Source organism: uncultured Salinicola sp. (genome assembly GCF_937921195.1).
GTDB lineage: Bacteria > Pseudomonadota > Gammaproteobacteria > Pseudomonadales > Halomonadaceae > Salinicola.
In genome coordinates, this window is the sequence record NZ_CALFQK010000126.1 from 1 (window position 1) to 56,167 (window position 56,167).

53 protein-coding genes and 1 riboswitch (1 of these 54 cut by a window edge) are annotated in these 56,167 nt (G+C 65.3%); of the genes, 29 read left to right on the forward strand and 24 right to left on the reverse strand.

All coding sequences use genetic code 11. The features are described from left to right. From thiC to Q0602_RS14075, 3 genes are all read right to left on the reverse strand, one after another. Positions 1-1,633: phosphomethylpyrimidine synthase ThiC (thiC, locus tag Q0602_RS14065; protein WP_298844515.1), on the reverse strand; the 1,633-nt coding region annotated here is incomplete at its 3' end. Positions 1,634-1,726: 93 nt separating this feature from the next. Next, positions 1,727-1,861, reverse strand: a riboswitch (TPP riboswitch). A gap of 101 nt (positions 1,862-1,962) precedes the next feature. Then, complete coding sequence (locus tag Q0602_RS14070; protein ID WP_298844517.1) at positions 1,963-3,105, reverse strand: anhydro-N-acetylmuramic acid kinase; 1,143 nt, start codon at positions 3,103-3,105, stop codon at positions 1,963-1,965. 112 nt (positions 3,106-3,217) lie between these two features. Beyond that, a complete protein-coding gene (locus Q0602_RS14075; protein ID WP_298844518.1) occupies positions 3,218-4,120 on the reverse strand; it encodes a LysR family transcriptional regulator in 903 nt (300 codons plus the stop codon). A gap of 145 nt (positions 4,121-4,265) precedes the next feature. On the opposite strand from Q0602_RS14075, the gene Q0602_RS14080 reads away from it, so the two are divergent. Then, positions 4,266-5,531, forward strand: coding sequence for an MFS transporter (locus Q0602_RS14080; RefSeq protein ID WP_298844521.1), 1,266 nt, complete (start codon positions 4,266-4,268; stop codon positions 5,529-5,531). 87 nt (positions 5,532-5,618) lie between these two features. Here Q0602_RS14080 and Q0602_RS14085 read toward each other — a convergent pair whose 3' ends face one another. Next, positions 5,619-6,044, reverse strand: a complete 426-nt coding sequence (locus Q0602_RS14085; protein WP_298844524.1) for a VOC family protein — start codon at positions 6,042-6,044, stop codon at positions 5,619-5,621. 133 nt (positions 6,045-6,177) lie between these two features. Between Q0602_RS14085 and Q0602_RS14090 the strand changes: the two genes are divergently transcribed. Beyond that, a complete protein-coding gene (locus tag Q0602_RS14090; protein ID WP_298844527.1) occupies positions 6,178-7,056 on the forward strand; it encodes a LysR family transcriptional regulator in 879 nt (292 codons plus the stop codon). A 241-nt stretch (positions 7,057-7,297) separates the two neighbouring features. Then, the gene (locus Q0602_RS14095) at positions 7,298-8,164 is read left to right on the forward strand and encodes a pirin family protein (RefSeq protein ID WP_298844528.1); all 867 of its coding nucleotides are present in this window, start codon (positions 7,298-7,300) and stop codon (positions 8,162-8,164) included. Between the two features lie 21 nt (positions 8,165-8,185). Here Q0602_RS14095 and Q0602_RS14100 read toward each other — a convergent pair whose 3' ends face one another. From Q0602_RS14100 to Q0602_RS14115, 4 genes are all read right to left on the reverse strand, one after another. After that, positions 8,186-9,109, reverse strand: a complete 924-nt coding sequence (locus tag Q0602_RS14100; RefSeq protein ID WP_298844529.1) for a lysophospholipid acyltransferase family protein — start codon at positions 9,107-9,109, stop codon at positions 8,186-8,188. Between the two features lie 100 nt (positions 9,110-9,209). Next, entirely contained in the window at positions 9,210-9,587 is a 378-nt protein-coding gene (locus Q0602_RS14105; RefSeq protein ID WP_298844530.1) for a DUF4870 domain-containing protein, read from the reverse strand. A 105-nt stretch (positions 9,588-9,692) separates the two neighbouring features. Next, a complete protein-coding gene (locus tag Q0602_RS14110; RefSeq protein WP_298844531.1) occupies positions 9,693-10,613 on the reverse strand; it encodes a TatD family hydrolase in 921 nt (306 codons plus the stop codon). A 1-nt stretch (position 10,614) separates the two neighbouring features. Next, positions 10,615-11,481 carry an EboA domain-containing protein gene (locus Q0602_RS14115; RefSeq protein WP_298844532.1) on the reverse strand — a complete coding sequence of 289 codons (867 nt, stop codon included), beginning with the start codon at positions 11,479-11,481 and terminating at the stop codon, positions 10,615-10,617. Between the two features lie 300 nt (positions 11,482-11,781). Here Q0602_RS14115 and Q0602_RS14120 point away from each other — a divergent pair, with 300 nt between their 5' ends. Continuing rightward, positions 11,782-13,218, forward strand: coding sequence for an alkaline phosphatase family protein (locus tag Q0602_RS14120; protein ID WP_295037416.1), 1,437 nt, complete (start codon positions 11,782-11,784; stop codon positions 13,216-13,218). Between the two features lie 114 nt (positions 13,219-13,332). Here Q0602_RS14120 and Q0602_RS14125 read toward each other — a convergent pair whose 3' ends face one another. The 6 genes from Q0602_RS14125 to Q0602_RS14150 all read right to left on the reverse strand — a co-directional run bounded on the left by Q0602_RS14125 (position 13,333) and on the right by Q0602_RS14150 (position 21,380). Beyond that, positions 13,333-14,232 carry a UbiA family prenyltransferase gene (locus Q0602_RS14125; RefSeq protein WP_298844533.1) on the reverse strand — a complete coding sequence of 300 codons (900 nt, stop codon included), beginning with the start codon at positions 14,230-14,232 and terminating at the stop codon, positions 13,333-13,335. Further along, positions 14,229-15,413: a metabolite traffic protein EboE gene (eboE, locus tag Q0602_RS14130; RefSeq protein WP_298844534.1), complete on the reverse strand. Its 1,185-nt coding sequence runs from the start codon at positions 15,411-15,413 to the stop codon at positions 14,229-14,231. The genes Q0602_RS14125 and eboE overlap by 4 nt, the downstream gene beginning before the upstream one ends. Continuing rightward, the gene (locus tag Q0602_RS14135; protein ID WP_298844535.1) at positions 15,400-16,692 is read right to left on the reverse strand and encodes a 3-dehydroquinate synthase; all 1,293 of its coding nucleotides are present in this window, start codon (positions 16,690-16,692) and stop codon (positions 15,400-15,402) included. The genes eboE and Q0602_RS14135 overlap by 14 nt, the downstream gene beginning before the upstream one ends. Before the next feature lie 266 nt (positions 16,693-16,958). After that, on the reverse strand, positions 16,959-18,422 hold the full coding sequence (locus Q0602_RS14140) for a M20 family metallopeptidase (protein WP_298844537.1): 1,464 nt from the start codon (positions 18,420-18,422) through the stop codon (positions 16,959-16,961). A gap of 8 nt (positions 18,423-18,430) precedes the next feature. Next, positions 18,431-19,783, reverse strand: a complete 1,353-nt coding sequence (locus Q0602_RS14145; protein WP_298844539.1) for an amidohydrolase — start codon at positions 19,781-19,783, stop codon at positions 18,431-18,433. A 61-nt stretch (positions 19,784-19,844) separates the two neighbouring features. Further along, complete coding sequence (locus tag Q0602_RS14150) at positions 19,845-21,380, reverse strand: AbgT family transporter (protein ID WP_298844541.1); 1,536 nt, start codon at positions 21,378-21,380, stop codon at positions 19,845-19,847. 292 nt (positions 21,381-21,672) lie between these two features. Between Q0602_RS14150 and Q0602_RS14155 the strand changes: the two genes are divergently transcribed. Further along, entirely contained in the window at positions 21,673-22,578 is a 906-nt protein-coding gene (locus Q0602_RS14155; protein ID WP_298844543.1) for a LysR family transcriptional regulator, read from the forward strand. 21 nt (positions 22,579-22,599) lie between these two features. On the opposite strand, the gene Q0602_RS14160 is transcribed toward Q0602_RS14155, so the two are convergent. After that, the gene (locus Q0602_RS14160; protein ID WP_298844545.1) at positions 22,600-23,889 is read right to left on the reverse strand and encodes an MFS transporter; all 1,290 of its coding nucleotides are present in this window, start codon (positions 23,887-23,889) and stop codon (positions 22,600-22,602) included. Between the two features lie 456 nt (positions 23,890-24,345). On the opposite strand from Q0602_RS14160, the gene Q0602_RS14165 reads away from it, so the two are divergent. Next, positions 24,346-25,716, forward strand: a complete 1,371-nt coding sequence (locus tag Q0602_RS14165; RefSeq protein ID WP_298844547.1) for an MFS transporter — start codon at positions 24,346-24,348, stop codon at positions 25,714-25,716. Between the two features lie 52 nt (positions 25,717-25,768). Here the strand turns inward: Q0602_RS14165 and Q0602_RS14170 are convergent, their stop codons facing one another. Both Q0602_RS14170 and Q0602_RS14175 read right to left on the reverse strand, forming a co-directional pair. Then, positions 25,769-26,434: a 2OG-Fe(II) oxygenase gene (locus tag Q0602_RS14170; protein ID WP_298844549.1), complete on the reverse strand. Its 666-nt coding sequence runs from the start codon at positions 26,432-26,434 to the stop codon at positions 25,769-25,771. A gap of 7 nt (positions 26,435-26,441) precedes the next feature. Then, on the reverse strand, positions 26,442-27,098 hold the full coding sequence (locus Q0602_RS14175; protein WP_298844551.1) for a CoA pyrophosphatase: 657 nt from the start codon (positions 27,096-27,098) through the stop codon (positions 26,442-26,444). Positions 27,099-27,210: 112 nt separating this feature from the next. Here Q0602_RS14175 and Q0602_RS14180 point away from each other — a divergent pair, with 112 nt between their 5' ends. Continuing rightward, a complete protein-coding gene (locus Q0602_RS14180; RefSeq protein ID WP_298844553.1) occupies positions 27,211-27,768 on the forward strand; it encodes an NUDIX hydrolase in 558 nt (185 codons plus the stop codon). A gap of 9 nt (positions 27,769-27,777) precedes the next feature. Here Q0602_RS14180 and Q0602_RS14185 read toward each other — a convergent pair whose 3' ends face one another. Continuing rightward, positions 27,778-28,107 carry an NGG1p interacting factor NIF3 gene (locus Q0602_RS14185; protein WP_298844554.1) on the reverse strand — a complete coding sequence of 110 codons (330 nt, stop codon included), beginning with the start codon at positions 28,105-28,107 and terminating at the stop codon, positions 27,778-27,780. 168 nt (positions 28,108-28,275) lie between these two features. Between Q0602_RS14185 and ftsB the strand changes: the two genes are divergently transcribed. The 13 genes from ftsB (at position 28,276) to Q0602_RS14250 (ending at position 40,073) form a co-directional block, all read left to right on the forward strand. Beyond that, a complete protein-coding gene (ftsB, locus tag Q0602_RS14190; protein WP_295039052.1) occupies positions 28,276-28,599 on the forward strand; it encodes a cell division protein FtsB in 324 nt (107 codons plus the stop codon). Next, positions 28,596-29,321 (forward strand): 2-C-methyl-D-erythritol 4-phosphate cytidylyltransferase, encoded by a 726-nt coding sequence (ispD, locus tag Q0602_RS14195; protein WP_295039054.1) that lies wholly within the window; start codon positions 28,596-28,598, stop codon positions 29,319-29,321. Before ftsB ends, ispD begins: the two co-directional genes overlap by 4 nt. Further along, on the forward strand, positions 29,318-29,803 hold the full coding sequence (ispF, locus tag Q0602_RS14200; protein ID WP_295039056.1) for a 2-C-methyl-D-erythritol 2,4-cyclodiphosphate synthase: 486 nt from the start codon (positions 29,318-29,320) through the stop codon (positions 29,801-29,803). Before ispD ends, ispF begins: the two co-directional genes overlap by 4 nt. After that, a complete protein-coding gene (gene truD, locus Q0602_RS14205; RefSeq protein WP_298844557.1) occupies positions 29,800-30,858 on the forward strand; it encodes a tRNA pseudouridine(13) synthase TruD in 1,059 nt (352 codons plus the stop codon). The genes ispF and truD overlap by 4 nt, the downstream gene beginning before the upstream one ends. A gap of 37 nt (positions 30,859-30,895) precedes the next feature. Further along, positions 30,896-31,648, forward strand: a complete 753-nt coding sequence (gene surE, locus Q0602_RS14210) for a 5'/3'-nucleotidase SurE (protein ID WP_295039330.1) — start codon at positions 30,896-30,898, stop codon at positions 31,646-31,648. Beyond that, positions 31,629-32,303 carry a protein-L-isoaspartate(D-aspartate) O-methyltransferase gene (locus Q0602_RS14215; protein ID WP_298844560.1) on the forward strand — a complete coding sequence of 225 codons (675 nt, stop codon included), beginning with the start codon at positions 31,629-31,631 and terminating at the stop codon, positions 32,301-32,303. Before surE ends, Q0602_RS14215 begins: the two co-directional genes overlap by 20 nt. After that, positions 32,300-33,220, forward strand: coding sequence for a DUF368 domain-containing protein (locus tag Q0602_RS14220; RefSeq protein WP_298844563.1), 921 nt, complete (start codon positions 32,300-32,302; stop codon positions 33,218-33,220). Before Q0602_RS14215 ends, Q0602_RS14220 begins: the two co-directional genes overlap by 4 nt. 52 nt (positions 33,221-33,272) lie before the next feature. Further along, the gene (locus Q0602_RS14225; RefSeq protein WP_298844565.1) at positions 33,273-34,460 is read left to right on the forward strand and encodes a peptidoglycan DD-metalloendopeptidase family protein; all 1,188 of its coding nucleotides are present in this window, start codon (positions 33,273-33,275) and stop codon (positions 34,458-34,460) included. Positions 34,461-34,767: 307 nt separating this feature from the next. Further along, on the forward strand, positions 34,768-35,742 hold the full coding sequence (rpoS, locus tag Q0602_RS14230) for an RNA polymerase sigma factor RpoS (protein ID WP_298844568.1): 975 nt from the start codon (positions 34,768-34,770) through the stop codon (positions 35,740-35,742). Between the two features lie 327 nt (positions 35,743-36,069). Next, positions 36,070-37,545 carry a TolC family outer membrane protein gene (locus tag Q0602_RS14235; RefSeq protein WP_295039320.1) on the forward strand — a complete coding sequence of 492 codons (1,476 nt, stop codon included), beginning with the start codon at positions 36,070-36,072 and terminating at the stop codon, positions 37,543-37,545. A gap of 176 nt (positions 37,546-37,721) precedes the next feature. Then, positions 37,722-38,807 (forward strand): alanine racemase, encoded by a 1,086-nt coding sequence (alr, locus tag Q0602_RS14240; RefSeq protein WP_298844632.1) that lies wholly within the window; start codon positions 37,722-37,724, stop codon positions 38,805-38,807. Positions 38,808-38,859: 52 nt separating this feature from the next. Next, positions 38,860-39,774 (forward strand): LpxL/LpxP family Kdo(2)-lipid IV(A) lauroyl/palmitoleoyl acyltransferase, encoded by a 915-nt coding sequence (gene lpxL / locus Q0602_RS14245; protein WP_295039316.1) that lies wholly within the window; start codon positions 38,860-38,862, stop codon positions 39,772-39,774. Positions 39,775-39,914: 140 nt separating this feature from the next. Continuing rightward, positions 39,915-40,073: a DUF1328 domain-containing protein gene (locus Q0602_RS14250; protein ID WP_071231586.1), complete on the forward strand. Its 159-nt coding sequence runs from the start codon at positions 39,915-39,917 to the stop codon at positions 40,071-40,073. A 94-nt stretch (positions 40,074-40,167) separates the two neighbouring features. On the opposite strand, the gene ettA is transcribed toward Q0602_RS14250, so the two are convergent. From ettA to Q0602_RS14270, 4 genes are all read right to left on the reverse strand, one after another. Further along, on the reverse strand, positions 40,168-41,829 hold the full coding sequence (ettA, locus tag Q0602_RS14255; RefSeq protein WP_295039313.1) for an energy-dependent translational throttle protein EttA: 1,662 nt from the start codon (positions 41,827-41,829) through the stop codon (positions 40,168-40,170). A gap of 158 nt (positions 41,830-41,987) precedes the next feature. After that, a complete protein-coding gene (locus Q0602_RS14260) occupies positions 41,988-42,182 on the reverse strand; it encodes a PA3496 family putative envelope integrity protein (protein ID WP_110602970.1) in 195 nt (64 codons plus the stop codon). 140 nt (positions 42,183-42,322) lie between these two features. Next, positions 42,323-42,769, reverse strand: coding sequence for a PAS domain-containing protein (locus tag Q0602_RS14265; protein ID WP_295039310.1), 447 nt, complete (start codon positions 42,767-42,769; stop codon positions 42,323-42,325). 84 nt (positions 42,770-42,853) lie between these two features. Next, on the reverse strand, positions 42,854-44,182 hold the full coding sequence (locus Q0602_RS14270) for an MFS transporter (RefSeq protein WP_298844637.1): 1,329 nt from the start codon (positions 44,180-44,182) through the stop codon (positions 42,854-42,856). 133 nt (positions 44,183-44,315) lie between these two features. On the opposite strand from Q0602_RS14270, the gene Q0602_RS14275 reads away from it, so the two are divergent. Continuing rightward, complete coding sequence (locus Q0602_RS14275) at positions 44,316-44,594, forward strand: SelT/SelW/SelH family protein (protein ID WP_298844640.1); 279 nt, start codon at positions 44,316-44,318, stop codon at positions 44,592-44,594. A gap of 124 nt (positions 44,595-44,718) precedes the next feature. Here Q0602_RS14275 and Q0602_RS14280 read toward each other — a convergent pair whose 3' ends face one another. Continuing rightward, positions 44,719-45,690 (reverse strand): zinc transporter ZntB, encoded by a 972-nt coding sequence (locus Q0602_RS14280; RefSeq protein WP_298844643.1) that lies wholly within the window; start codon positions 45,688-45,690, stop codon positions 44,719-44,721. A 143-nt stretch (positions 45,691-45,833) separates the two neighbouring features. Further along, positions 45,834-46,421, reverse strand: a complete 588-nt coding sequence (locus tag Q0602_RS14285; RefSeq protein WP_298844646.1) for an arylesterase — start codon at positions 46,419-46,421, stop codon at positions 45,834-45,836. A gap of 91 nt (positions 46,422-46,512) precedes the next feature. Here Q0602_RS14285 and Q0602_RS14290 point away from each other — a divergent pair, with 91 nt between their 5' ends. The 8 genes from Q0602_RS14290 to Q0602_RS14325 form a co-directional block, all read left to right on the forward strand. Beyond that, positions 46,513-47,232, forward strand: a complete 720-nt coding sequence (locus tag Q0602_RS14290; RefSeq protein WP_298844686.1) for an ABC transporter ATP-binding protein — start codon at positions 46,513-46,515, stop codon at positions 47,230-47,232. Beyond that, positions 47,229-49,742, forward strand: a complete 2,514-nt coding sequence (locus Q0602_RS14295) for an FtsX-like permease family protein (RefSeq protein WP_298844649.1) — start codon at positions 47,229-47,231, stop codon at positions 49,740-49,742. The genes Q0602_RS14290 and Q0602_RS14295 overlap by 4 nt, the downstream gene beginning before the upstream one ends. Before the next feature lie 391 nt (positions 49,743-50,133). Next, on the forward strand, positions 50,134-51,396 hold the full coding sequence (glyA, locus tag Q0602_RS14300) for a serine hydroxymethyltransferase (RefSeq protein ID WP_298844652.1): 1,263 nt from the start codon (positions 50,134-50,136) through the stop codon (positions 51,394-51,396). A gap of 277 nt (positions 51,397-51,673) precedes the next feature. Continuing rightward, positions 51,674-52,474 carry a FadR/GntR family transcriptional regulator gene (locus Q0602_RS14305; protein WP_295039994.1) on the forward strand — a complete coding sequence of 267 codons (801 nt, stop codon included), beginning with the start codon at positions 51,674-51,676 and terminating at the stop codon, positions 52,472-52,474. Between the two features lie 92 nt (positions 52,475-52,566). After that, a complete protein-coding gene (gene dgoD, locus Q0602_RS14310) occupies positions 52,567-53,715 on the forward strand; it encodes a galactonate dehydratase (protein WP_298844657.1) in 1,149 nt (382 codons plus the stop codon). A 286-nt stretch (positions 53,716-54,001) separates the two neighbouring features. Then, positions 54,002-54,688: a 2-dehydro-3-deoxy-6-phosphogalactonate aldolase gene (locus Q0602_RS14315; RefSeq protein WP_298844660.1), complete on the forward strand. Its 687-nt coding sequence runs from the start codon at positions 54,002-54,004 to the stop codon at positions 54,686-54,688. Continuing rightward, the gene (locus Q0602_RS14320; protein WP_298844663.1) at positions 54,685-55,686 is read left to right on the forward strand and encodes a 2-dehydro-3-deoxygalactonokinase; all 1,002 of its coding nucleotides are present in this window, start codon (positions 54,685-54,687) and stop codon (positions 55,684-55,686) included. The genes Q0602_RS14315 and Q0602_RS14320 overlap by 4 nt, the downstream gene beginning before the upstream one ends. Before the next feature lie 209 nt (positions 55,687-55,895). Then, positions 55,896-56,167: the start of a mannosyl-3-phosphoglycerate phosphatase gene (locus tag Q0602_RS14325; protein ID WP_298844666.1), read on the forward strand. It continues 595 nt past the right edge of the window; 272 of the gene's 867 nt are visible here — the first part of the coding sequence; its start codon is at positions 55,896-55,898; the stop codon falls past the right edge of the window.

Below are 56,167 nucleotides of genomic sequence, written 5' to 3' on the forward strand. Positions count from 1 at the left end.
GATCTTCCCAGCGAAATTCGAAGCGGGCTTTCGACAGCGCGTTGTCGCGACGTTGGGCGCCCGGATGCCCCTTGGCCAAGTCGGCGGCGTGGGCGGCGATCTTGTAGGTGATGATGCCGATCTTGACGTCATCCTTGTTGGGCAGGCCCAAGTGCTCCTTGGGCGTGACGTAGCAGAGCATGGCGCAGCCATACCAGCCGATCTGTGCCGCGCCGATACCCGAGGTGATGTGGTCGTAGCCCGGGGCGATATCGGTGGTCAGCGGCCCCAGCGTGTAGAAGGGCGCCTCATCGCAGCACTCGAGCTGCTTGTCCATGTTCTCCTTGATCAACTGCATCGGCACGTGGCCGGGGCCTTCGATCATCACTTGAACGTCATGCTGCCAGGCGATCCGGGTCAATTCGCCCAGCGTTTCCAGTTCGGCGAACTGGGCCTCGTCGTTGGCATCGGCGATGGAACCGGGGCGCAGGCCGTCACCCAGCGAGAACGAGACGTCGTAGGCCTTCATGATCTCGCAGATCTCCTCGAAATGGGTGTAGAGGAAGCTCTCTCGGTGGTGATACAGGCACCACTTGGCCATGATCGAGCCGCCGCGGGAGACGATGCCGGTAACGCGCCTGGCCGTCATCGGCACGTGATGCAGACGGACGCCGGCGTGGATGGTGAAGTAGTCCACCCCCTGTTCGGCCTGCTCGATCAGGGTGTCGCGGAATATCTCCCAGGTCAGGTTCTCGGCCACGCCGTCGACCTTCTCCAGCGCCTGATAGATCGGCACCGTGCCGATAGGCACCGGCGAGTTGCGGATGATCCACTCCCGTGTCTCGTGGATGTTCTGGCCGGTGGAGAGATCCATGATCGTGTCGGCACCCCAGCGGATGCCCCAGGTCATCTTGTCGACCTCTTCCTCGATCGAGGAGGTCACCGCCGAGTTGCCCAGGTTGCCGTTGATCTTCACCAGGAAGTTGCGGCCGATGATCATCGGCTCGCTCTCGGGATGATTGATGTTGGCGGGGATGATCGCCCGGCCGCGTGCGACTTCGTCACGCACGAATTCCGGGGTGATCTCGTCAGTCAGGTTGGCGCCGAAGGATTCGCCGGGGTGTTGATGATCCAGCATCGGGTCTCCCTTGGCATCGCGCGCCTCGCGCCGACGCTGGTTCTCGCGGATGGCGATGAACTCCATCTCCGGGGTGATGATACCCTGCCTGGCATAGTGGAGCTGGGTCACGTTGGTGCCCGGGCGGGCGCGGCGCGGGGTGCGCGCGAGCTGAAAGCGCAGGGTCGAGAGACGGGGGTCCTCGGCGCGCCGGCGCCCATAGGCGGAGCTGGGGCCGTCGAGCCACTCGGTATCGTCGCGCGCGTCGATCCAGGGGCGACGCAGGGGCGCCAGACCCCGACGGATGTCGATGTCGGCCTGCGGGTCGGTGTAGGGCCCGGAGGTGTCGTAGACGGTGAGCGGAGCATTGGGCTCGAGGCCGCTCTTCGTCTGCGTCGGCGACAGCGTGATTTCGCGCATGGGGACGCGAATGTCGGGGCGCGATCCTTCGACGTAGATCTTGGTCGAGGCTGGCAGCGGCGCGATGGCGGCACTGTCGACGCGGGCGGTCTCGGAGAGAAACTGTGGTGATTTCATGGTGCTTTGTGCCTCGGGCATGACGTTGAGGTCAGGCCGGCGCACAGCGTAGGCGGGGGGAGGCACGGTTGGGCGGTATCGGGGACCGTTCGACGCGGACCTCCGCTTGATCCCTACGCCGGTACTAGCCGGATCAGGTTCGTCGGGATCCGTCGTGGCGCGGCGGCTCCAGCGAGTCGCGGCGCAGGACGATCTCAGCCGGTTCCACCGGCACCCCGTCAAGCGTTGGCCTCCCGGCTCGATGAGGCCGAGCCGGGAGGCCGTCGTCAGTCTGAGTCAGCGGCGCGGGAGGGTCAAGCAGATCGCGCGGGCGGGAGAGGACGCCAGGATCAGGGCCGGTCGACGGCGCGTGCCACCCGGCCTCCGGTCTGCGGTGTGGCCACGCCGGTGGTGAGCGGGAAGCTCAACGGTAGACCGCGCAGCGAGCGCATGGCCAGATAGGCGAAACACTCCGCTTCGATGGCATCGCCGCGCCAGCCGACGGCATCGGCGAGTTGCACCTCGGCACCGGTGCGATGGGCGAGTTCCCGCATCAGCGTGGGGTTCCTGCGCCCACCGCCGCAGACGACGATGCGCGACGGCCGTTGCGGCAGCAGCGACATCGCTTTGGCCACGGCGGAGGCCGTGAACGCGGTCAGGGTGGCGGCGCCGTCCTCCAGGTCCAGCCCCTCGGCCATCTCCGCCTGGAAGTCGAAGCGATCCAGCGACTTCGGGTAGGGGGCGGTGAGATAGGGGTGGTCGAGCAGTGCGCTCAACCGCTCCTCGTCCACGCGCCCCTGGCTGGCGATGAGGCCATCCCGGTCCATGGCCGCGCCGGTGTGCTGCCGGACCCAATCGTCGATCGGTGCATTGGCCGGGCCGGTGTCGAAGGCGATCAAGCGTTCGCTGCAGTCCCCATCCCCGCCCCACCAGGAGAGATTGGCGACCCCGCCGAGGTTGAGCACCAGGCTTTCCGGACCGGCGCCGAGGCGCCGCAGCAGTGCCCGATGGTAGATCGCCGACAGCGGCGCTCCCTGGCCGCCGCGCTCCACGTCCGCGCTGCGGAAGTCGTAGACCACGTCGCTGCCCACCATCCGTGCCATCAACTCGCCATCGCCCAGTTGGCGGGTGGCGCCGCGCCGGCCTGCCGCCGGGGCGCGGTGCAGTACGGTCTGGCCATGAAAGCCGATGGCGTCGAGCTGATCGGGCCGGAAGCCATGGCGATCGAGAAATCCCGAGACGGCGATGGACTGCGCTTCGGTCAGGGCGGTCTCGGCGTGGCGGAAGATGGCGGGTTCGGGACCCTCGAAGTTCCACTGCCGGGCGGCGGCCAGGGTGTCCGAGAGCAGGGTGCGGATGTCGGTGGGATAGGGCACCAGCTCGTAGGGACCGAACTCGTCGATCCTCTCGCCGTCGCTGTGCAGCATGGCGATATCGATGTTGCCATCGAGAACGGTGCCGGTCATGAGACCGAGGCTCCAGCCGGATTCCATGTCGGATCTCTCCTGTCATCACGCCCGGGGGCGCATTGCGAAGCGGGGTATCGGCAAGAGACTACCGGCAAGCCTCGTCGGCGAAAAGGCATCGGGTGACGAGAGCCTGCGGTCAGGCGGGTGTCTCCCGGTCGCGGTATTCGCGCACCAGATCGACGAAGCGCTGCGTCTGGGGTGTCGGCTGGTGGCGGAGATGGGTCAGCCAGACTTCCGAGACGGCATCGTCGTCGCTGATGGGGCGGTAGCGCACGTTGTCGATCCGGATGTGTCGGAAGGAGGCTGGCAGGATCGAGACGCCGAGTCCGCCGGCAACGAGACTGATGATGGTATTGGGGCCACCGACTTCCTGGACCAGGCGCGGTGTCAGGCCACGCCTGGCGAAAAGCGCGTTGAACTGATCCAGCAGGCCGGTGCCGGCGGCCGGCGAGAAATAGATGAACGGATGGATCGCCAGTTCGTCGAGTGTCAGCGGCGACGAGTGGCCGCCAAGCGGCCCCTGGTCGTTGACCACGGCCATCAGGGGTTCACGGATCAAGGTAAAGGCGTCGAGACCGTCCGGCAGCGTGGCGGGGCGCATGATGCCGATGTCCAGGTCGCCTTCCAGCAGCGGCTCGATCTGGCGGCGGCTGTTGAGCTCATGCATGCGCAGATCGACATCCGGGTAGCGTTGCCGGTAGCGCAGCAGGATCTGCGGCAGGGTCGCGGTCAGGGGCACCGAGGTGGTGAAGCCGACCCTGAGCTGGCCGGTCTCGCCGCGTCCAACGCGCGACACCCGTCGCGATGCCCGCTCGGTGCGAGCCAGTATCTCTCGGGCTTCCTCCAGGAACAGAAGGCCCGCTTCGGTCAGTTCGACACGTCTATTGGTGCGCGTCAGCAGGCGCGTGTCGAGCTCGGCTTCCAGGGCCCGAATCTGTTGGCTCAGTGGTGGTTGGGAAATACCCAGCCGCTGGGCGGCGCGGCTGAAGTGCAACTCCTCCGCCACCGCCACGAAGTAGCGCAGATAGCGCAGTTCCATTGAGTCGGAAAACCTCTCAAAAACGTCGAATAATATATTAGAAAGCTTAATCGAGGCGGCGTAATCTACCAATAGCTGAATTCACGCCGTTCGGGCAGGGCCATCGCCCGGCCTCGGCCCTGCTATCGAGATCGGGAGAATCGGGTTGTCCCGCCGCACACCATCCGAGATTCATGACGCCACACGGGCGACGAACCGCCAGCTGGAACGCGAGGCGGAGGTCGTCGAGAGTGATTTCATCGAACGCGGCCGGGCCGGCTATCGGCCGACCATGCTGGCGCTGTTCCTCGGTGCTTTCTCGACCTTCGTGCTGCTCTACTGTGTGCAGCCGCTGATGCCGATTCTGTCCGACGCCTTCGGGATCGACGCGGCGACCAGCAGCCTGTCGCTGTCGGTCTCGACCGGGATGCTGGCGATAGGGCTGCTGGTCACGGGCCCGGTCTCCGACGCGGTGGGGCGCAAGTCGATCATGACGATCGCGCTGCTGTCCGCTTCCGCCTGCACGCTGCTGGCAGCGGTGATGCCGAACTGGACGGGGATCCTGATCATGCGCGCCCTGGCAGGGCTGTCGCTGTCAGGGCTCTGCGCGGTGGCGATGACCTATCTCAACGAGGAGATACATCCGCGCTACGTCGGCCTGTCGATGGGACTCTACATCAGCGGCAACTCGATTGGCGGCATGAGTGGGCGCCTGATCAGTGGCGTGATGGTGGATTGGGTGCCGTGGCGCTGGACGCTGGCCATCATCGGTATCGTGGCGCTGATCGCGGCGATCCTGTTCATGTGCTGGCTGCCGCCGTCGAAGCACTTCTCGCCGCGCCCTCTCAACTGGCGCAGCGTCTTGTCCGGGTTCACCGTCCATTTCCGGGATCGAGGGCTGCCCTGGCTCTTTGCCGAAGCTTTCCTGCTGATGGGCGGCTTCGTCACCCTCTACAACTATATCGCCTACCGGCTACTGGCTGAGCCCTATCAGGTCAGTCAGGCGCTGGTGGGGCTGCTCTCCATCGCCTACCTCTCCGGCACCTACAGCTCGGCCTGGGCGGGCTCGCTGGCCGACCGCCTGGGGCGTCAGCGGATCTTCTGGCTATTCATCGTGATGATGCTGGTGGGACTGGCGACCACGCTGCTCGAGCCGATCAGCCTGATCCTGATCGGCATCCTGATCTTCACCTTCGGCTTCTTCGCCGCCCACTCGCTGGCCAGCGGCTGGGTCGGTCAGCGCGCCAGTCAGGCCAAGGGGCAAGCGTCGTCGCTCTACCTGTTCAGCTACTATCTCGGCTCCAGCGTCGCCGGGACGCTGGGGGGCGCGTTCTGGTTCTGGGGCGGCTGGAACGGGGTGTCGCTGTTCATCGCGGTATTGCTGCTGGTCGCGCTGGCCATTGGTGCGCTGCATCTCCGGCGGCTCGCTTAGCGGGTCGTTATCGCCATCGACACAAAAAAGCCGCCGATCGAAATCGGCGGCAATCACAAGACGTCGAGGGACGCGAGAGAAACGGTATTACTTGGCGAACAGCTGACCCATATCCTTGAACGCCTTGAACTCCAGCGCATTACCGCACGGATCGAGCAGGAACATGGTGGCCTGTTCGCCGGGCTGACCCTTGAAGCGCACGTAGGGCTCGATCACGAACTGGGTGCCGAAGCCCTTCAGGCGCTCTGCCAGGGCTTCCCACTCGCTCCAGCCCAAGATGATGCCGAAGTGGGGCACCGGCACGTCATGGCCGTCGACCGGGTTGGTGTGCGCGGACTCCTGGGACGGTGTCGGCGGATGCTCGTGAATCACCAGTTGATGGCCATAGAAGTCGAAATCGACCCACTGCTCGCTGGAGCGGCCTTCGCTCAGACCGAAGGTCTCGCCGTAGAACTTGCGTGCGGCGGGCAGATCGTGAACCGGAATGGCGAGGTGGAAGGGGGACAGTGCCATGGGAGTTCTCCTGAAAGTCGTTGGCCTGGGCGTCATTGATGTCGAGTCATTCTGGACGCGATTAAATTTGATGGAAAGCGCATAATATTGCTGTCTGATATCAAATTATTTGTATTCTAGTGGCCATCGATCCATGCTCAGAGAGCTCAAGACCTTTCTCGCCGTGGTACGCCATGGGACCTTCTCCGCCGCCGGTGGGGCGGTGGGGCTGACCCAGTCCGCCATCAGCACCCAGATTCGAAATCTCGAGGCCGACGTCGGCGAGCCACTGTTCGAGCGTACTGGGCGCGCCGTCAGGCTCAACGCTGCCGGACGCCGACTGCTGCCCCGGGCCGAGGAGATGCTGGCCCTGGCCGAGCGCATTCGCAATGCCGATAGCGATGGCCTGACCGGCGAGTGGCACCTCGGCGCCATCGCCAGCGTTCAGAGCGGGCTGCTGCCCGATGTGCTGCGAGCATTGGGAGTCTCGGCACCCGGGGTCATGACCCGGATCGTGCCCGGTGTATCGCTGACGCTGCTCGATCAGGTCGACAAGGGCGACCTGGACATGGCGATGATCGTCCAGCCCCCCTTTGCGCTACCCGGCGATCTCCACACTCGCGTGATCGCCCGCGAGCCCTTCGTGATGATAGCGCCGGCCGATAGCGATGGTGAGAGCGTCGAAGCACTGCTCGAGACCCATCCGCTGGTGCTCTACGACCGGGGCTCCTTCGGTGGACGTCAGGTGGTCCGCTTTCTCGAGCGGCGGCGACTGCGTCCGGCGATTCGGCTGGAACTCGACGAGATCGACGCGATTGCCAGAATGGTCGAATTCGGTCTGGGCGTGGCGCTGATTCCGCTGACCGGGCTGTGGCGACATCGGCAACCGCCGCCGGTAAGGATCGTGGCGTTGGGAGAGCAGACGTTTTACCGCGAGTTGGTGATGGTCTCGCGCCTTTCACCGACGCAGTCGCCGCTGGTGGCGGTGATCGAGGAGGCGTTGGCGGCAACCAGCACTGGGGAGGTCGGGTGATCGATGCCGGAAGCTCAAGTCTCCCCATAGGCCCCACGGCAGGTCGAGATCACCAGCTCCCGGAACCAGCGATGAGCCGGGTCGGCGAATGTCAGGTCGAGAGCGAGTACGCTCGGCGACTTTTCCATCGAGGCGGTGCCGTGGTGAAAACGACTCCATGCAATGATTGGACGGAAATCATTCGCTTTTTTTGCGGTAGGTGTGACCTAGACTCCTTGCTGATTCTATTCAGGAGCCTCTTATGTCTACCTTCACGCCACGCGGCGTCATCGCCCAGCACCCGGCCATCCGCGACGACATCGGCGATCTGACGACCCGCCGGCCGCTGCCGGGCCCCGGGCTCGACCAGCTCGATCCGTTCCTGTTTCTCAATCATCACGGCCCGCAGGTCTATTCGGCCAACAATCGGGGTCTGCCGTTCGGGCCCCATCCGCATCGCGGCTTCGAGACGGTGACCTTCATTCTCGAAGGCTCGCTGGCCCACGCCGACAGCGCCGATCATCAGAGCGTGATCCACGCCGGCGGCGTGCAGTGGATGACCGCCGGCAGCGGTATCGTCCACGCCGAGATCTCCCCGCCCGAGTTCCTGCGCGAAGGCGGGCCGCTGGAGATTCTGCAGCTCTGGATCAACCTGCCGGCGCGACTGAAGATGAGCGAGCCGCGTTATACCGGCCTGCAGCGAACGGCGATTCCGACGATTGCCCTGGCCGGTGGCGGGGAGTTGAACCTGATAGCCGGTGAGTGCGAGGGCCAACGCGGGCCTGTCGAGAGTCTGACCGACGTGTTCATGTCGACACTGAGGCTGCCGGCAGGTGCTTCCCATACGCTGTCGGCCCCGGCCGGGCGACAGGTCTTCCTCTACGTCGTCAGTGGTGAGATAGCGGTGGCCGGCCAGGCGGTGAAGTCGCGCCATTTGATCGAACTGGATCGGGCCGGCGATGGCGTCGAACTCGAAGCGTCGGACGACGCCAGGCTGATCTTCGGCCATGCCGAGGTCATCGATGAGCCGGTCGTCTCCCATGGCCCGTTCGTGATGAACACCCGGGAAGAGATCGCCGCGGCCATCGATGACTACCAGGCCGGGCGCTTTGGCGGTCTGGCCCAGTAGAGCAGCGGCTTACGCCGGCGCTCAACGTTTGCGGTAGAGCCGGTGCTTCCGATAGCCGGGCACGAGCTGCTGCTCCTGCTCGGTCTTCTTCCAGCGTTTGTATTCCCACTGGTACTGGGCCGGATCGAGAGCAATGGCGGACTCAACGCAAGCGTTGACGCCGAGCGCCGACACATTCTCATCCGTGTCGTAGACGCGGTCGTCCGCGGCCAGGAAGTGGATCGCGAAGCCGCGGCCATCGGGCAGGCGCCTGGCGACGCCGGTGACGACGCGAGCCTGGGTCCGGGCCACCAACTTCGGCAGCAGGGTGGCGGTATAGGCGGGGCGGCCAAAGAAATCGGCGAACACGCCGCTGCCCCAGTCGGGCTCCTGATCGGGCAGGATCCCGACGGCTTCGGCGCGCTTCAATGCCTTGAGCAGGGCGGCGACGCCGCGCGGGTTGGTCGGCACCAACTCGGCGCCCATCCGCTCGCGGCCGTGACGGATGACGGGATCGAGGTCGGCCATCTTGGGCGGCTCGTACATGGCGGTGAACGGGAAGTGGCTCGACAGCCAGAAGTTCAGTACCTCCCAGTTGCCGAAGTGGGGTGCCAGCACGATCACGCCGCGATCCTCGGCGCGTGCCTCGTCCAGCAGCTCACGACCGTGGACCTCGACGATCGAGGCGTCGACGCGTCTGGGGTCGGCGATCCAGGCGAAGCCCAGCTCCAGCATGGTGGCCGCGGAGTGACGCAGGCTGGCCTTGATCCGGCTGCGGCGCTGCTCGCCACTGTCGTCAGGATAGGCGACTTCGAGGTTGCGCCGGCTGACGTGACGCTCCCGCCGGGAAACGGCATACAGCACGCGGCTGGCGACACCCGCCAGCGACCACATCGTCTTCAGCCGGCAGTGTGACAGCAGGCGCCAGAGCAGATGGATGGCGCGAGCTTGAAGACTTTCGATCATTCGGCTCTCTTTTTCTCGGTACACGTCATTGTCGCATCTCTCGGGTCGGCATCCCGGAGCGGCGGGCAGCATCGGCTTGCCCGGGGGCTGACCGTAGGGATCACCACAGCCAGTTATCGACCTTGTCCGGGGCACGATGTTCCTGCAGTGCCTTGAAGCCGATGACGCAACGGACGATCAGCCACACCGCCTGCAGCGCCATCAACACGAAACCGATCAGCACGAAGGCGAGCACCCAACTGATGCAGGCGTAGAGCAGCCCGATCCAGAAAGTGCGGATATGGTAGCGGTAGTGTTCGTCCAGCCAGCGCGGGCCATTGCCGCGGTAGACGTAGGCGATGATCACGCCGATCACCGGCGTGATGCCGGTCACGAAGACGCCCAGCAGCAGGGCGTAGACGATCATGGCGAGGGTGGTGTCGGGACGCCTGGCGTCGGTGTCCGATTCGGTGACAGCGTTGTCGATCGGTGAAACCATGAAGTTCCTCTCGGCGGCGCAGCGGTGGTTGACCGCATTTTGCCGTCGAGAGGCTCCGGGTGCCAGCCTGAACGGAGGCGCCGCAGAAAAGGAGGGTCGGTCGCGCTATTCGATCAGCAGCCGGTCGCGGCGGCGATCCTCCGGTGCCTCGACCAGCGGATCGCGGCCGCCTCGCAGGATCGAGTTGCCCTCGAACAGGGTGCGCTGGTCGATGGGCGCGGGATCGAGCCAGTCGGCGGCCTGCATCTGGCCGCTCTTGCCGTAGACGGCGAGGGCGTTGTCATAGGTGACCTGGCGTACCACGGTCTCGGCAATCCCGGACTCGAGCGCCAGCCGAGCGGTCTTGGGCACGCCGAGACAGTCCGAAATCCCCCAGTCGCAGGCGCTGTCGACGATGATCCGGTCGCCGCCATACTGCTTGAGCAGCTCGACCATCCGCGCGTTGCCCATCTTGGTCGACGGGTAGATCGAGAAACCGGCCCAGTAGCCGCGATCCAGCGTCTCACGCACGGTTTCCTCGTTGTTGTGGTCGATGACGACCCACGAGGGATCGAGCCCCATCTCCTCGCAGACGTCCATCGAGCGCGAGGTGCCGCGTTTCTTGTCGCGGTGCGGCGTGTGCACCATCACCGGCAGTTCGAGCTGCCTGGCCAGTGCCAGTTGGGCGCGAAAGTACTTGTCCTCGAGTGGGGTCTGCTCGTCATAGCCGATTTCGCCGATGGCGACGACGCCCTCCTTGAGGGCGAACCGTGGCAGCCACTCCATTACACCCTCCGCCAGCGCCTCGTTGTTGGCTTCCTTGGAGTTGAGGCCGATGGTGCAGTAGTGGCGGATCCCGAACTGGCCGGCGCGGAAGCGCTCCCAACCCACCAGGGAGGAGAGGTAGTCGACGTAGGTCCCGACGAAGGTGCGAGGTTGTCCGACCCAGAAGGCGGGTTCGATCAGAGCCACGATGCCGGCGGCGGCCATGGCCTCGTAGTCGTCGGTGGTGCGAGACACCATGTGGGCGTGGGGATCGATGAACATCTCAGGCGGCCTCTTTCAGGGTGAGGTGGTTCCAGTCGAGACGGCCGTCCGCGACCAGTGCGGTGATATCCGGCACCGTCTTGAGCAGGTCCCGGGCGCGAGGGGTGTCGGCCGCCATCAGCGCCAGCACCGCCGCACTGCGCTGCTCCGGCACCCCTGCCAGCGCACGCTGCAGGGCAGCGTAGGCCGAGACGCGCTCGGCGAAAGGCCCGACGCAGCGCCACAGCTCCGGGCTCACCTCGCGCCCGGCGGCCCAGCGTTCCCGGGCGTAATCGAGCAGGATGGTGGCCAGCTCAGCGTTAACCCGCGTGTCCAGGCCGACGATGGGGGAAAGCCGGCTGCCGACGAACAGCGCCTTGAGCACCATGTGGTTCCAGCGATGCTCGTCGAAGTGGTCGCGGGGATAGGGGTTGCCATGAACGATGGATTCGAACACCGCACGCATGTTGGAGCGCAGCCCCTCGCCTACGGCGTCCGTTAGAGACTCGGGGCGGGGGTAGAGGGCCAGGCCCCGATAGAGCGTGATCAATTCGCGGGCATCGGCGGTCCGGACCAGATCCCGGAACGTATCCGAAAACGGGCGGTTGCTCTCGAAGGCGAGCAGGGCAGTAATACGGGCCGCTCCATCGAGACTCCAGCCCTCGGGGCGCCAGCCAGGATAGCTCTGGTTCGCCATCGCCAGGTCCTGTGGCGTCAGCGTCAGGTCCTGCTTGCCGAGGCGCCGCGGCACCAGGCCGAGAAACAGATGGAGATCCTTTTCGTTGCCGCTCTGGCCCAGCGACGTGTACTGCTCGACGAGCCAGCGAGCTTGATCCGGGGCCTGGCGACAGGTCCAGTCGCGCAGTAGCTTCAGCGGTGTAACGGGCATGTAAACATCCGGGCCAGTGGTTTCAGAAGCCACTTTATCGGGTCGCGAAAAGAATCCCCAGGCTCAATTAACTGACCGGTCGAGGGGCCAGGATCCAATGCTGAATCGCGCTGATCGGATGACTTTTCTGCTGCGATGATTCGCCGGCCTCTTCACTTTTCTGGTGATAATTTCTCAAAATCGGGCTTCGATCGTCGCGCCGATTGTCTCTCCTTATTCCAACTGATATGCAGTCTTTACAGATCGTTGCGATGGGATCGCGACGGCTAAAATTCATCCTCGAATCGGCAGGCCGGCGCCATGCACAACACCCTGGTAATTCTCGTGGTCGGGCTGACACCCCAACTGGTCGGTGACCATACGCCGGCCCTGAAACGGCTCGCCGAACGGGGCGGATTGCGGCCGTTGAACACCGTGACACCGGCGGTGACCTGCAGCGTTCAAGCGACGTTGCTGACCGGCTTGCCGCCAGGGCGGCACGGCGCCGTGGCCAACGGCTGGTACTTCCGGGATCTTGCCGAGGTCTGGTTCTGGCGCCAGTCCAACCGCCTGATGGCGGGCGAGAAGATCTGGGAAGCGGGGAGACGGAAGAATCCCGACTTTACCTGCGCCAAACTGTTCTGGTGGTACAACATGTATTCGAGCGCCGACTGGAGTGCCACGCCGCGGCCGATGTATCCCGCCGACGGCCGTAAATTACCCGATCATTACACCTATCCGTCGGATCTCCACGACGAACTCGACGCCAGGCTGGGCACCTTTCCGCTGTTCACCTTCTGGGGGCCAATGGCGGATATCTCGTCGAGTCGTTGGATCAGCGATGCGACGCGCCATGTCATGGAAACCCGCGATCCCACCCTGACCCTGACCTATCTGCCGCATCTGGACTACAACCTTCAGCGCCTGGGGCCGGATGTTGCCCATCCCGAGTTGCAGCGCGATCTCCAGGAGGTCGATGCGCTGTGTGGTGAACTGATCGACGCGGCCGAGCGGGAAGGGCGTCGGGTCATCGTGGTCTCCGAGTACGGGATCACGCCGGTTAGCGAGGCCGTCCATATCAATCGCGCGCTGCGTGAGGCCGGCTTGGTCGCGGTGCGTCGGGAACGGCAGCAGGAGCAGCTCGACGCCGGGGCGTCGCGAGCCTTCGCGGTGGCGGATCATCAGGTCGCCCATGTCTACGTTCGCGATCCGGAAGAGATTCCGAAGATCAGGGCGCTGCTGGAAGGGCTGGAGGGCGTGGAAGCGGTCTGGGGCGACCGCGAAAAGCGCGAGCAGGGGCTCGACCACCCCAACGCGGGAGAGCTGGTGGCGATCGCCCAACCGGATCGCTGGTTCAGCTACTACTACTGGCTGGATGATGCCCGAGCCCCGGACTATGCGCGCACCGTCGACATCCATCGCAAGCCGGGCTACGACCCGCTGGAGCTGTTCTTCGATCCCGCGCTGAAGTCGCCCAAGCTGGCGGCGGGATGGCGTCTCGCCAAGCGGCGGCTCGGCATGCGTCAACTGCTGGACGTCATCTCGCTCAAGGACACGGCGCTGGTCAAGGGCGCCCACGGGCGGCTGACCGACGATCCCTCCATGGGGCCGCTGGTGATCTCGTCGGAAGCTGGCCTGCTGCCCGCCGGGCCGGTCGAGGCGACGGACTTCAAGGCGCTGGTATTGGCTCACGTTTTCGAAGGCGACGATGAGGATATGGCGTACCGCCGGACCGCCGTCGATAACGCCAGCGCCTGACGTACGGCAAAAAAAGGCCGGGCCCGCATCACCATGATGTGGGTTCGGCCTGGTCCGTTTGGCGAAGATCGTCCTGCCACCGGCGGCGTCCGCCACCGGTTGGCGTGTGTCGATTCAGGTCCCGGACGTCACCCGTTGCAATGCCAGCGTCGCGGCGAAGGCCAGGGCACCCAGCAAGGCCATCCCGCTGGCGCCCATGGCCGCCATCAGCGTGGCGTCATAGAGCGAAATCGCGGCGATCAGGCCGACGACGGCACGCGGTACGTCCCCCGCAGCGCGGCGGGATAGCCACAGCAGGCAGCGCGCGCCCCAGACCAGATAGCCCAGCCACAGGATCAACGCCAGCAGCGACGGTTCGGGACCGGTCAGCATGGCGGCCAGCATCAGCGCGACCGGCACCGCCAGCACGGCCAACGGCCAGGCGGCGCCCAGCCGATCGTAGGCCTCCTGGCGGGCGGCGTAGGTCAGGCCGATGACGTGACAGGCCAGGCCGACGGCACCCCAGACCACCGCCGCATCGAGGGTGTCGGCAACCATCAGCGCGGCGGTCAGGTAGGTCAACAGTCGGCACGCACCCATCAACAGCGGGCTCCAGCCGATCCGCTTGTGCCACCAGTCGTAGCCCAGGATCGCGACGACCAGCGCCAGGCCGGTGATTCCGGCGGGCGGATGGCTCAGGAACAGCAGCCCGCTTCCCGACGCCAGCATCGCGGCGCCCAGCAGCGTGACGGTCAGGCGGTCGACGTCCCCCCGGGGGATGGGCCGATCGGCGCGTTCGCGGGCATCGATCTCGGCATCGCAGGCGTCGTTGAGGTACATGCCGCCGAGATAGAAAAGCGTCAATGCCAGCAGCGACGTCCAGAGCGCGGGGGTATGCCACAGCGCGGCACCACCGGACCCCGCCAGCACGCCGCCGGCCAGCACGTTGCTCCAGACCGTGGGGAGATTGGAAACGCGCCCCAGCTCCAGCCAGATCCGGGCGCTACGCTTCCTGGCCGGCCCCGCCGTGGTCACGCCAGCTGTCGTGCGACCCAGGTCAGCTCGCGGGATATGGCCGCTTCCACGCTCTCCGTGCGCAGAGTCTCCGGTAATACCTGCCATGTGTAGGTCTCCACTTCCAGGTGCTGCGAGATCGGTCGCTGGCGATGCAGGGCGAGGATGTCGGTAAGGAACGACTGGGTGGTCTCGAACGGCGCTATCGTGTCCGCGAAGATCGGCACGTGGAAGTGCACGCGCCACTCTTCGCCGTCGGCTCTGGCGTCGTCGGCCAGCGCCTCGGGCAGGTCCGCGTATCGCACCAGTCCGTCTGCGCTGGAGACCACGACCTGATGCAGATAGGTGCGCTCGCAGAACGGTGCCAGCGCGTCGCGCTTCGCCGCGTCGATCCGTGGAACGCGCAGTGCGGCGCTCAGCTGCAGCTTGTGGATCGGAATGGCTGCCGTGCGCAGGGCCTCGATGCTGGCGGCCGGATCCTCGAATTCCACCGCGGCGTGGCAGACGTCGTAGCAGACACCCAGATGCCGCGGCAGCACCAGTTTCGCTTCATCGCGGGTCAATCCGCAGAGTTCTCCCAGACGGTTGGCGGCCGCATCGGAATAGAGATGGTCGCGGAAGAACGCGACCGTTTCGGCGATGGTCTCCAGGAAGCAGTGGGGCTCGGGCTCCAGCGCGATGGCGATGGTGACCTGGGTCTTCTGGGCGAGCTTGACGCAGTGGGCCGCCGCCTTGAGCAGGTTTTCCGCCATCGCCGGCGCAGCCCCTTCGGCCAAAGGCTTGTAGGTGCCGGGTACGGTGCTCAGGCTCAGGGTGTCGCCGGCGGTGCCCAGTTCCGCCATCAGGTCGGCGAGCCAGCAGGTGTAGTCGAGCCGGGCGCGCTGCTTCCAGTCGGGTTGGTAGACGGCCTGCTTGACCGGGATGCCGTGGAAGGGACCGAACGGGAAGCCGTTCATGGTCACCACGCGATAGTTCTCCCGCGCGAGGATCTCCTTGAGTTCGGCCCGTGCGCCGGGGGCGCGGAGCTCCTCCAGCGCCTGGGCAGACAGGCGCAGACCCACGCCGAAGGTCGCCTCGGGGCAGACGGTTTCCCGCACTCGCTTGACCGGCCCGAGCAGCGCCTCGCGCACCGCTTCCCAGGTCTGAGTCGGGTGGATGTTGAGACAGTAGGTCAGTTGACCCAGATCATCAGGCAGCTGCATGGTGGTTTGCCTCTTCGCGCAGCCAGTCGATCGCGGCTGTCATGGTGGTTTCATCGATCTCGTGGAGGTCGTGTCCACGCCCCAACCCGGCCAGCAGCGTGATCGTCAGCTCGCCTCCGAGGTGCTGCTGAAACTCCCGGAGCCCCGCCATGATGGCAAGACGACCGTCGTCGCCGAGCTCCATCAATTGGGTGTGGAAGACCGGCAAGCCCAGGCGCTTCAACAGCCACACGACGCGCCACTCGGCGCCGGCGGGCAGCAGGCCTGTCAGCACGGAGTAGCGCGTGTCCAGGGCGATGCCAATGGCGACGGCCTCGCCGTGGCCGATGCCGTGGTGGGTCAGGGCCTCGAGCTTGTGGGCCGCCCAGTGGCCGTAATCCAGCGGCCGTGACGAACCCTGTTCGAACGGGTCGCCGCCACGGCCGATCTGGCGCATGTGCAGCTCGGCGCTGCGGCGGATCATCGCTTCCTCGGTGCGCGGGTCGAACTCGGCCAGCGAATCGGCGTTGGCTTCCAGCCAGTCGAAGAAGGCACCATCGCGGATCAGCGCCACCTTGATCGCTTCGGAGATACCGGCCAGCCGGTCGCGGCGCGAGAGCGTGCTCAGGAAGTCGAAGTCGTTGAGCACCGCCCAGGGCGGGGCGAAGGTGCCGATGAAGTTCTTGTAGCCCTTGAAGTTGACGGCATTCTTGACCCCGACGCCGCTGTCGTTCTGCGCCAGCACCGTGGTGGGTAGCCGGATCAGGCGGACGCCGCGATGGCCCATGGCGGCGGCGAGCCCCAGCGCATCCAGCACCGCGCCGCCGCCGATGACGATGACGTAGGCGTGACGATCGACACCGTGGCGCCGGATGCCCTCCAGCACGCCGTCGATCGTCTCCAGGTTGGCCTTCACGGACTCCCCGCCCGGCACGGTGATGGGCGCCGCCAGCAGGGTCATGCGGCTGGCGTGGGCGGCGAAGTAGGCATCGATACGCCGGTTCAGGTCCGGCCAGGTGGCGGCAACGCCGGCATCGACGTAGATCAGGCAGCGGTGGTTCTTGCGGGGTTCGCGGCGCGAGATGACATCGGCCAGCAGGGCGTTGTCGGGAGAGAAGATTTCCCGGGTGAAGGCCACGGGATAGTCGTAGGCGACGGAAAAGCGCTGCCAGTGAATGTCCGACGACGCTGGGTGCCGGTTGGCCTCGGGACGTTGCACGGGCTGCCGGGGCGGCGCGAGTGGCGACGAGTCGAGGGCGAAGTCGCCATCGATCGAGAACGATAAAGCGGGCCGGTTCATGAAGTTATCGCCTGCGTAAGGGGTCCGAAAACGAAAAAGCGGACCGCTTCATTAAGGGGCGATCGCGCTTGGCCTCTAGCCTTGGTTTCACGGGGTTAGCTTCGGGGCTGGACGGGGCGGGCGACAAGAATGGTTCTTTTGCTACGAAGTATGAGTGGCGTATCGGTTTTTCGGGTGTATCGAGGCTCATCAAACGGTAACAAAGGCGGTGATGGGTGGCATTGACCCTGTCCGCCGCCTCGGTTTCTTGTCTCGATGACTTGCGATCACCCTTTCAGCGGCGAGGGCGTGACATCGTCGGGAATCGGGCAGCGATAGGGCTCGCGTCGCGTGGCCCTGTCCAACTCCGCCCGCGCCTCGGCCAGGATGGCCGGATCCTGCATGAGCGCGACGGCGGTGCCGGCCATCACCTTGGCCGCCTGCAGCATGCCCTTGTGGCCCAGCGAGCTGTGCCCCTGGGCGACCACCTGCCAGGTGTGCAGCGGCGTGCCCAGGGCGAAGCAGTTGACGTAGCACTGGGCGGTCGGCACCACCCAACTGACGTCGCCGACATCGGTGGAGCCATACATCAGTTCGTCGCTGGCGCTGTAGGGGGCGATGTCGTCGACCAGAGCCTTGCCTTCGAGCCCGTCGACATACGCCTCTGCCGCCTCGCCGCCGGCGCTGAGGATATTGGCGTAGGTGGTACGCAGATCGTCGTCGCTGACCGTCGCCTTGATGCGTGCCCCGTAGGCTTGCTCCCCGGCGTCATGACGCGGCGGGCCGAATGCCTCGAATCGTGACTGCATCAGCCGTTCCAGGGTGCGATTGGGGCGGTAGCCGGAGCACGCCTTGTCGAACGTCATCTCGACCTGGGTCCCGGTCATCAGCGCCGCGCCCTCGGCGATCTTCTGGACACGCTCGAAGATCGCCCGGACGTCGCCCATGCGCCGGGCACGCATCAGGTAGAGCACCTCGGCATCGGCCTGGACGACGTTGGGGGAGGCGCCGCCGGTGCGGGTGATCGAGTAGTGCAGGCGTGCGTCCGGCACGATGTGCTCGCGCAGATAGTTGGCGCCGACGTTCATCAGCTCCACGGCGTCCAGCGCGCTGCGGCCGAGATGGGGCGAGTTGGCGGCGTGGGCGGAGGTGCCCGTGAAGCGGAAGTAGGCCTGGATATTGGCCAGCGTCGGCGTCGAGAAGATGGCGTTGAACGCCTGTGGATGCCAGGTGAGCGCGGCGTCGACATCGTCGAACACCCCCTCGCGCACCATGAAGGTCTTGCCGGAGCCCCCCTCTTCGCCGGGGCAGCCGTAGAAGCGCACGGTGCCGGAGAGCGCGTTGTCGGCCATATAGTCACGCACGCCGACGGCGCCGGCCAGCGCGGCGACGCCTAGCAGATTGTGGCCGCAGCCATGACCATTGCCGCCGGGGACCAGCGGCTCGGCTTCGCTCGCTTCACCGCGCTGGCTGAGTCCGGCCAGGGCGTCGTACTCGCCGAGCAGCGCAATGACCGGCTTGCCACTGCCGTAGCTGGCGACGAAGGCGGTCTCGATGCCGGCGATGCCGCGCTCGACCTGAAAACCTTCGGCTTCCAGCGCGTCGCTCAGCCTCGCCGCAGAGCGGGTCTCCTCGAAGCGGGTCTCGGCCAGTTCCCACACCTGATTGGCATGATCGATGAAGCGGTCGCGCTTGCTCTCGATCAGGGTGTCGAGCCGCCGGATCGTGGCGTCAGTCGCGTTCATATCCATGAAAAACGTTATCCTTGAAGCGTCTCGGAAGGTCGGCGGTGAAGGGCCGGATCGTCTGCCTGCAGGGCCAGATGGGCCAGGGTGTGGATGGCCAGCGGCAGTACGTCCTCGTCGAAATCGAAGCATTGATGATGGTGGCCGGCGGCGAGTTCGGTGCCGAACACCATGTAGGTGGCCAGCCCGCCGCGTTCCCGCACGCGCTGCATCATGGTGGTGGCGTCCTCGGAGCCGGAAGGGCGATTTTCGGTGGCGATCACGCTGTCGATGCCGGGCAGGCCGGCGATGTGCCCCTGAATGAACTCGACCAGCTCAGGGCTCGGTTCGCAGTTGCGCGCTTCGCCGGCGAGGCGGTACGCCATCTCTACGCCCTGCATCTGGGCCGCGCCGCGCAGCACGGCCAGCGCTCGGCGCTGCATCTCATCGTCGATCTCGCTGGTCTCGCCCCGGGTTTCGAGCTTGAGCGTGGCGGTGCCGGGCACCACGTTGCGGCCGCTGCCGGCGCTGAGCACGCCGACGTTGATGCGCGAGGCGCCGGCGCTGTGGCGCGGAATGGCATGCAGTCCGAGGGCGGCTTGGGCGGCGGCCAGCAGGGCGTTGCTGCCCGCTTCCGGATTGGCGCCGGCGTGGGCGGGTACGCCGGTGAAGGTGACATCGAGCTTGGTGGTGGCGAGATAGCCGTTGTGGCCGCAGACGACCGTTCCCTTGGGCACCCCGGTGCCGATATGGGTGGCGATGAAGATATCCACGTCATCGAGCACGCCGGCTTCGACCATCGATCTCGCGCCACGTACGCCCTCCTCCGCGGGCTGGAAGATCAGCTTGATGCGGCCGCTCAGATGCGGCATCAGCTCGACGAACAGACGCGCCAGGCCCAGCCCGATGGTGGTATGACCGTCATGGCCACAGGCATGCATCATGCCGGCGTTGCGGGAGGCGAATCCCTCCCGGCTGGGCCGGTGGTCGTTGTCACTGGACTCATCGAGATCGAGCGCATCGAGATCGACGCGATAGGCCAATGTCGGCCCCGGGCGGCCGGTATCCCATTCCGCCACCACGCCGGTGTAGCCGCCGGCGAGGGCCGGCAGCCAGCGTTCGACGGCGCCCTGGTCGCGGGCGCGCTCGAGCGCCTGAACCAGCACTTCGGGCTCGGGCACGCCCATGCGGCTATCGGCGTCGATTACGTCGCGGCCGAGGCTGACCCGATAGCCGAGCCGATCCAGCTCTTCGGCAACGATCGAGGCGGTGCGGAACTCGACCCAGCCGGACTCGGCATGGCGATGGAAATCCCGTCGCCACTGGGTCAACTGCGGAATCAGCGCGTCGATCGCTGGGGCCAGTTCTGGTTCGGTAACGGTACTCATGGTGACGTTCTCCGCGTATTGGATGTCTTGATGCGCTTGCCCACAGTCGTGTCCTGTCGCCTCAAGAGGGCAGATAGGTGGTGATGCCCGGGCCATAGGGAAGCCCCAGCAGGTAGAACGCCGTCAGCAACAGGATCCAGATCCCCAGAAATGCCAGGGTGTAGGGCAGCATCAGCGACATCAGCGTGCCGAGGCCGGCGTTCTTGTCGTATTTCCGGATGAAGGTGAGCACCACGATCATGTAGGGATTGAGCGGCGAGATGATGTTGGTCGATGAGTCGGCGATGCGATAGGCGACCTGGACGAAGGCGGGGTGATAGCCGAGCTGCATGAACATCGGCACGAACACCGGGGCTTCGAGTGCCCACTTCGCCGAGCCGCTGAAGATCAGCAGGTTCATGCAGGCGGTGAAGACGATGTAGCAGAGGATGACCGGGAACCCGGTGAAGTCCATGGCGGTCAGCAGGTCGGCACCGTTGACCGCGATCCAGGTGCCGATGTGGGTCCAGTTGAACCAGGCGATGAACTGCGAGGCGGCGAAGATCAGCACGATGTAGCTGCCCAGGTCGCGCATCGCCTCGGCCATGTTCTCGGACACGTCGCGCGAGCGCTTGATGCGACCCACGGTGATGCCCCAGGTCACGCTGACCGTGATGAAGAAGAACAGGATGATCGGAATGATGCCGCTCAGGAACGGCGACGGAATCAGCTCGCCATCGGGGCCGCGCAGCGGCGAGTTCGGCCAGAACAGCAGCGTGGCGATGGCAGCGACGTAGATCAGCGCGGCAATGCCGGCGTTGCGAAGACCGCGGCGGGCATTTGCCGGCTCGCTGCTTTCGACCTGCTCGACGTCGCCCTGATAGGTGCCGAGGCGCGGTTCGATGACGCGCTCGGTGACGACGGCGGCCACGATGGTGAGCACGAACACGGAGACGCAGTTGAAGTACCAGTTGTCCACCGGTGTCACCATCATGTCGGGGCTGACGATGCGCGCCGCCTCGGTGGAAATGCCCGACAGCAGCGCATCGGTCCCGACGATCAGCAGGTTGGCGGTGAAGCCCGCGCCGGCGCTGGCGAATCCCAGCGCCAGGCCGGCGATCGGATGGCGGCCAAGGGAGTGGTAGACCATCGCCGCCAGCGGCGGCAGCAGGATCAGCGAGGCGTCGGAGGCGACGTTCATCATGATCCCGGTAAACGCCACGGTGTAAGTCACCAGCCGTTTGGGTGCCGAAAGAATGGTATGGCGCACCAGGGTCTCCAGCAGCCCCAGCTTTTCGGCCAGGCCGATACCCAGCATCATCGACAACACCAGCCCGAGCGGCGCGAAGCCGGTAAAGTTATCGAGCATCGAGTCGAGAATGAACTGGATACCCTCGGCGGAGACCAGGCTGCGAATCGCCTCTACCTCGCCGCTGCCGGGATGTTCGACAGTGGCGCCGGCGAGGGCGAACAGCACCGATGCCACCAGCACGGCGGCAGCCAGCATGACGAAGATCATGAAGGGGTCGGGAAGCCGGTTGCCGAAACGCTCGATGGCGTTCAGCAGCCGGATCGACAGCCGCGGGCGAGCGGCGTCACGGGACGCGGTCGCTTCCATGGGGAACTCCTGAGTCGATTGTTGTAGATCGGATGAGCCGATCGAATGTTATATCGCGCTATTGCCGCGCTCGGAGCCGACGATCGATTGTGTTGTGGCGTCTGGACCTCGAGCATGTCGTCGTCATCGTCTTCAGAACGTCAGACTGACGATCTGGATCCTGAAACCCGGGGCTGAAGTCGGGAGTCTGGTGGCGTCGACTCGTCAACAGTAGAGCCGGCTCGGGATCCGCAAAAGATGTCGATTACTTTTTGGTGATAACCTGCGGTGATCGCGCAGTGGGAGTCGCCGTATGCAGTATCCGATCAAGCTCCACCAGATTCGGGCCTTCGTCGAAGTATCCCGCCGCGGCAGCATTCGGGCGGCGGCGCGTGAGCTGGGGCTTTCCCAGCCGGGCCTGACCAAGGCCATCCGGGAGCTGGAGGAGGGGCTGGGGGCCGCGCTGCTGGTGCGCACTTCCCAGGGCGTGACGCTGACCGACTCCGGGCGGGCCTTCGATCAGCACGCGCATCTGATCATCGAGGAACTGCGCCGGGCGCGGGAGAACGTCGAGCAGTTGAACGGGGTGCTGCGCGGGCAGATCGTGATGGGGGCTTCGGCCACGGTGGCGCGTACGCTGCTGCCTCAGGTGGTCGGGCGCTTCCGGCAAGAACTGCCCAACGTCAGGTTGCGGGTGCTCGAGGGGCAACTCTCATCGATGGTGGCGGGGCTGCGCGACGGTGAACTGGACTTCTCGATCAACACGCTCTCCAGCGGCGTGCTCGACAGCGATCTCGAGGCGCTGCCGCTGTTCTCGACGCCCTTCGTCGTGGTTCTGAGACGGGATCACCCCCAAGCGGGCGCGCGCCGACTAAAGGAGCTGATCGACTGCGACTGGGTGCTGCCGACGGCGCGCAGCGGTTACTACGCCGATCTTGCCGACACCCTGGAACGTCACGGTTTCTCGCGCGATCAGGTGAGCGTGGTGTGCGACTCCTTCACCACTTCGCTCAATCTGATCCAGCACAGCGATATGGTCGGAGTCTTCGCCGCGCAGATGACCGCACAGCACGGCATGGGCGAACTGAGGGAACTGACCCTGGACGATCCACTACCGCTGGCGACCTTTCACATGATCAAGCGCCGCGGCGTGCCGCTGACGCCGGTGGCATCGCGGCTGGCCAAGCTGTTCGAGTACGAGAGCCGGGGAGCGGAGTGACGCATGCCGGCTTCCAGCGGGTCACGCCGACTTGCCCGCGGGTTCGGGGCGTGACGGGCCCACCGGTTCCTCCTCGACGCCGTCGAGTCGATCGGCGTGCCTCAGCACCGGGAAGCGCCACATCCACAGCCCGACGATCGCCAGCGTGCCGACGGAGCCAATGACCGCCGCCGGTACGGTGCCGAACCACGACGCCGTGACGCCGGATTCGAACTCGCCGAGTTCGTTGGAGGCACCGATGAACAGCATGTTGACGGCGTTGACCCGACCGCGCATCTCGTCCGGTGTCGCGAGCTGCAACAGCGTCAGGCGCACGTAGACGCTGATCATGTCGGCGGCACCGGCGATCAGCAGGGCGCCGAACGACAGCCAGAACCAGTGGGAGAGGGCGAAGACCAGGTTGGCGATGCCGAATACCGCCACCGCGGCAAACATGATCAGCCCGGCGTGGCGCTTGATCGCCCGCACGCCCAGATAGAGCCCCATCAGAAACGCGCCGACAGCGATGGCGCTGCGCAGGGCGCCGAGACCCTCCGGGCCGACGTGCAGGATTTCATGGGCGTAGACCGGCAGCAGCGCGACGATTCCCCCGAACAGCACGGCGAACAGGTCCAGCGAGATGACCCCGAGAATCACCGGTTTGTTGCGGATGTAGTGGATCCCGGCGGTAAACCGCTGCCAGGCGCTATCGTCGGTCTGGATCCGTTCGAAGGCATAGCGCACCGGCACGCCGGCCAGCGCCAGTTGGGCCACCAGGAAGCAGCCCAGGTTGACGCTGTAGGTCAGCGTCGGGCCGAAGGCGTAAAGCAGACCGCCGAGCATGGGGCCGCCGATGACGCCGATCTTCATGATCGACGAGTTGACGGCGATCGCCTTGCCCAGCTGATCGCGCGGCACGATCTGCGGTAGCAGGCTCTGCAGCGTCGGTCCGGTGAAGGCGCGGGCGGCGCCGAACAGCACCAGTACCGCATAGAACGGCACCGGCGAATCGGGCTGCTCCAGCGACAGCAGGATCAGCAGCACGCTGCAGAGCGCCTGGGCGGCCCAGCTGAGTTGCAGGATTCGCTTGCGATCGAAGCGGTCGACCACGTCGCCGGCCGGCAACAGCAGCAGGACCATGGGCAGGAACTGCGCCAGGCCGACATAGCCCAGCGTCAATGGGTCGTGGGTGATGTCGTAGACCTGCCATGCCACCACGATCGCCTGGATCTGCATGGCGAAGACCGCGCAGAGACGCGAGGCGAGAAAGGGGACGAAACCGGGCTGACGATAAACGGGACTGTCGTGAGGATCTTGGGTGGCTGCGGGCATGGTGTCCTGGGCGTGAGGCAGGGAAGCGGGGCGCGAATTAGCACGCTAATGGCTATAACCGTCCCCAGCATACGCCTTCAGGCGGTAAAAAGCCGCTGACGGCCCACTGCCTCATCGCGATGGCGCGACTTCAATGCCGGATGGTGTGGTCAAACGGGGGTTTTGGATAACGCCAGGTAATGGCGAGACGGGCATTGCCCCAAAGCGGCGCAATAGCTCCTTTTCAGGCGCTTTTTCGACTTCTTTTGGCGCAGGGCCGGGCGTATAGTGCGCTCGCTTCGACCTCACGTGTCTGGTCTTCCTCCGAGCAGTCGGGTCTTGTTCCGAGGCAAAGTCGTCATGACGGCGTGAGTGTCTAATCTTAACCGACTCCATTCGAGTGAATCCGTCGGCCGCCGTGCCCGCTGCAGGCATCGCCGACGTCGTTCGACGTGCAATTTCGAGGTTCGTGGCCTTATGTCCCGGCAGTTGCTCTCCATGGCGCTGGCACCGCTACTCGGGCTTTTCATCCTGGGTATCGGCAACGGTTTTCTGGCGTCGCTCATCACCCTGCGCCTGGACGCGGCCGGGGAGTCGGTCACCACCATCGGCTGGGTCTCGGCCGCCTACTACATCGGGCTGGCGATCGGGGCGCTGTTCAACGATCGGCTGTTGCTGCGGATCGGCCACATTCGTGCCTACGCCTGCTTCGCGTCGCTGGTGGCGGTGACCGTGCTGCTGCAGGGGCTGTGGCTCAATGCCCCGCTGTGGTTCACGCTGCGCCTGATTGGCGGGTGGGCGACACTGGGCGTCTATCTGGTCATCGAGAGCTGGTTGCTGACCGCAGCCGACACCCGCGTTCGCGGCCGGCTGCTGGCGCTCTACATGATCGCGCTATACGGCGCCGGGGTCATCGGGCAGTTGCTGCTGGGCGTGGCGGACCGCGCCGGTGCCAGCCAGCCGTTCATGGTCATCGCCATGCTGGCCTCGCTGTCGGTATTGCCGCTGGGCATGATCCCTCGCGTCTCGCCACTCATCGAGCACGCCGAACCGCTGTCGCCCTGGCGGCTGATCACGGTGACGCCGACCGGGGTGATGGGCTGCTTCGGTTCGGGGCTGGCGGTGTCGGCCATCTACAGCCTGCTGCCGCTCTATCTGCAGCGCAGCGGCTTCGAGGTGCAGCAGATCGGCGAGATGATGGCGGTGGTGATCCTCGGCGGCATGCTGCTGCAATACCCCATCGGACGCTGGTCGGACCGGCACGACCGGCAGATCGTGCTGATTCTGATCGGTGTGGTGCTGGCGGTGCTGTGTGTTGGCGTAATGCTGCTGCCGGACCTGCCCGGATTGCTCGCGGCGATGCTGTTCCTGGTGGGCGGCGGAGTGTTCGCGATCTACCCGGTGGCGGTGAGCCACGCGGCCGACCGCGCCCCGGCTGGCGCCCTGGTGCGAATGAGCCAGGGGCTGCTGCTGATCAACGCCCTGGGCGCCACTCTCAGCCCGCCACTGATCACGCCGCTGATGATCCATGTCGGCGATGTCGGGCTGTTCGTGGCGCTGGCCGGGCTGGGCGTGGCGCTGGTGGCCTTCTTCGTGTGGCGACGGAGCCGGCGCCCGGCACCGGTTCCGGTGGCACCGTTCACCTCGAATCCCCAGCAGTCGGTGGTGGGGGCCGAACTCAGCGTGACCGACGAACTGGTGCAGGGGGCGATCGAGCACGAGCATCAGGAGGATCTGTCCCAGGTGGTGCCGGATGTGGAGACGGCGCTTCCCGTCGACAGCGAGCAAGAGTCCGGCTCCCCGGCGCGAGAAGGCGTCGCCGGCCGCGGGGTCCCGGCGTCCGACTGACGCCGTGCGATTCGAAGCGGATGCCGGCGGATGCGGGTCGACTGGCGACAGCCTAGCGCGCCGGGTCGACCACCCCGCCCAGCGAAGCGTTGCGGCGAAACCAGCCGGCGATACTGACCCGGGGCTGTCGGGTCGGGAGGACTTCATGGGGGATCCGGTCGGATAGAAAACAGGCGAAAGTGCCCGCTTGCGGTTGAATGCGGGCCACTTCGCGATCGCTGTCCTGCTCATCGTAGAGCACCATCTCGCCGCCGCCGTCCGCTGGCCACGCCGGATTGAGGTACGACACCGTGGAGATGACGCGGTTGGCCCGGCCCCGGAAGCTGTCGTAATGCTTGCGATAGAACGCGCCCGGCGGATAGAGGGCGAAATGGGCCTCGAACTCGAACAGTCCGGCGTAAAGGGCGACGTTGATCTGTTGCTGGAGTTCGCTCATCAGCGTCAGGTAGCGACGCTGGGCCAGGCTTTCCCGATCCAGCCAGTGGATCGCGTCTCCACGAATGTCGCGCCGCAGCGTGCGCTCGTCGCCGCGGCCGATGGCCGCCTCCTGCAGTGCCTGCCGCTGGTGCAGTCGCTCCAGGTCATCCCGCAGGCCCTGGCACAGGCCTGGGTCGAGAAACCGCTCACCGACATACCAGCCGCGCTCCACCAGGCCGTCGATCAACGTGGCCAGTTGGGCGCTGTCCCAAAAGGCGTGGTGGGCATCGTTGGGTGTCATGAAGGACTCACTTGAGAACCTTGCCAGATTGGCCGGAGCGCGCCGCAGTCTGGCGCCGGCGCTGGGGGTGATAGCGCAATTCGCCCTGGGCGGGCTTGCGGTCCAGGGCGATATCGCATTCGAAGCCGACCGCCAGCAGCTCGACCAGCATCATGGCGGACAGCCCCCAGATCGTGCGGCCTTCGAAGGGGTAGCTGGGAACGTACCAGGGCTGATCGTCGACCGGAATCACATCGGTGTGGCTGCGACAGTCATCGACGAAGTGGCGTAGCGGCACCTCGAAGATCGCCTCGATCTCACCCGGCTCCGCCACCAGCGACAGATCCGGCGCGATCACGCCGACGAAGGGTGTCACGCGGAGGCCGTAGAGCGAGATGACGTCGCTGAGTCGGCCGATGACCTCGACCCGCTCCGGCGCCAGCGCGATCTCCTCCTGGGTTTCCCGCAGTGCAGTGGCGAGAAGGTCGCTATCCTCGGGTTCCCGTTTGCCCCCCGGAAAGGCGACCTGGCCGGCATGCTGGGAGAGGTGGGCGGTGCGCTGGGTGAACAGCAGCGTGGGCTCGGTTCGGGCGACGATGGGCAGCAGCACCGCTGCCTGGGGATAGGCACTGCTCGAGCGACTTGGGCGATGTGCTTGCAGGCGCTCGCGGAGTTTCTCTAACATGCGCTTTCGACTCCCTGTTTGGCAGGCGCGCCGGTCGGCGCTGTCTGGCGTTCCCGCGAGGCTCCGTCGTCCGGGGATCTACCCGCTCGAGGACCTCCGAATTCGAGGCGCTATGAACTACTGTAGCCACTGCGGTCACACCGTGCGTTTTGCGATTCCCGATGGCGACGATCGCCCGCGATTCCTTTGCGATGCCTGCGGCACCGTCCATTACCAGAATCCGCGCATCGTGGCCGGCACGCTGCCGGTAGCCGGTGAGCGCATCCTGCTGTGCCGCCGGGCCATCTCGCCGCGCAAGGGCTTCTGGACGCTGCCGGCGGGTTTCATGGAAAACGCCGAAACCGTGGAACAGGCGGCGCTGCGTGAAACCCGCGAGGAGGCCTGCGCCGTCGTCGCCGAGCCGACACTTTATACGCTGATCAGCCTGCCGCACATCAATCAGGTCTACATGATCTTTCTGGGTGACCTCGATGGCGGTTTCGCGGCCGGACCGGAGAGTCTCGAAGTCGAGCTGTTCGAGGAGACGCAGATTCCCTGGGACGAACTCGCTTTCCCGACCATCGAGCGCACGCTGCGGCACTTCTTCGACGATCGGCGGCGGGGTACCTTCGAGCTGCATCTCAGCCAGATCGGCCAGGAAGAGCGTGAGCGTTACTTCGGCTCCGCCTAGCGCCCGCGCTCAGGCCTCGGGCAGCGAGGCCAGGGAGCTCAGCGGCCAGACGTCGTAGGCGGGCTCCTCGTAAGGATGCGCGTCGACCAGAGCGGCGATCGCCGCGCGGATTCGATGATCCTCGCAGACCAGTTCGACCCGATACTCCTCGACCTTCTCCAGCGCGCCCGTCTTCCCGATGTGGGGCGTGGCGCCCGCCAGTGGACGAAACTGTCCCTCCCCCCGGACCTGGAAGCAGCACGCTTCGTAAGCGCCGATTCTCCCGGCGCCGCTGGCGAACACCGCCGACTTGACGCTTTCCAGGTGGGATTCGGGGACGAAGAACGCCAGCTTGTACATGAGGATTGTCCGGTCCGGTTGCTGTCGTGACGGTGGGCCGCGTGCGGCGATGATGGCATAATGCCCTGCGCTCCGACAGTGGTCAGACGCGCCCCCTGGTCTCCGGGGGCTGCAGCCTGTTCGGAACGCACCGTCCGAAATGAATCGTGCCGATCGGAAACCTTGGCGATGTGGAAATGGGTCATTGTGGTATTGGTTGTCATGCTGGGGCTGATGCAGTACCGGCTGTGGTTCGGCGAGGGCGGCATTCGGGAGTTCAATGATATCCAGGCTCGCGCCGATACGCTGGAAGGGACGACCGATACGCTCAAGGCGCGCAACGACCGCCTTGCCGCCGAAGTCGTCGACCTCAAGGACGGTCTCGATGCCATCGAGGAGCGCGCCCGCAGCGACATCGGCATGGTTCGTCAGGACGAGCAATTCTTCTGGGTGCCCGGCGTCGACAGTCCCGGCAACGGCCCCGCCGCCAGCACGGGGGTGGTGCAGCCATGACGCTCTGGTTGATCGTGCCGGCCGCCGGCCGCGGCCAGCGCATGCAGGCCGACCGCCCCAAGCAGTACCTCACGTTGCAGGGGAAGAGCGTGCTGGCGCGAACGCTCGAGCGCCTGCACCAGGCCTTTCCCGACGCCGTGCTGCGCCTCTGCCTGGATCCCGACGACGAGTACTTCGACGCCGAAGAGGTTCCGTTCGACCGCTGGCTGCGTGTCGCTGGCGGCGATGAACGCGCCGATACGGTGGGGCGTGCGCTGACCACCCTGGCCGAGGAAGCCGCGGACGACGACTGGGTAATGGTGCACGATGCGGCGCGACCCTGCGTGCGGATCGAGGATCTGCGTGCCTTGCAGGGGGCTCTCGACGACGAGGCGATCGGGGCGCTGCTGGCGACCCCGGCGGCCGATACCATGAAACGCGCCGATGCGGGGGGGCGTATCAGCCACACCGAGCCTCGTGATGGCCTGTGGCATGCGTTGACGCCACAGGTGTTTCGTTTCGACCTGCTGCGCCAGGCGCTCGACGCCGCCCGGGCGACCGGCGTGAAGGTGACCGACGAAGCCTCCGCGATCGAGGCCATGGGCCTGGCGCCACGGCTCGTTGCCGGCAGCCGCGACAATCTCAAGATTACGCATCCCGAGGATCTGGCCATGGCCGCGCGGATTCTTGCGCTGCAGGCCGAGACCGCGGTGGATGCGCTCGACCAGGGAGTCGGAGCATGAGTGTCAGAATCGGTCACGGTTTCGACGTACACCGTTTTGGCGACGGCGATCATCTGATGATCGGCGGCGTTCGCTTGCCGTTCGATCACGGCTTCGTCGCCCATTCCGATGGAGACGTGCTGCTGCACGCGATCAGCGATGCGCTGCTGGGCGCCTGCGCGCTGGGCGACATCGGGCGCCACTTCCCGGATACCGACCCGGCCTGGAAAGGCGCCGACAGCCGCGCACTGCTGCGTCACGTCGTCGGATTGGTGGGCGAGGCCGGCTATCGAATCGGCAATCTCGACGCCACGGTGATGGCTCAGGCACCGCGAATGGCCGAGTGGATCCCGCGTATGTGCGAAACGATCGCCGCCGATGTGGATGTCGAGCTGGGCGCCGTCAACGTCAAGGCGACGACCACCGAACGTCTCGGCTTCACCGGGCGCGGTGAAGGCATCGCGGCGGAAGCGGTGGTGCTGCTGGTCGCGGACGCCAAATGAGCGATCCCGCGCCGTCATTGGTGTCCTGGCCGCCAAGCTGGCACTACCTGGCGGGAGCACCCGCGGCGGCTGGCGACTACCGCCGGCGTCCCGAGGATTTCCAGGTCGAGGAGGTTCTCGACTTCGTCCCGGAGGGGCAGGGCGAGCATCTGTGGCTGTGGTTGGAAAAACGCGGCATGACGACCCCGGACCTGGCTCGGCTGCTCGCCCGGGCCGTCGATATTCCGGTCCGGGACGTCGGGTTCAGCGGCCTCAAGGATCGCGACGCGGTGACGCGGCAGTGGTTCTCGCTGGCGCTACCGGGACGCGAGGCGCCACCGGGTTGGGAGGCGGGGCTCGTCGAGCGAGGCGTCACCTGTCTCCAGGCGGTCCGGCACCCGCGTAAGCTGAAGCGCGGCGTGCACCGGGCCAACCGCTTCCGGCTGAAGATCGGCGGAGAGGCCATGGTGTCGCCGGCCACTCGCGAGCGCTGGGATCGTCTGGTGCAGCTAGGGGTACCCAACTATTTCGGCCCCCAGCGCTTCGGCCCCGAGGGACGTAATCTGCATCGCGCCCGGCAACTGCTGGCCCGGGGCTGGCGCAAGCGGCAGGATCCGCACGGGCTACTGCTTTCCACGGCCCGGAGCTATCTTTTCAACAGCGTACTGTCGGCGCGTGTCGCCGATGGTACTTGGTGCGTGCCGCAGCCCGGCGACGTTCTCAACCTGGAAGGGACCGCGAGCCGCTTCGCTGCGACGGAGATCGACGACTCGCTGCTCGCGAGGGCGGAAGCCGGCGACCTGCACCCGACAGGTCCTCTCTGGGGGCGAGGGCGGCTGGAGAGCTCGGGCGAGGTGGCCGAGCGGGAAACCCGCATCGCCGCCGGCTGCCCCGACCTGGCCGACGGGCTGGTGCAGGCGGGAGCGAGCCATGAGCGGCGACCGCTGCGGCTGCGGCTCAAGGAGCCCGAGTGGCGGACGGAAGGCGACGCCGCCTGGCTCTCTTTCTCGCTGCCACGAGGCGCCTTCGCCACGTCGGTGCTCAGAGAGCTGTTCCGGCATCCGACCCTGGTCTGACCCCGCCGGCCAGACGCTCGAGGAGGAAGGAGAAGAGATGCGCAGACTATTGCTATCCAACGACGATGGCGTGCACGCCCCGGGACTGAGGGCGCTCGCGCTGGCACTGGAGGGGCACTCGCGACTGAGGGTCGTGGCGCCCGATCGTGACATGAGCGGTGCCAGCAATTCGCTGACGCTGACACGGCCGCTGGCGTTGACCCCCATGGACTCCGGGTTCTATAGCGTCGACGGTACGCCCGCGGACTGCGTCTATCTCGGCGTCAACGGCGTGTGGGAAGAGAAGCCCGACCTGGTGATCTCCGGGATCAACCACGGCGGCAACCTGGGCGACGACGTGCTCTACTCCGGTACCGTTGCTGCGGCCATGGAGGGGCGCAACCTGGGGATGGCCGCGATCGCGATCTCGCTCTGCGGGCAGCGCCATTTCGAGACCGCCGGGCGCGTGGCGGCCAGCCTCGTCGGCGCGGCGGAGAATCTCTCGCTGCCGCCGCGCAGCCTGCTCAACGTCAACGTGCCGGATCTGCCGTGGAGCGAGATCCGGGGTTTCCGCGTGACTCGGCTGGGGTACCGTGGCCCGGCCTCCCAGCCGATTCACGTCAAGGATCCACGCGGGCGCGATCGCTACTGGATTGCCGCGGTGTCCGAAAACGCCGACGATGGCCCGGATACCGACTTCGCGGCGATCGAGGCGGGCTTCGTCTCGATCACGCCGCTGCAAACCGATTTGACCCGTCACGAGACGCTGAACGATGTACAGGGCTGGCTTGATGGATTGTCACACGCCTGAGGAACTCAGTGGTGTCGGCATGACATCGCAACGAACTCGCAATCGCATGGTCGAACGTCTGTCGACCGGCGGGATCCGCCACGCGGGGGTGCTGGAGGTGATGGCAGCGGAGCCACGCCACCTGTTCCTCGACGAGGCGCTGGCGCACCGTGCCTACGAGGATACGTCGTTGCCGTTGGGGCTGGGGCAGACGCTGTCCCAGCCCTGGATCGTCGCCCGGATGAGTGAGCTGGTGGCGCTGGCCGAACCGCAGCGAGTGCTGGAGATCGGTACGGGTTCCGGTTACCAGACCTTGATTCTGTCGCGCCTGGTCAAGAGCGTCTGGAGCGTCGAACGTATCGCCGCGTTGCAGTCCCGCGCCCGCCAGCGGCTGACGCGGCTGGGCGCGCACAACGTCAACCTGCGCCATGCCGATGGCGGCATGGGTTGGCCGCAGGCGGCGCCGTTCGACGTCATCCTGCTGACGGCCTGCGCCAGCGAGCTGCCGCAGGCGTTGCTGTCCCAGCTGCGCGACGGTGGCGTTCTCATCGCGCCGCTGGCGGATTCGGATGGGCGGCAGTGGTTGACCCGAGTACGTCGGCGCGGGCTGGCGTTCGATCATCAGCGTCTGGAAGAGGTGCGTTTCGTGCCATTGCTTGAGGGAGTCATTCGTTGAAGCGCATCGCAAAAACCGTATTGAAAGGGATGGGAATGGGAGCGGCGGATGCCGTCCCGGGTGTCTCGGGGGGAACCATCGCCCTGATCGTGGGTATCTACGAGGAGCTGATCGAGACCATCAGACGCTTCGGTCCGGGAGCCTTCGGCGTCTGGCGCCAGCAGGGTCTTGCCGGCCTGTTCACCTATCTCAATCTGCGCTTTCTGGTTCCACTGGTGCTGGGCATCGGTGCCAGCCTGGTCACGATCGCGCATCTGGTGACGTGGCTGATGGCGCATCACCAGCTGCTGCTCAACGCCTTCTTCTTCGGGCTGGTGCTGGCGTCGGCCTGGGTGGTGATGCGTCAGGTCGGCAGTTGGCGCTGGCGTTATCTGCTTCCGGTGCTGCTGGGGTTGCTGCTGGCCGCCTTCCTGCCGCGCCTGCTGCCCGACATGAGCCAGGCCGGCGATGCGACGCTGTTCGTGGCCGGCGCGATCGCCATCAGCGCCATGCTGCTGCCCGGCGTATCGGGTAGCTTCCTGCTGCTGGTGATGGGGCTCTACGGTACCGTGATGAACGGCATCAAGAGTTTCGACCTCGGGCTCATCTCGATCTTCGGCGCCGGCTGCCTGCTCGGGTTGTTCACGTTCTCCCGTCTGTTGTCCTGGTTGTTGCGTCACCACCACGCCATGACGTTGATGACGATCGTCGGCTTCATCCTGGGTTCGCTGCCGCAATTGTGGCCCTGGCGGCAGATAGCCAGCTATCGCCTGGCGGCCGACGGGCAGCAGGTGGCCTTGGCCTACCATTATCTGCTGCCGTCGGACTACGTCGCCGTCACGGGGCAGTCCTCCCAGTGGGGGGTGGCGGCGGCGTTGATCATCCTCGGCGTCGTAGTGGTAATGTGCCTGGGAGAGCGCAAAGAGGTCACGGCCTGACGCGTGTCGCCAGCACCCTCGGGCTTTTCGTTTCGTAAAAGGACTCTATCTCATGAGTAAGCGTCGCACCGCACTGCTACTGGGGCTTCTCCCGCTCGTCGCCGCCGGCTTGAGTGCCTGTACCACCTCGAGCGGACGACCGCAGGTGCAGGACCTTTCCGTCAGTCGCAACAGCGAGACGCCTTCGACCTACACGGTGAAGAGCGGCGATACCATCTACGGGATCGCCTGGCAGAATCGTGTCGACTTCCGCGACCTGGCCCAGCTCAACGGCATTTCACCACCCTACCGTCTGGAACCGGGACAGCAGCTGAGGTTGCAGTCCGGAGCGAGTGTCGGCGGCGGACAAGCCATCGCCAGCAGCGGCTCCGGCAGTGGCGGGGTAACGGCGACTGGGCTCGGCGGTGGAAGCGGCGGCGGGGCCCAGAGCGCCGGTGGCGACGATAATCCCTCCTGGCTGCTGCCGTCTGACGCTGGTGGCGCCGGTGCCGGTAACGGGAAGGCCGCGGGACAGGGTAGCGGACAGGCGGCGGGCGGCAGTGGCTCGTCTCCCGGGCCGGTCTACGCCCAGAATGGCGCCGCCGATGGCGCCCGCAACGCCAATCCCCCCGCAAACGCCGCCCAGGGTGGCTCATCGGGTAACACGGCAGCGCGCAGCACCAATGCCGACGCTCGCCAGCCGGCCGGCGCCGCGGAAGACGTCGCTTCCGCCTCTTCCGGGACCGCTGACACAGGCTCGTCATCTTCTTCTGCTTCCATCAATGCCGGGAGCACGAAAACGGCGACCGGTGCGGATGCCGGTACCGAGGTCGCCGGCGAACCCAGCGGTGCGCCGGACCGTTCCAGCCGGACCTACAAGCCGGTCGAGAACGTGCCGTGGCAGTGGCCGGCAAGCGGGCAACTGGTGGGCAAGTTCGATGACGATTCGAACATAACCCCCGGCATTGATATTGCGGGGCAAAAGGGGCAACCTGTCAAAGCAGCCGGACCAGGGATCGTGGTGTATGCCGGCGATGGCGTGCGGGGATATGGCAACCTCATCATTCTCAAGCACAATGATCGCTTCTTGAGCGCTTACGCACACAACGACTCGTTGAAGGTCAAGGAAAACGATGTCGTTGAGGCCGGAGAGACGATAGCTACCATGGGGCAGACGGATGCTGACCAGGTCGAGCTACATTTCGAGGTTCGCGTGAACGGACAACCTCAGGACCCACTACAATACCTGCCCGCGCGCTGATCCTGCATCGGCGCTCCAGACAGTCGTGCGGAAACCCGGCTTACTCTGCCCGTTTCCGTCCGCAGCCTGGGCTGCTGCCAAGAGGCCGCCCCGAAACCGCTACCGATAGACGCATCCGAACCGCCCTGCTCGACGTAGTCCTGACAACTGGATGTCGTCGAGCAGCCGGCTCGGGAAAGGGAGTCTCCGACGGCGGGTGTGGCCGCTTGGCCAGGGATGTTTACAAGACTGCAAGGAATAAGCGGTCGCCATGGCACGGTGCCGTCATGGCGAGGTACTCAGGAAGCCAAGATTGGGGGTAGTGGACATGAGCATGCTTGAACGGGAAATTCAGGATGTTGAGCTCGACGGTGTCGATACCACGGAGGTCGATAGCGATAACACGGGTCGCAAGGATGATGAAGACGCTTTCGAAAAGGCGTTGAACCGTGAAGAGAACTCCTACCACCATAGCCTCGACGCGACGCAGATCTATCTCAACGAGATCGGTTTCTCGCCGCTACTGACTCCCCAGGAAGAAGTGCATTACGGCCGACTCGCGCAGAAAGGGGATCCGGCCGGACGCCAGCGCATGATCGAGTCCAACCTGCGCCTGGTGGTCAAGATCGCACGACGTTACCTCAACCGTGGGCTGTCGCTTCTCGATCTGATCGAGGAGGGCAATCTGGGTTTGATTCGCGCCGTGGAGAAATTCGATCCTGAACGCGGGTTTCGCTTCTCGACCTACGCCACCTGGTGGATCCGCCAGACCATCGAGCGGGCGTTGATGAACCAGACGCGCACGATTCGCCTGCCGATTCATGTGGTCAAGGAGCTCAACATCTATCTGCGGGCGGCCCGCGAATTGACGCAGAAGCTCGATCACGAAGCGACGGCCGAGGAGATCGCCGAGTTTCTCGACAAGCCGGTCAGCACCGTCAAGCGCATGCTGGGGCTCAACGAGCGCGTCTCCTCGGTCGACTATCCAATGGGGGCGGAGAGCGACAAGCCGCTGATCGACACGCTGGCCGACGAGAACGAGGTCGGTCCGGAGTCGAATCTGGTCGATGACGACGTCAAGCAGCACGTCGATGAATGGCTGGTCGAGTTGAGCGACAAGCAGCGGGAGGTGGTCCTGCGGCGTTTCGGTCTGCGCGGCCATGAAGCGGCCACCCTCGAGGAAGTCGGCGAAGAGATCGGGTTGACGCGGGAGCGCGTGCGCCAGATTCAGGTCGAGGCGCTGAAGAAGTTGCGCCGGATGCTGGAGAAGCAGGGGTTGTCGATGGATTCGATTTTCGAGTAGGTCGATCTCCGCGCGCCTCAAATGCGTAAATACTCAAATGCGCAAATGAGGGTGGAGACCCATCGGACTATTGATCCAGTCGCATACATGCGGCATTGTATGTAAACCTCAAGCCGGGGCGTCAGCGAAACTGCTGGCGCCTCGGTCGTTTGTTGTATGGTTCCGGATGACGTCGACATGGATCGGCGTCTCGAGTCCGCCAGAAAACAGCCATGATTGGGTACCTGGGCGATGTCGCCGATAGCGGCTCCGGCTCGTGCATGCCGGCATGGACTCGCGTGGTCGGTTTGGTATCGTCTTCCGTGCTCAACGATAGGAAATGTCTCGATGTCGCCTCTCATTTCGTTGCCGTCGCGCTCCCCCCTGCGACATGCCGTCTCGCTGCTGGTCGTGGCAGCGTTCGCCCCTTCGGTTCATGCGGCGGATCTGTTGACCATCACTCAGGACGCACTGGAGCATTCCGCCACGTTGAATTCGTCGCGTTCGACGTTCAGAAGCACCGAAGCCGGCCAGGATGTGGAACGAGGCGACTTGTTGCCCCAGGTCAGCGCCACCGGCAGCGTCTATCGCTACGATTCACTGGACAGCCAGAGCTATGCCGGTTCCAGCGCCGGCCAGGGCGGGGCATCGGGTAGTAGCACGACCTCTTCCGGTGAAGATTACAACGGTACCAGCTTGGGCGTGAACGTGACCCAGGCGTTGTTCGACGCCACCAATTGGTACGAGTACCAGCAGAGCAAGAAGCAGGTTGGCCAGCAGGCGCTGCAGTTGGAAATCGACCAGCAGCAGTTGCTGTACGATGTCTCAGAGGCCTATTTCGAGATTCTGCGCGCCAAGGAAGTCCTGGAGGCGCGTCAGGCCCAGGAGAAGGCGATCGGCCGACAGCTGGAGCAGGCCAAGGAGCAGTTCAACGTCGGCCTGGTGGCGATTACCGATGTCAACGAGGCCAAGGCCGCTTTCGATTCGGCGCGAGCCCAGCGCATCGCCGCGAAGAATGACCTGCAGGTGAGTTTCGAGACGCTGGAGCGTCTGACCGGACAGCAGTACGCCAGTATCGCAAGCCTGGACGACGACCTGCCGATTCAGCCGCCCGCACCGGCCAATCGCGACGATTGGGTCGATATGGCGCTGTCGAGCAGCCCCTCCATTCAGTACGCTCAAGCCGCGGTCGAGTTGGCGAAGTCCGGTGTCGATATCGCCCAGGCCGGCCACCTGCCGACCCTGGACGCGTTCGCGGACTACTCCTACTCCGATAATGACCGTGACGAACTGCGGGGCCACAACGAGGACCTTCAGGTCGGGGTGCAGGCCAATCTTCCGATCTACACCGGCGGTTCCACCAGCGCTTCGGTGCGGCAGAACACCTACACGCTGGAAGCGACGCAGTACGATTTCGAGGATCAGCGTCGCTACACCACCCAGCAGGTTCGCTCGCTGTTCACTCAGGTGGGTAACGACGTCGAATCGGTCGATGCGCAACGCGAAGCCATCGTCTCCAGCCGTAGCGCGCTGGAAGCGACCCGCGCCGGCTACGAGGTCGGGACGCGCAATATCGTCGACGTGCTGGATGCGGAGCAGTCGCTCTACGAATCGATCTCCGACTACGCCGATGCCCGCTATACCTACGTGACGGATCTGCTCCAACTGAGGCAGCAGGCCGGCGTGCTTAGCCTCGAGGTGATTCGCGGCACCAACCGCTGGCTACGCGACAGCAAGCCCGTGTCGCTGACATCGGTCGACGATGCCGACATGTCGGCGGTCGACGATATCGGCAAGCGCCCCACGCCGCCATCCATGCCCTGAAGCCCCTGCCGTCGGGGAAACCAGGTTCGACGCCGCTGCCACGGCAGCGGCGTTGTCGTTTCCGGCGTCGGTATCCGAGGAAGTTCGCTGCCGCTAGCGCTCCCGGACGGGGTAAAATGACACGGCTCAGCCGGTCGCTCGTGCCGGTTTCGTCCGATTGTTTCGAGGGAATCGTCATGGCCCGGCCCATCATCGCCGACATCGATCTCGACGCGTTGTGTCACAACTACGCCGTAGCCCGCGAGATCGCGCCTCGCAGCCACGCCATGGCAGTGATCAAGGCCGACGCCTACGGTCACGGCGCCGTGGCCTGCGCCAAAGCGCTGGCGGCAGTGGCACCGGCATTTGCCGTGGCGTCGCTGGAAGAAGCCGAGATTCTGCGTGAGTCCGGCATCCTGCAGCCGATACTGCTGCTGGAGGGAATCTTCGACACCGACGAACTGGCGCGTGTCGAGGCGCTGGGGTTATGGCAGGTCGTCCACAGCGACTGGCAGTTGGACGCCGTGTTGAGCTACTCCCCCGTCCGGCCGCTGACGGTGTGGCTGAAGCTCGACTCCGGGATGCATCGGCTCGGCTTCGATGCGGCCTCGTTCGTCGATCGCTGGGCTAAACTGAAGGCGGCCGACGACCGTGTCCGGGATCTCCATCTGATCAGCCACTTCGCCAGCGCCGACCAGATCGATCCGTCGCAGTTCGAGCGCCAGCGCCAGACGATCGAGTCCGTGCAGCAGCAACTGAATGCGCCGCTGTGCATCGCCAATTCGCCAGCGACGCTGGCCAAACCCGGCACTCATGGCCACTGGAATCGGCCCGGCATCATGCTCTACGGCAGCAATCCGCTCGAGGGGGCGTTGCCGGACGGTATGTCGCTGAAGCCGGTGATGACGTTGCGCTCTCGCCTGATTGCGGTCCAGACCCTGCCGATGGGGGAGCCGGTGGGTTATGGCGGACGGTGGCGCACCTCCCGGCCGGCCCGGATCGGCGTCGTCGCCGCCGGTTATGGCGACGGCTACGATCGGCATGCCGTCGACGGCACGCCACTGCTGGTCGATGGTCAGCGCTGCCCGCTGGTCGGGCGTGTCTCCATGGACATGCTGACGGTGGATATCAGCCATCTGCCCGACGCCGGCGTAGGCAGCGAGGTGGTGTTGTGGGGCCGGGGTCTCGGTGTCGACGAAGTCGCAAGGCATTGCGATACCATCGGCTACACGCTGCTCACCGGGCTGCTGCCGAGGGTGCCTCGGCGGTATCTGGCGCCCTGACGCCTCATCTTTTCGCTACACTGGCCGGCGTCTACAAAGAATCGGAAAGGACATGCCAAAGAAAGTCTACCCTGCCAACCGTGCCCATCCCCGTTACTGGGGCGCCTGGCTCGGCATCGGGCTGATGCGGGCGGGAGCGCTCCTGCCCTGGCGGCTCAAGCTGGCGCTGGGGCGAGGCATCGGATTGCTGACCTGGAAGCTCGCCAAGCGGCGTCGCCATATCACCGACACCAATCTGGCCCTCTGTTTCCCCGAGCTGGACGATCGGCAACGCGCGGAGCTGGTCAGGAAGACCTTCGTCGCCAACGGGATCGGCATTCTCGAAACGGCGACCGGCTGGTGCCGCGACCCCGAGCACCTGCGCCACCGCGTGACCTTCCGGGGGACCGAGCACATGGAGCGCGCCATGGCGCGGGGAAAGGGCGCGCTGATCATCGGCATTCACTTCTCCACCCTCGATCTCGGCGGCGCGCTGCACTCGCTGTTCTTCCCTGCCGACGTGGTCTATCGGCCCCATGACAACCCGGTTTTCGAGGACTTCATGACCCGGGCGCGGCGGGGGATCTTCGGCGCGGCCATCGATCGCCACGATCTTCGTGGCGTGGTTCGTCGGATCAAGGCGGGGCACGCGGTGTGGTATTCGCCGGATCAGGACTTCGGCCGCGAGGCGAGCGTCTTCGCGCCTTTCTTCGGCGTTCCCGCCGCCTCGATCAAGCTGACCGCCAAGATCGCCCGAATGACCGGTGCGCCGGTCATGCCTCTGATGTTTCACCGCAACCCGGACAACCGGACCTACACGCTGGAGTACCTGCCGCCCCTGGAGAACTTCCCCAGTGGAGACGACGTGGCCGACGCGGCGCAGGTGAACGCGTTCATCGAGCAGGCGATTCGTCGTCATCCTGAGCAGTACCTCTGGCTGCACCGTCGGTTCAAGACGCGTCCGCCGGGCGATAGTTCATTCTATTGAACGGGTTATTGCACGAGGGACTTGACGAAAGTCCGGGTAGCGACAAGGCTTAGACTGTCCTCATGGAACAGGAGGATGGTTTGCCGTGACCGGAAAAGCCGGGACGGCAAGTCCAACAGGCCAGCACAGGAAGAGTTGCCATGCTTAGCTACGCCGTGATTTTTCTCATCGTCGCCATCATCGCCGGAGTCCTGGGGTTCGGGGGTATCGCCGGCGCCGCCGCGACGATCGCCAAAGTGTTGTTCGTGATTTTCCTGATCCTCTTCGTCGTTTCGCTGATTCGAGGAAGAGGGCGCTGAGGCTCGATACGACAAGCGTCGTCACCAACAAATACCCCGCCTAGATGGCGGGGTATTTGGTTGTCGCGGCCGACAGCGTGAAGCGGTTTGCCGCTCAGGCGTCGATGCGCTTGTACTTCATTCGCTTCGGTGTGTCGTTGCCCACTCGCTTGTGATAATCCGCTTCGTACTCGGTGTAGTTGCCCTCGAAGAAGACCACCCTGGAATCCCCCTCGTAGGCCAGGATGTGCGTCGCGATGCGATCGAGAAACCAGCGATCGTGCGAGATCACCAGCGCGCAGCCCGGGAAGGCCAGTAACGCTTCTTCCAGTGCACGCAGGGTTTCGATGTCGAGATCGTTGGACGGCTCATCCAGCAGCAGGACGTTGGCCGCCTGCTTCAGCGTCTGCGCCAGCTGGAGACGGCCCCGCTCGCCGCCCGAGAGATCGCTCAGGCGCTTCTGCTGGTCGGTGCCCTTGAAGTTGAAGCGGCCGACATAGGCGCGGGAGGAGACCTCGTAGCCATTGATGTTGAGGATGTCCTGGCCGTCGGAAACCGCTTCCCACACCGTCTGGGTGTTGTCGAAGTGATCGCGTAGCTGCTCGACGTAGGCGATGTCGACGGTATCGCCGAGCACGACTTCGCCGCCATCGGGGCTTTCCGTGCCGGCGATCAGCTTGAACAGCGTCGACTTGCCCGCCCCGTTACCACCGACGATGCCGACGATGGCGCCGGTCGGTATCTGGAACGAGAGGTTGTCGAACAGCATCTTCTCGTCGAAGCGCTTGCTGACATCGTGGAACTCGATGACCTTGTCGCCGAGACGCGGTCCGGGCGGAATGTAGATCTCGTTGGTCTCGTTGCGCTTCTGGTAGTCGCCGGACTGCAACTCCTCGAAACGGTTGAGGCGCGCCTTGCTCTTGGCCTGGCGGCCCTTGGCGTTCTGACGGACCCACTCCAGTTCCTGCTTGATCGCACGCTGGCGACCGGCCTCCTGCTTGGCCTCCTGCTCGAGCCGCTTCTCCTTGGACTCGAGCCACTGGGAGTAGTTGCCCTCGAACGGGATGCCGTGACCACGGTCGAGTTCCAGGATCCAGCCGGCGACGTTGTCGAGGAAATAACGGTCGTGGGTGATGGCGACGACCGTGCCCGGATAGTCATGCAGGAAGCGCTCGAGCCAGGCCACCGATTCGGCGTCGAGGTGGTTGGTCGGCTCGTCGAGCAGCAGCATGTCCGGGCTGGACAGTAGCAGGCGGCACAGCGCCACGCGGCGGCGTTCGCCCCCGGAGAGATTGGCGACGCTCGCCTCCCAGGGGGGGAGGCGCAGCGCTTCGGCGGCCACTTCCAGCTTGCGCTCGATATTGTGGGCGTCGGCTGCCTCGATGATGTTCTCCAGCCGGGCCTGCTCGGCGGCCAGGGCGTCGAAGTCGGCGTCCGGCTCGGCATAGGCGGCGTAGACCGCCTCGAGCTGCTCCTGGGCCTTCTTGACTTCGCCCAGCGCCTCTTCGACGATCTCGCGGACGTTCTTGGCGTCGTCCAGCTCCGGCTCCTGGGGCAGGTAACCGATATTGAGCCCCGGCATCGGGCGCGCTTCGCCGTTGTGTTCGGTGTCGACGCCGGCCATGATGCGCAGCAGCGTCGATTTCCCCGAGCCGTTGAGGCCGAGCACGCCGATCTTGGCGCCGGGGAAGAAAGATAGCGAGATGTCCTTGAGGATCTCGCGCTTCGGGGGGACGACCTTGCCCACCCGGTTCATGGTGTAAACGTATTGCGCCATGGAAATCCGGTTATGTGTCGCGGTGGATAGAATCAGGCAGTCAGCGCTGGAGCGCCCGTCGGCGGGGCGCAGCCTGGATGAAGAAGGGTAAACCAGTCATGCCGACAATGCGAACGGGCGCCGAAGCGCCCGTCGGATGGCTCCGGGTCGGAGAGTGTCTACTCTTCCTCGTCGCCGTATTCGTCGTACCAGTCGTCTTCGATGGCACGTTTCAGGCGGCGCTCTTCCAGCAGTGCCTCGACCTGTCGTCTCGCGCGCAACGTGTCGGCCTTGCTGCTGCGTGGACGTTCGAACTGCTCGTCATTGATGGCTTCTGAGAAATCCTGGTCGTCGATATATTCCTCACGGCTCATATTTTGGCCCTCCCGTGAAATCGCATCTCAGTGACGCTTCGGGCTATATATCGTCGAAAGCCGACCGGTACAAGACTTTCCTGGTTAAAAAAAACTATCGCCGCGGAAGGCGGCGATAAGTGCTGGTTTCTGCGGCGCGGTCACGCCGTATCGCGTTCGGCCTTCAGCGTCTCCAGCTCCTCCAGCGCCTTTGCAAGCTCGGTGACATCCTTCTGGACGCCGACGAAGTAGGTGAGCTGGTCCTCTTCGTCGTAGACCGGTGTGATCGACAACTCGTTCCAGAACGGACTGCCGTCCTTACGATAGTTGCGCAGCACCTCCCGGCAGGACTTGCCTTCGCGCAGGGCCGCGCGGACCCGGTCGATGGCCGGCTGGTCGCGATCGCCATTCTGGAGGAAGCGGCAGTCGCGATAGAGGATCTCGTCGACGCTGTAGCCGGTCAGGCGCTCGAAGCCTTCATTGGCGTAGATCAGAATGTTCTCGTCGCCTTCCTGCTCGGCCACCACGATGCCGTCATCCGAGGCGTTGACGATGCGCTCCAATAGAGCCGGACTGATCATGGGGGGGCGTTTGTTGGTGCTGGCCATCCTTGCCTCCAGACTGGGCATTCGACGGATTGTAGGGACGATACGGTGATCAATGATGCCACGGTGCCGGGGGATTACAACGCTTTACGAAGTGCTCTCCGACTCGACCTCGGCGAGGGCGTGCGAGCTCAAGGCGGCCGCGGTCGCCAGCGCGGCGAGCACCAGCAGCAGGCCGGCACTTCCCAGCCACTGCGCGAGGGCGCCCAGAAGCAGCCCGACGCAGAGCATCAGGACGCCGGTGAAGGTATTCGAGAAAGCGACATAGAGCGCGCGGGTGTCGCTGTCCGAGAGATCGATGACATAGGTCTTGCGCCCCAGGCGAATGCCCGCGTGGGCAATCATCAGCAAGCCGTAGACCGTGGCGTATGGCCACACGCTGGTGCGTGCGGAGTCGGGCAGCCACACGCAGGCGGCGCCGGCCAGACAGCAGATGGCCGCCCCGATGGCGCTGTCGCGCATCACCCGGCGGCTGGAACGATCCGCCAGGCGGCCCCAGATCGGTCCGGCGATCAGGCTGGCGACGCCGGAGGTCAGGATCAGGATGCCGAGGCTGGCCAGGTCGGTGCCGCTGTTCTGCTGTCCCAGCAGGGCGAGATAGGGCAGCGCGAGAGCGCTGGACAGCAGCAGGGCGCGCGCGAGATTGAAATGCAGGAAGCGGCGATCGCGCCGCATCAGGGCGATGCCTTGCTTGACGCTGTCCCAGGCATTGGCGCCGCCCTCGGTGGCGCCCGGTGCTTCCTGAATCAAGGCGGCGCACAGGGCGTTCAAGCCCCATCCCAGGGCGGCGGCGAACAGCAGGATGGCCAGTGCCAGGGTGCCCGGCTGATCGCCGAGGACAATCAGGCCGGCACCGACGATCAGTGTCAGCGCGCCGGCGACGCTGGCGCTCCATCCCATCAACGTGCCCCGGCGCTGTTTGGCGATGGTCTTGCCGAGAACGTCCTTGGTGGCGACCGAGGACAATCCGCGCCCCAGCGCCAGTCCGGTCAGGGCGACGAGCACCAGGGCGCCGCCCCAGCCGCCGTGGCCGAACAGCGCCAGCAGCGTCAGGCATAGCGCGCCAGCGGCCTGGATGACGCCGCCGGCGACCCACACCCACTTGCGAATGGGGCGCAGGCGGATGTAGCCGGCGATCAGCAGTTGCGGCAGTAGCGCCCCCGCCTCGCGAATCGGGACCAGCAACCCCACCATCCATACCGGCGCACCGATCGCGCCCATCAACCACGGCAGTATCAGGCGAGCGTTGGAGAGCTCGTCCGCCAACTTGTTGCCGAGAGCGGCGATGAGGTGGCGGAAGAAGTTGCCGGGCTGCTCCTGGCAGGCTTCGTCGGAGATGTCGCGACACATTCGGCTGTCTTCATCGCCGGTGACGCGCTCGAACAGGCGGGTGAGGCTGATTTCCTTGACTGACATGAAAACGTTCCCTGTTTTCTGATGCTGAGAGCTACGAATCCGTTTGGGTTCCGCTTGAGCGAGTCGCTCGGACCGACGCATCATGGCCTATTATCGTCGGCAGACGATCGCCACGGACCGGGAGGACAAACGGATGGCAGAGGTTCGCATTCATTATTGTACGCAATGCCAATGGTTGCTGCGCGCCGGCTGGTATGCGCAGGAGCTGCTGCAGACCTTCGGCGAAGACCTCGATCAGGTGGCGCTGGCACCCAGTCATGGCGGGCACTTCGAGGTGCTCTACGACGACCAGACGCTATGGGAGCGCAAGCGCGACGGCGGCTTCCCCGATATCAAGGAGTTGAAGCGCCGGGTCCGCGACCGGCTCGACCCCGGGCGCGACCTGGGGCATACGGATAGAGATAGAGCCTGAAGCTGGAAGAGCGGCGCTGCGCGCCTGGAAGTGGGAAAAACAAGCAAGGCCAACCCCCTGAGCTTGAGGCAGTATCGTTGATGGCATCCTGTCCAGCTTCCAGCTTCCAGCTTCCAGCTTCCAGCTACCACCAGTGCTTGCGCTTGAGCAACCACATCACCAAGCCGCCCACGAGGGCGGTGATCGCGAGAAAGATCACGAAGCCGTAGGGGCTGTCGGCGCCGGGTATGCCACCCACGTTGATGCCCAGAAGCCCGGTCAGGAAGCTGAGTGGCAGAAACACGGTGGTGACGATTGCCAGCATGTACATGCGCTGGTTGAGGCGTTCGTTGTGCTCGCTGAAGAGCTGTTCCTGCAGGATCAGCGCACGCTCCTGCATGGCGTGGAAATCCTCCACGTAGCGCGACAGCTGGTTGGTGCTCTCGCGAATCGATACCTTGGTGTCCTCGTCGAACCATTCGGGGCCGTGGGCGATCTGGTCCAGGCAGTCCCGTTGCGGTCCCATGAATCGCCGCAGGGTGATCAGCGACCGCCGCAGGCGAGAGAGGTCGTCGGGATCGATCTCCCGGTCGCTGAGCTGATCCTCCTCGAGTTCGCCCAGCCGGTCGTCGAGCTGGTGCGAGACGTCGCCGACGTTGTCAACCAGGGCTTCCGTCAGCCAGGCCAGCAGGTCCGGAACCGACAGCGCGCCGCTACCGTCGTCGATCCGCTCGCGCACGTCGCTGACCGATTTCAACGGTCGGCGACGCAGGGTGATCAGGCGATTCGGGGCGATCCAGATGCGCAGCGAGATGAGATCCTCGGGTGCGGCGCCGGGGTTGAGGTTGATCCCGCGTAGCGTACTGACGGCGCCATTGCGGAATTTGGCGACGCGCGGCCGGGTATCCTCCTCCAGCAGCGCCTCGACCGGTGCCTCGTCGAGCCCGGCGATCTCCTCCAGGTAGGTATGGACATCCTCGTGGCGGAAATCGAGATGCATCCACAGCGGCCGCTCGGGATCGGCCCAGGCCTCTCGCAGCTGGCGTACGCTGAGCAAGGTACCGCCGCCCTTGCCGTCGAGCTGGTAGGCGGCGACCAGCGCCGTCTCCGTTTCCATTGTCAGCCTCCTTGCCGGTCCGGCTCGCGATGCGCCATGTCACGAGCATTTTCAGTGTGTTGACGATAGCAGGTCGAGGCGTCGCCGCCAGCGGTTCGGCCCGGGAAGCGCTGCGAGCGCGACACGAAAGAGCCGATGCCCGGTCAACCTTCCGCCACCGCCGACGGCGCCAGCATCGGTTCCAGTTTCGACCAGACGTTGTCGAGAATGATGGGCTGTGCCTCGGCGGTGGGATGGATGCCGTCATCCTGCAGCATGGTATCGAGATCGACGCCCTCGAGCAGGAACGGCAACAGCGGGACTTCGTAATCGCGAGCCAACTGCGTGAACACGTCGCGGAAAGCTTCGGTATAGGCGGGGCCGTAATTGGGGGGCACCTCGATGCCGAGCAGTAGCACTCTGGCGTCTTCTTTCTGGCTACGCTCGATCATCTTCGACAGGTTGACCTGCATCTGCTGGGGAGAAAGCCCGCGCAGCCCGTCGTTGCCGCCGAGTTCCAGCAGAACGATATCGGGATGATACTGTCCGAGAACTTCAGGAAGCCGGGCCGAGCCGCCCGAGGTCGTCTCGCCGCTGATGCTGGCATTGACGACTTCGTGCTCATCACCCAATCGATTCTTCAGCAGATTGACCCACCCGGCCTGTGGATCGATGCCATAGGCCGCGCTCAGGCTGTCGCCCATCACCACGATAGTGTCGGCGCGGGCCGAGCCGGGCGTCAGCGACAGCATGGCAAAACACAACAACAGTGCGCCACCCGCACGGCGCCTTGCCAACTTGGCGAAAGGCATCTCAATACCAAGCACAGGGAAACCAGGCACCATGTCTCACTCCTCGGACCATGAACGAAAGCGAATTCTACACGTCAGCCAGCTCGCCAAACGGGTAACGAGTGGGGAACGAGAGCTGGTTATTCTCGAATCGCTGGCGCTGGATGTCGATCGCGGTGAGAGTGTAGCCATCGTTGGAAGTTCCGGCGCTGGCAAATCCACCTTGCTGGGGCTGCTGGCAGGACTCGACGCACCCAGCTCGGGAGAGCTCCAGATGTTCGGCCAGTCGCTGAGCGACCTGGACGAGGATGGGCGCGCGGCCCTGCGCGCTGGCCGTGTCGGCTTCGTTTTTCAGAACTTCCAGTTATTACCCACACTGACCGCCTTGGAAAACGTCATGTTGCCGCTGGAACTGTCGCCTCGGCAAGACGTGGCCGCCAAAAGTCGTCAATGGCTGGAGCGCGTCGGGCTCGGCGAGCGCCTCGAACATCTGCCCAAGCAGCTCTCCGGCGGTGAACAGCAACGGGTGGCGGTAGCGCGCGCGTTCGTGTCCGACCCTGACCTGGTCTTCGCCGACGAGCCCACCGGCAATCTCGACGAAGCCACCGGCGGGCGCATCATCGATCTGCTTTTCGATCTCAATCGTGAGTCCGGCACGACCCTGATCCTCGTCACCCATGACATGGCGCTCGCGACGCGGTGCGATCGTTGCCTCCGGCTGGAGGGCGGTACGTTGACGGCGATCGAGCAGCCGCGAGGAGTCGAGGCATGAATCTGATCGCGCTCTCGCTCAAGGGTCTCCGTCGCGACCTGCGGGCGTCCGACGTCCGGGCGCTGTTCGTCGCGCTGGCACTGGCCGTGGCGGCAACCACCATGATCGGTTTCTTTCTCGACCGTCTCGACCGGGGGCTGACGCGACAGGCGGGCCAGCTGCTCGGCGGGGACCTGGTGCTGGAGCAGGGACGCGCGTTCGACGATGGGCTTCGTCAGACGCTTCGCGACGCCGGGCTCGAGCTGAGCGACCAGGTCGATCTGGTATCGATGGTCAGCCAGGGGGATGCCTTCCAGCCGGCTGGTCTCAAGGTGGTGGACGATCACTATCCGCTCTACGGCGAGGTTCGGGTCGATCGGGGCAACGGTGTCGAAGGCGTGGCTCACGGCCCGTCGCCGGGCAGCGCGTGGATCGCGCCCAGGCTGGCACAGCTCTTGGACGCGGGTATCGGCGACCGGGTCCAGGTCGGGGCGCTGTCGCTGTCCATCACCGGCCTGATCGATCGTGAGCCCGACCAGCAGGCCGGCTTCGCCGGCCTGACGCCGCGCATCATGCTCAATATCCAGGATCTCCAGGCAACGGAACTGGTCAGGCCCGGTTCGCGGATCGAGTACGAGCTGCTGGCCGCCGGACCGCCAGCGGCGATCGATGGGCTCGGGCAGCGACTCGATGCGTTGCGTGACGCCGGTGTCGAGATTCGCGACGTGCGGGTGGATCGCCCGAGCCTGGGGCGGTCGCTCGAGCGGGCGCAGAAATATCTGAGCCTGGCGGGGCTGGCTGCGGTCCTGCTTGCCGGGGTCGCCGTGGCCATGGCCACCCGACGCTATGTCGATCGCCATCTCGATACGGCGGCGCTGCTGCGCTGTTTCGGCGCCTCGCAACGGCAGTTGGGCCAACTCTTCGCCTGGCAACTGGCGTGGCTGGGCCTGGTCGCGGCGGCGGTGGGCGCATTGCTGGGGCTGGCAGGGCAGGCGGTCTTGCTGGCGTTGTTGACCCGCTTCCTGCCGCTGGAGTTGCCGCCGCCGGGCGGAATGCCCTGGCTGATGGGCGTGCTGACCGCGCTCGCGGTGCTGGTCGGTTTCGCGGGGCCGACGCTGCTGAGACTGAAGCGTGTCAGCGCGCTCAAGGTGCTGCGGCGCGAGCTCGATCCGATGCCGGCCGCCGGATGGCTGGTCGTGGCGTTCGCCAGCCTCGTGTTCGGCGCGCTGCTGTGGCTCTACTCCGGCGACCCGGTGCTGGCGCTGGGCATCCTGCTGGGCGGTCTGGTTGCGCTGGTCGTATTGTGGGGGGTGGGGCGGTTGATGCTGCAGCTGCTGCTCGCCGTGCTGGCTCGCTTGCCCCAGGGGGGCAAGGTTCGCGCCTGGCAGCTGGGAGGGCGCCAGTTGGCACGGCGACGCACGGCCAGCCTGGGGCAGTTGCTCGCCTTTTCCGTCACCTTCGCGGCGATGGCGATCATCGCGCTGGTGCGCGGCGACCTGCTGACGACCTGGCAGGCGCAGCTGCCGGCGAATACGCCCAACTATTTCGCGATCAACATTCAGCCCCAGGAGCGTGACGGCGTCGAATCGTTGATCGACGGCGCCGCCGACGCCACCAGCGGCCTCTACCCCATGGTGCGCGGGCGACTGACGGCCATCGACGGCGAATCGCCGCAACAGCAGGTGCCGGAAGAGCACCAGACCGATGGTGCGCTACGCCGGGATCTCAACCTGACCTGGCGTGCCGACCTGCCGGAAGGCAACCGGATCACCGCGGGGCGCTGGTTCGATACCGGTGCGGCGTCGGGCGATGGCGCCGTGCCGATCTCGGTCGAGGAGGAGCTGGCGGGGCGGCTTGGCCTCTCGCTGGGCGACGAGATGACCTTCACCATTGGCAGTGACAGCATCACGGGCCGAATCACCAGCCTTCGCCATCTGGATTGGGAGAGCTTTCAGCCCAATTTCTTCATCATCTTTCCCCCCGGTGCGCTGGATGGCTTCGGTCACAGCTACATCACGTCATTCCATCTCCCCGGCGACGGCAACGAACTGCTGGGCGAGATGGTGCAGCGATATCCTGGTGTGTCGGTGCTCAACGTCGAGGCGTTGCTGGAACAGGTTCGCGGCATCCTCGTTCAGGTGACCCAGGCCATCGAGTTCGTGCTCGGTTTCGTGCTGCTGGCAGGCATCAGCGTACTCTACGCGGCGTTGACCGCCAGCCGCCCGGCACGTGCCCACGAAGGCGCCCTGCTGCGGGTGTTCGGTGCCGGTAACCGGACGCTTTCCCGCATGCAGTGGTCCGAGTTCGCCCTGCTGGGCTTTGCCAGCGGCCTGCTGGGGGCCGCGCTGGCGGAGATGGCGGCGCTGGGTATCTACGGCTGGCTGGGGCTGGTGCCAAGAATGCACTGGCTGATGTGGGGGATCATGCCGATCCTGGGCGCCGGGGTCGTGGGCGGCATCGGCTTTCTGCTGTCTCGCGGGACACGACGGCAGGCGCCGATGGCCAGCCTGCGGCTGCTGGGAGAGACCTGAGGGATCACGGCACGGCCGCAGGGAGCGAATTCTGGCGGGGGCGGGACGGCGGATGACGCCCCCGGGCATGTTTTAACCAGGCTAAAGCCAACGTGAGAAATTATGGTTCAGCGCATGACGGACTTTCATAGGAAAGGCCGTCAGCGCTGGGGTATCATTGCGCCCCACGCTGCACCTGAAAAGAGCCTGCGCTCGCCCTTACAGCGTTGAAGATCGGTTCGGAATGCGCCTCGACTCTCGAGTCAATTCCGCTTCCTCACCGCTTCTTGCCTCGTCTGGGTTTCGCTCGCTGCCTTTTCAAACTGCGCTGACGATTTTTGAGATCGAGCCGCCGGATGCCTGACTGGCGCCGCTGGTAGTCGAACCATCCCCGAGCCGAGGATTCCCGTCGATGTTCACCCGAGAGATGCAGATTGCCGGATTCGATGATGCCCTTTGGGACGCGATGCAGCAGGAAGTCGCGCGCCAGGAAGCCCATATCGAGCTGATCGCTTCCGAAAACTATGCCAGCCCGCGCGTAATGCAGGCCCAGGGCACGCAGCTGACCAACAAGTATGCGGAAGGTTATCCCGGCAAGCGCTACTACGGCGGTTGCGAGCATGTCGACGTGGTCGAGCAGATGGCCATCGACTACGCCAAGGAGCTGTTCGGCGCGAGCTACGCCAACGTGCAGCCGCACTCCGGCTCTCAAGCCAACGGTGCGGTTTTCCAGGCCCTGGTCAAGCCGGGCGACACCGTCCTCGGCATGAGCCTGGACGCGGGTGGGCACCTGACCCACGGCGCCAAGCCGAGCTTCTCGGGCAAGCACTACAACGCGGTCCAGTACGGCATCGACGCGAGCGGCCGGATCGATTACGACGAAGTCGCCAAGCTGGCCCGCGAACATCAGCCGAAGATGATCATCGCCGGCTTCTCGGCCTACTCTCAGATCATCGACTGGGCCAAGTTCCGCGAGATCGCCGATGACGTGGGTGCCTACCTGCTGGTCGACATGGCGCACGTCGCCGGTCTGGTGGCCGCTGGCGTCTATCCCAGCCCGCTGGCCCATGCCCATGTGGTCACCACCACCACGCACAAGACCCTGCGTGGTCCGCGCGGCGGCCTGATCCTGTCGGCCGAGAACGATGCCGAGATCGAGAAGAAGCTGCAGTCCGCCGTCTTCCCTGGCGGGCAGGGCGGGCCGCTGATGCACGTGATCGCGGCCAAGGCGATCTGCTTCAAGGAAGCGATGAACCCCGAGTTCAAGACCTACCAGCAGCAAGTGGTCAAGAACGCCCAGGCGATGGCCGGTGTCTTCATCGAGCGCGGCTACGAAGTCGTCTCCGGTGGCACCGAAGACCATCTCTTCCTGCTGTCGCTGGTCAAGCAGGGGCTGACCGGCAAGGAGGCCGACGCGGCGCTGGGGCGTGCCCATATCACCGTCAACAAGAATGCGGTGCCGAACGACCCGCAGAGCCCGTTCGTGACATCCGGTCTGCGCATCGGCACCCCGGCGGTGACCACGCGCGGCTTCGGCGAGGCCGAGTGTCGCGATCTGGCCGGCTGGATCTGCGATATTCTCGACGCCATGCAGCAGGGGGACTCCAGCCAGGTCGAGGGCGAGGTCAAGACCAGGGTCGAGGCCGTCTGCTCCCGCCTGCCGGTCTACCGCTGATCGGACCCGGCTTGCCGCTCACGATGCCCCTCCTCGGAGGGGCATCGTCGTTCTGGCCTCCCGACGGCGTCGCGGAGAGCAAGGGGCTTGTCCGTGGCGGTGGAAGGCGGGGGCGAAAGATGAGACAAGGAGATACCGTCGCGGTGCAGGTCGAATTCGGATCCAGGGTGTATTTTCCTACGACTTTAGTCTTGTCTATGACCATGGTCTAACAGCCAGGCAGGTCAACTTGCTGGAAGCTATGTCGGACATAGATGGCTGTGAGTTGAACATCGCGATGGCAGCAGATCCTCCAGCGACAGATCCCCCCAACCTCCCGAGGCCCGATATCGCCGAAGCGCTGGCCGAGGCCGTTTTCAGCGGCCGCTATGCGATCGGTGCCATGATTCCGCGGGAGATCGACCTCTGCGAGCGCTTCGGCGTCAGTCGCAGTACCGTCCGCAGCGCCCTGCAGAAGCTGGTCAACGCGGGGCTGCTGGTGCGTATTTCCGGGCAGGGGACGCGGGTCTGCGAGCTGGCCTCCTGGCATCTCCTCGATCCCCAGGTCAGCGCCTGGATGGCGCGCTACGCCCAGCCCAACCCGCATCTCCAGCGGGAAGTCTTCGCCTTTCGCGTGGCCGCGGAGCCGTTCGTTGCCGCTCTGGCTGCCACCCACGCCACCGCCTCGGACCTGCTGGCCATCGAAACCGCCTACGAAGGCATGATCCGTACGCTCGAGCGTACGGATCTGCACTGGCAGGGACAGAGCTACAACGCTTACGACGTGGCGTTCCACGAGGCGATATTCGCCGCTTCCCACAACCTGATCTGGGCGCAGATCAGTCATGTGCTCAAACCGGCCATCGCGCTGATCGTCGAGCGTTCCAACCAGAGCGCCACGCTGCATAGCGCCAAGGATCTCGATGACAGCATGGCGCGTCATCGACGGGTGATGGAGGCGATCCGCCTGCGCCAGCCGCAGGAAGCCGCCAAGGCGGCGCTGTCGGTGCTCAAGCGCACCGGCCGTGACCTCGGCATGGAGGATCTGGTCGAGAATCCGCCGTCGATCGTGATGCCGCCTTCGATCGGGGAGCCGTGATGGCGCTCCGGGCCTGCCAGTGGGGCCGCGTCGGCGCTTTCGCGTCAGCCGGTCCGAATCGAACGAACTGCTTTGAAGAGAACAGGTGAACCATGAAGATTACCCGCTTGAAGACCTGGCAGGTGCCGCCGCGCTGGTTGTTTCTCAAGATCGAGACCGACGAGGGTTGCTATGGCTGGGGGGAGCCGGTGGTGGAGGGACGCGCCGCCACGGTCGAGGCCGCCGTGCATGAACTTTCCGACTATCTGGTCGGCCAGGATCCGCGCCGCATAGAACACTTGTGGAACATCATGTATCGCGCGGGATTCTACCGGGGCGGTCCGATTCTGATGAGCGCCATCGCCGGTATCGACCAGGCGCTGTGGGATCTGAAGGGGCGCGATCTCGGCGTGCCGGTGCACCAGCTGCTGGGTGGTGCCTGTCGCGACAGGATGCGGATGTACGCCTGGACCGGCGGCGACAAGCCCAGCGACGTGGGCGCGGGCGCCAAGGCGCTGGTCGACAAGGGCTTTACCGCATTCAAGATGAACGGTACAGCCGAAATGGCGATCGTCGACTCTCACGCCAAGGTGGACGAGGCGGTGGCCCGTGTCGCCGAGGCCCGCGATGCGGTGGGGCCGGATGTCGGCATCGGTATCGATTTCCACGGTCGCGTCCATCGCCCCATGGCCAAGGCGCTGCTGCGGGAGCTGGAGCCGTATCACCCGATGTTCGTCGAAGAGCCGGTGCTGCCGGAACACCTGCCGAGCCTCAAGCACATCGCCGGGGGCCTCGGCTATCCCATCGCCACCGGCGAGCGGCTGCACACGCGTTATCAGTTCCGCGACCTGCTGGTCGAAGGCATGGCCGATATCGTCCAGCCCGATCTTTCCCATTGCGGCGGCATCAGCGAGGGCATGAAGATCGCCACGCTGGCATCCTGCTTCGATGTGGCGCTGGCTCCGCACTGTCCGCTGGGACCGCTGACGTTGGCCGCTTCCCTGCACGTGGATGCGGTCAACCACAACGCCTTCATCCAGGAGCAGAGCATGGGCATCCACTACAATCGGGACAACGACGTGCTCGATTACCTGGTGGACAAGAACGCGCTGGCGATCGAGGACGGCTACTGTGCGATTCCACAGGGACCCGGGTTGGGCGTCGAGATCGACGAAGCGTTCGTCGAGGAGCGTGCCAAGGTCGGGCATCGTTGGCGCAACCCCGTCTGGACACATGAGGACGGTTCCGTCGCGGAGTGGTAACGGCACACTCGATAGCCGCCTGCGCGAGTGAATCGCCGTGTTGCCCGGTGCGCGAACTCCTCACATATACCCCATATGCTCCGGGTTCTGTGCGCCGGGCGCCTTGCGCTTCAGCTCGCTCGGCTGGCTCTCGAGCGCACCGTACTTGGCGCTCAGCCGTCTTTGCTCGCCGACGCAGAGCATCCAGGAAAGTGTGGTCCGGCTGGCTCTCGAGCGCTACATGCTGATGCTCTGCTGGCTGCGCTCCAACGCGCGGCCCTAGACTGGCCGAAACGAGGAGAGAGAAATGAACGAGACACGCAAGTTCGCACTGGAAACGGCGCTGCGCGAGCGCCCCCTGGTGGCGATCCTGCGCGGTATCACCCCGGGAGAGATCGATGGGGTGTTCGACGCGCTGGTGGCGGCAGGTTTCAAGCTGATCGAGATTCCGCTTAACTCCCCGCGGGCCTGGGAGAGCATCGCCGCGATCGCCAAGCGCTGCCCGGACGATGTCGTGATCGGCGCCGGTACGGTACTCGACCCCGAGCATGCCAAGCGTCTGGCCGATCTCGATGCGCCGCTGCTGATCACGCCCAACACCGATCCGGAAGTGATTCGGGCCGGGGTCGAGCACGGTCTGGCACCGATGATCGGCTGCATGACGCCCAGCGAGGCGCTGGCCGCGGCCAAGGCCGGCGCAACGGCGCTCAAGCTGTTCCCGGCGGCACGCCTGGGCACGGGCTACTTCAAGGATATCAACGCGATCCTGCCCAAGGGGTTGCCGGTGCTGGCGGTCGGCGGCATCGATCAGAGCAACATGAGCGAATGGCATGCCCATGGCGTGGCAGGCTTCGGCTTCGGCAGCAATCTCTACAAGCCGGGACGCAGTGCCGAAGACGTCGGACGGGTCGCGGCCGAACTGGTCAAGGAGTGGCAGCGGCTGAGCGAGGTCGCCCACTATGCCGAGCAGCAGGAACGCGAGGCGGATGCATGAGTGGCGATGCACCGGCGCGTCTGATCGTCATCGACTGGGGGACCAGCAACTTCCGTGCCTTCCTGGTCGACACGGCCAGCGGCGAGGTGCTGGACAGCCGGCGTTCGGCCTCCGGCCTGCGCGCGCTGAGCCAGAGCGAATTCCCCCACTACTGCGCGTCGCAGACCGACGACTGGCGGGAGGGCGGCGGCGCGGCCTCGGGCGCTGAAGGCGCGGCTTCGGGCGCTGAAGGCACGGCTTCGGGCGCTGAATGCGCGGCCTCGGGCGCTGAAAAGGCCCCGGTCTACCTGGCCGGCATGGTCGGCTCCGCGCGGGGGTGGCACGAGGCGCCGCAACTGGAACTGCCGGTCACCGCCGCCGATCTGGCGCAGAACGTGGTCGCGGCGCCGGGTCTCGACGACGTCTGGATCGTGCCGGGAGTCAAGCAGGTGACCCCCGAGCATGTCGACGTGATGCGTGGGGAAGAGGTTCAGGCCTTCGGTGCACTGGCGCTTGCGGGCGTGGAGGGTGGCGACTGCTGTCTACCGGGGACGCACAGCAAGTGGGCGCGACTCGATGCCGGCCGCATGACGGCGTTCAACACCATGATGACCGGCGAACTCTACCACGCGGTGCGTTTCCACACCCTGCCGGGAGAGCCGGCTCGCGAGGATGCGCCGTTCGACGAGGGGGCGTTTCGACTCGGCGTCTCCCGGGCCAGCTGCCCCGGGGGGGTGATGCATGCCCTGTTCGAGGCCCGCAGTCGCCATCTCTACGCGGGGCTTGAATCGCCGCAAATCGGCAGCTTTCTCTCCGGCGCGTTGATCGGGGAGGAGGTGAGGGCCATGACAGCGGCTCGCCCCGAGCTCGACAAGGTGTACCTCGTCGGCGCCGATTCGCTACGGCAGAGTTATACCATCGCGCTGGAAGCTTCCGGGATCGAGGTCGAGGCGATCGACAGCGATCGCGCGACACTGGCCGGCGTCATCGCGATCGCGGCAAGACACGTCCGATACTGAACTTGCCCCGCCCATTGAACCATTGATGCACCAAAGCGGTGCAACGGCACACGCGGCGAGGGTTCGACATCGCCGCCGACGGCCCGCGACCCGTACCCATGGCGCGGGCCGTCGTGTTTGGCATGATACGTGCTACCTTCACCTATACGACTGCCGACACGCAGCCGATCGCGTACGACATGATGAGGTGATGCGATGCGGGTGAAGCCATGACACAGCCGACCTTGAACCAACCACCGTTGCTGGTGTTCACCGATCTCGATGGATCGCTGCTGGACCACGATACCTACGATTGGCAGCCAGCCTCGACCTGGCTGCATCGTCTCGAACAGCGGGCGATCCCGGTCATTCCCACCACCAGCAAGACCCGTGCCGAACTGCTGGCGCTCCGGCATGAGCTGGGGCTGGAGCAGACGCCCTTCATCGCCGAGAACGGCGCCGTGATCGGCCTGCCGCCATCCTGGCAGCATGCGCGACTGGA

Bases quoted from the DNA above. Each gene is read 5' to 3' on its own strand.
- Q0602_RS14070 (WP_298844517.1), bottom strand. From the start codon at position 3,105: ATGGAATCCGGCTGGAGCCTCGGTCTCATGACCGGCACCGTTCTCGAT.
- Q0602_RS14075 (WP_298844518.1), bottom strand. From the start codon at position 4,120: ATGGAACTGCGCTATCTGCGCTACTTCGTGGCGGTGGCGGAGGAGTTG.
- Q0602_RS14085 (WP_298844524.1), bottom strand. From the start codon at position 6,044: ATGGCACTGTCCCCCTTCCACCTCGCCATTCCGGTTCACGATCTGCCC.
- Q0602_RS14090 (WP_298844527.1), top strand. From the start codon at position 6,178: ATGCTCAGAGAGCTCAAGACCTTTCTCGCCGTGGTACGCCATGGGACC.
- Q0602_RS14095 (WP_298844528.1), top strand. From the start codon at position 7,298: ATGTCTACCTTCACGCCACGCGGCGTCATCGCCCAGCACCCGGCCATC.
- Q0602_RS14100 (WP_298844529.1), bottom strand. From the start codon at position 9,109: ATGATCGAAAGTCTTCAAGCTCGCGCCATCCATCTGCTCTGGCGCCTG.
- Q0602_RS14105 (WP_298844530.1), bottom strand. From the start codon at position 9,587: ATGGTTTCACCGATCGACAACGCTGTCACCGAATCGGACACCGACGCC.
- Q0602_RS14110 (WP_298844531.1), bottom strand. From the start codon at position 10,613: ATGTTCATCGATCCCCACGCCCACATGGTGTCTCGCACCACCGACGAC.
- Q0602_RS14115 (WP_298844532.1), bottom strand. From the start codon at position 11,481: ATGCCCGTTACACCGCTGAAGCTACTGCGCGACTGGACCTGTCGCCAG.
- Q0602_RS14120 (WP_295037416.1), top strand. From the start codon at position 11,782: ATGCACAACACCCTGGTAATTCTCGTGGTCGGGCTGACACCCCAACTG.
- eboE (WP_298844534.1), bottom strand. From the start codon at position 15,413: ATGCAGCTGCCTGATGATCTGGGTCAACTGACCTACTGTCTCAACATC.
- Q0602_RS14135 (WP_298844535.1), bottom strand. From the start codon at position 16,692: ATGAACCGGCCCGCTTTATCGTTCTCGATCGATGGCGACTTCGCCCTC.
- Q0602_RS14140 (WP_298844537.1), bottom strand. From the start codon at position 18,422: ATGGATATGAACGCGACTGACGCCACGATCCGGCGGCTCGACACCCTG.
- Q0602_RS14145 (WP_298844539.1), bottom strand. From the start codon at position 19,783: ATGAGTACCGTTACCGAACCAGAACTGGCCCCAGCGATCGACGCGCTG.
- Q0602_RS14150 (WP_298844541.1), bottom strand. From the start codon at position 21,380: ATGGAAGCGACCGCGTCCCGTGACGCCGCTCGCCCGCGGCTGTCGATC.
- Q0602_RS14155 (WP_298844543.1), top strand. From the start codon at position 21,673: ATGCAGTATCCGATCAAGCTCCACCAGATTCGGGCCTTCGTCGAAGTA.
- Q0602_RS14160 (WP_298844545.1), bottom strand. From the start codon at position 23,889: ATGCCCGCAGCCACCCAAGATCCTCACGACAGTCCCGTTTATCGTCAG.
- Q0602_RS14165 (WP_298844547.1), top strand. From the start codon at position 24,346: ATGTCCCGGCAGTTGCTCTCCATGGCGCTGGCACCGCTACTCGGGCTT.
- Q0602_RS14170 (WP_298844549.1), bottom strand. From the start codon at position 26,434: ATGACACCCAACGATGCCCACCACGCCTTTTGGGACAGCGCCCAACTG.
- Q0602_RS14175 (WP_298844551.1), bottom strand. From the start codon at position 27,098: ATGTTAGAGAAACTCCGCGAGCGCCTGCAAGCACATCGCCCAAGTCGC.
- Q0602_RS14180 (WP_298844553.1), top strand. From the start codon at position 27,211: ATGAACTACTGTAGCCACTGCGGTCACACCGTGCGTTTTGCGATTCCC.
- Q0602_RS14185 (WP_298844554.1), bottom strand. From the start codon at position 28,107: ATGTACAAGCTGGCGTTCTTCGTCCCCGAATCCCACCTGGAAAGCGTC.
- ftsB (WP_295039052.1), top strand. From the start codon at position 28,276: ATGTGGAAATGGGTCATTGTGGTATTGGTTGTCATGCTGGGGCTGATG.
- ispD (WP_295039054.1), top strand. From the start codon at position 28,596: ATGACGCTCTGGTTGATCGTGCCGGCCGCCGGCCGCGGCCAGCGCATG.
- ispF (WP_295039056.1), top strand. From the start codon at position 29,318: ATGAGTGTCAGAATCGGTCACGGTTTCGACGTACACCGTTTTGGCGAC.
- truD (WP_298844557.1), top strand. From the start codon at position 29,800: ATGAGCGATCCCGCGCCGTCATTGGTGTCCTGGCCGCCAAGCTGGCAC.
- surE (WP_295039330.1), top strand. From the start codon at position 30,896: ATGCGCAGACTATTGCTATCCAACGACGATGGCGTGCACGCCCCGGGA.
- Q0602_RS14215 (WP_298844560.1), top strand. From the start codon at position 31,629: ATGGATTGTCACACGCCTGAGGAACTCAGTGGTGTCGGCATGACATCG.
- Q0602_RS14225 (WP_298844565.1), top strand. From the start codon at position 33,273: ATGAGTAAGCGTCGCACCGCACTGCTACTGGGGCTTCTCCCGCTCGTC.
- rpoS (WP_298844568.1), top strand. From the start codon at position 34,768: ATGAGCATGCTTGAACGGGAAATTCAGGATGTTGAGCTCGACGGTGTC.
- Q0602_RS14235 (WP_295039320.1), top strand. From the start codon at position 36,070: ATGTCGCCTCTCATTTCGTTGCCGTCGCGCTCCCCCCTGCGACATGCC.
- alr (WP_298844632.1), top strand. From the start codon at position 37,722: ATGGCCCGGCCCATCATCGCCGACATCGATCTCGACGCGTTGTGTCAC.
- lpxL (WP_295039316.1), top strand. From the start codon at position 38,860: ATGCCAAAGAAAGTCTACCCTGCCAACCGTGCCCATCCCCGTTACTGG.
- Q0602_RS14250 (WP_071231586.1), top strand. From the start codon at position 39,915: ATGCTTAGCTACGCCGTGATTTTTCTCATCGTCGCCATCATCGCCGGA.
- ettA (WP_295039313.1), bottom strand. From the start codon at position 41,829: ATGGCGCAATACGTTTACACCATGAACCGGGTGGGCAAGGTCGTCCCC.
- Q0602_RS14260 (WP_110602970.1), bottom strand. From the start codon at position 42,182: ATGAGCCGTGAGGAATATATCGACGACCAGGATTTCTCAGAAGCCATC.
- Q0602_RS14265 (WP_295039310.1), bottom strand. From the start codon at position 42,769: ATGGCCAGCACCAACAAACGCCCCCCCATGATCAGTCCGGCTCTATTG.
- Q0602_RS14270 (WP_298844637.1), bottom strand. From the start codon at position 44,182: ATGTCAGTCAAGGAAATCAGCCTCACCCGCCTGTTCGAGCGCGTCACC.
- Q0602_RS14275 (WP_298844640.1), top strand. From the start codon at position 44,316: ATGGCAGAGGTTCGCATTCATTATTGTACGCAATGCCAATGGTTGCTG.
- Q0602_RS14280 (WP_298844643.1), bottom strand. From the start codon at position 45,690: ATGGAAACGGAGACGGCGCTGGTCGCCGCCTACCAGCTCGACGGCAAG.
- Q0602_RS14285 (WP_298844646.1), bottom strand. From the start codon at position 46,421: ATGCTGTCGCTGACGCCCGGCTCGGCCCGCGCCGACACTATCGTGGTG.
- Q0602_RS14290 (WP_298844686.1), top strand. From the start codon at position 46,513: ATGTCTCACTCCTCGGACCATGAACGAAAGCGAATTCTACACGTCAGC.
- Q0602_RS14295 (WP_298844649.1), top strand. From the start codon at position 47,229: ATGAATCTGATCGCGCTCTCGCTCAAGGGTCTCCGTCGCGACCTGCGG.
- glyA (WP_298844652.1), top strand. From the start codon at position 50,134: ATGTTCACCCGAGAGATGCAGATTGCCGGATTCGATGATGCCCTTTGG.
- Q0602_RS14305 (WP_295039994.1), top strand. From the start codon at position 51,674: ATGGCAGCAGATCCTCCAGCGACAGATCCCCCCAACCTCCCGAGGCCC.
- dgoD (WP_298844657.1), top strand. From the start codon at position 52,567: ATGAAGATTACCCGCTTGAAGACCTGGCAGGTGCCGCCGCGCTGGTTG.
- Q0602_RS14315 (WP_298844660.1), top strand. From the start codon at position 54,002: ATGAACGAGACACGCAAGTTCGCACTGGAAACGGCGCTGCGCGAGCGC.
- Q0602_RS14320 (WP_298844663.1), top strand. From the start codon at position 54,685: ATGAGTGGCGATGCACCGGCGCGTCTGATCGTCATCGACTGGGGGACC.